Genomic DNA, 57,671 nt, shown 5'->3' on the forward strand with positions numbered 1-57,671 from the left:
CGGTAGTTCAGTTGGTTAGAATACCTGCCTGTCACGCAGGGGGTCGCGGGTTCGAGTCCCGTCCGTTCCGCCACTTATTAAGAGCCCTGAGCTAACGCTCAGGGCTTTTTCTTTGTCTGCAATTTAATTATTGCTGAATCCGCAAAAATCCTCTGCATTTTTCACTCTTTTTCTATAAAGAGCTGAAGCTCATAATCCTCTCAGTTAACGAACATAGTGATTAAAAAGAGGAATTCTATGACTATCCCTGCATTCGGTTTAGGTACTTTCCGCCTGAAAGACGACGTGGTTATCGCTTCTGTTAAAACGGCGCTTGAGCTAGGCTACCGTGCTGTCGACACTGCGCAAATCTATGATAATGAAGCGGCTGTTGGTCAGGCGATTGCCGAAAGCGGCGTACCGCGTAACGAGCTGTATATCACCACCAAGATTTGGATTGAAAATCTCAGCAAAGAAAAACTGATCCCAAGTCTGAAAGAAAGCCTGAAGAAGCTGCGTACAGATTATGTCGATCTGACGCTGATCCACTGGCCATCTCCAGGTGATGCGGTATCTGTTGAGGAATTCATGCAGGCGCTGCTCGAAGCAAAACAGCAGGGGCTGACTCGCGAAATTGGTATCTCAAACTTCACCATTCCGCTGATGGAAAAAGCCATTGCCGCAGTAGGTGCAGAGAACATTGCGACCAATCAGATTGAGCTGTCTCCGTATCTGCAGAGCCGTAAGGTGGTTGACTGGGCGAAAGCACACGGTATCCACATCACCTCTTACATGACGCTGGCTTACGGTAAAGCGCTGAAAGATGAAGTGATTGCGCACATTGCCGCTAAACATAACGCGACCCCGGCGCAGGTTATTCTGGCATGGGCAATGGGGGAAGGTTACTCCGTAATTCCTTCTTCTACCAAACGTGAAAACCTGGCAAGCAACCTGCTGGCGTTGGAACTGCATCTGGATGCCGAAGATAAAAAAGCGATCGCGGCACTGGACTGCAACGATCGTCTGGTCAGCCCGGAAGGCCTGGCCCCTGATTGGGATTAATTGCCTGACCCTCTGTACCCTTTAACCCTCTTTCACAGCTCCTTCGGGAGCTGTTCTTATATATTCACTTAAAAAGTCGATAAATGCCCGAATGCGCGTACTGACGGCACGATCGCTGTAATAAACTGCGCTAAAAGGCATCTCTACCGGCAGACGTTTATCTGCCAATAACTCCACCAGTTCTCCCCGCGCGATCTCTTTATCTATCATATAATCTGAAAGACATGCGATGCCGTTGCCATTCAGGCAAAGCTGTTTTAGCGTTTCTCCACTGTTGGAAGAAATTCCGCACTCGACCTCATGCAGCTGTCCGTCGATACAGGCAATCGGCCAGGTATTGAGTGAAACCGGTTCGGAAAACCCCAGACACAGGTGCTGGTTTAACTCCTCGACACTCTCTGGCTTGCCAAAACGGGCAATGTAGTCCGGTGAGGCAATAATCTTACGATAGCTGGTAAATAACGGACGCGCACGTAGACTCGAGTCAGTCAGTGTACCCGCTCGTATAGCAACATCCACTTTTCGTTCAATAAGATTGATGAACGTTTCTGAGGAGACGAGAGACAGCGTCATCTCGGGATACCGCTCCCGGAACGGCTTGATTAGCGGCATCAGGAAATGCAACATCACCGGTGTTGCTGCGTCGATGCGCAGCAGGCCGCGCGGAGTATTACGCGACTCCATGATTTCCGTTTCTGCTGCAGCCATCTCTTGCAGTATCTGCTGCACCCGCCTGAAGTAGCGCTCTCCTTCTTCGGTCAGGCTTAGCTGTCGGGTCGTGCGATTAAGCAAACTGACGCCCAGTTTCATCTCCAGCTTTTTTACTGCCCGGCTGACCGCGGAATTGGCTTGTCCAAGCTGTTCTGCCGCCCGGCTAAAGCTGCCACTTTCCACTACCGCCACAAAAATCGCAAGTTCTTCAGAGGTTGCTTTCATTTTTGCACCTGACGCAAAATTATATTGAGATTTTGAATATTTTTGTCATTAAAACATCCTGGCATACTGCGTGTCATCTGATTACTGATGTTACGGAGTTATTTATGCCTCTCGCTTTATTTGCACTAACAATAAGTGCCTTCGCTATAGGCACTACTGAGTTTGTGATTGTTGGCCTGGTGCCAACCATCGCTCAACAGCTGGCGATCTCGTTACCTTCCGCTGGGATGCTGGTTTCAATCTATGCGCTGGGGGTGGCAATTGGCGCACCGGTACTGACCGCTTTGACCGGACGCCTTCCACGTAAACAGTTACTGGTTGCGCTGATGGTTCTGTTTACAGCGGGGAATTTGCTCGCATGGCAGGCACCCGGGTATATGACACTCATTGTTGCTCGTCTGCTGACTGGGCTGGCACATGGCGTATTCTTCTCGATTGGTTCTACCATCGCGACAAGTCTGGTGCCAAAAGAGAAAGCGGCTTCCGCCATTGCCATTATGTTTGGTGGCTTAACGGTGGCGCTGGTCACCGGCGTGCCGCTGGGAACATTTATCGGTCAGCACTTTGGCTGGCGTGAGACTTTCCTCGCGGTATCAATGTTAGGCGTGATTGCACTGATCAGTAGCCAGTTGTTGATCCCCGCCAACATTCCCGGTCGCGCAGCCGCCAGCATTCGCGACCAGATGAAGGTGCTGACTCATCCCCGTCTGCTGCTGATTTACGCCGTTACGGCACTGGGCTACGGCGGTGTATTCACGGCATTCACCTTCCTGGCACCGATGATGCAGGATCTGGCGGGATTCTCCCCGGCAGCAGTAAGCTGGATCTTATTGGGTTACGGTGTTTCAGTGGCTATCGGTAATATCTGGGGCGGTAAGCTGGCGGATAAACATGGTGCGGTTCCTGCGTTGAAATTCATTTTCGCCGCGCTGTTTGTTCTGCTGATGGTCTTCCAACTGACGGCCTCTACGCAGTACGCCGCGCTGGCTACCATTCTGGTGATGGGGATCTTTGCCTTTGGTAACGTACCGGGATTGCAGGTCTACGTGGTACAGAAAGCTGAGCAATTTACGCCTAATGCTGTAGATGTGGCGTCAGGGTTAAACATTGCGGCGTTTAACATTGGGATTGCACTGGGGTCAGTGATTGGCGGGCAAACGGTCGAGCATTATGGTTTAGCTCAGACGCCGTGGATTGGCGCCCTCATTGTTCTGGTAGCTTTCCTGCTGATGGGGGTCAGCGGTCGTCTTGATAAACCCGTGCGTGTTGCTCTGGGGTAAATCATTGATGTAAGCGCCCACTTACAAAACAAACTGCAATTGTTCGTTGAAAGTGAGTGCTAAAATCCCTATAACAGAAGAACCAGTCCGGCTGCGGACTGGTTGACGTTACAGAGGTTTGAAAGTCTAAAGTGCGAAAAAACACCTATGCCATGCGTTATGTTGCCGGACAACCCGCCGAGCGGATTTTACCGCCGGGGTCGTTTGCGCATATTGGCCAGGCATTACCCGCAGGCGTTCCGTTAAGCAGTGAAGACCGCATTCGCGTGCTGGTATGGAATATTTTTAAACAGCAGCGCGCAGAATGGCAGTCGGTGCTGAAGAATTTTGGCAAAGATGCGCATCTGGTATTATTACAGGAAGCGCAAACCACGCCAGAACTGGTGCAGTTTGCGACCGCTAACTATCTTGCTGCCGATCAGGTTCCTGCCTTTGTGCTGCCTCAGCATCCCTCTGGCGTCATGACGCTCTCTGCTGCTCATCCTGTTTACTGTTGTCCATTGCGCGAGCGTGAGCCTATTTTACGGCTGGCGAAATCGGCTCTGGTAACGGTGTATCCGCTGCCTGACTCTCGATTATTAATGGTGGTGAATATCCACGCGGTTAACTTTAGCCTCGGTGTCGATGTTTATAGTAAGCAGTTACTTCCCATTGGCGATCAGATTGCTCATCACAGCGGTCCGGTTATTATGGCTGGCGATTTCAATGCCTGGAGCCGTCGACGGATGAATGCGCTATACCGCTTTGCGCGTGAAATGTCGCTGCGCCAGGTACGTTTTACTGACGATCAGCGCCGACGCGCGTTTGGTCGCCCTCTCGATTTTGTGTTCTATCGTGGTCTGAACGTGAGTGAAGCCTCTGTGCTGGTCACCCGTGCATCCGATCACAACCCGCTACTCGTTGAATTCAGTCCCGGCAAACCTGAACAATAACGGTGTGTCAGGTCTGCCGTAGGGCAGGCCTGTGATGGTTGCCCTTCCTATTTCACAACAACCGAAGGACAACACAATGACAACACGCTCTCACCATGACAACGTCGAAAAACAGTTTGGCTCTCAGGCTAATGCCTATTTAACCAGTGCGGTGCACGCCTCTGGCCGTGACTTGCAGCGTCTGAGGGAAAGGTTATCGGCATTTCCGCAGGCCCGTGTGTTGGATATGGGATGTGGAGCGGGGCATGCCAGCTTTGTAGCCGCGCAACACGTAAAGCAGGTTGTGGCTTATGATTTATCGTCGCAGATGCTTGAGGTAGTCGCTGAGGCGGCAAAAGACAGAGGCCTGGAGAATGTCGCCACACGCCAGGGTTATGCCGAAAGTCTGCCATTTGAAGATAGCGAATTTGACGTGGTAATTAGCCGCTATTCTGCGCACCACTGGCATGATGTCGGACGCGCGCTGCGGGAAGTGAACCGCGTTCTGAAGCCCGGTGGTGTATTGATTGTGATGGATGTGATGTCGCCAGGCCACCCAGTACGTGATATCTGGTTGCAAACCGTGGAGGCGTTACGCGATACCTCGCACGTTCGTAACTATTCCAGTGGAGAGTGGCTGTCGTTAATCAACGATGCCAATTTGATTGCCGATACTTTGTTAACCGATCGCCTGCCACTGGAGTTCAGTTCGTGGGTCGCGAGGATGCGCACGCCCGCGGCGTTGAGCGACGCGATTCGTGCATACCAACAAAGTGCTTCTGCAGACGTGAAAGCCTACTTTGCGTTACAGGAAGATGGCTCGTTTACCAGCGACACGATAATGGTTGAGGCACATAAAGCGGGATAAATAAAAAAGGCACTGGGGGGAATCCAGTGCCTTCATTTCTACAATCCTATCAGGAATCCGGCATGCCGTTGTTTTTCACAAACAACGTGAGCTGATCGCCTGGCTGTAGATTGTCCGTATCGCTGTTCCAGCGCATGACATCTTTGATGTTAACCCCGTGACGTTTGGCAATGCTCGACAACGAGTCGCCTTTACGCACACGATAGGTGATGCTATCGCTGTTGTTCGCCAGACGCTGCGCGCTGGTACCCGCACCCACCGTCAGGTTTTGACCCACTTTCAGGGATGACCCGCGCAGATTATTCCACTGCTTAAGGTCATTGGTGCTCACGCCAAGACGTGAAGCGACGCCAGAAAGCGTATCGCCAGAGCGAACTTTGTAGCTACGACTGTTCAGCGGCGTGTTATCCGCGACCAGCGTTGACTGCACGGCTGCAATTTCGCCTGAAGCCAGAGATTCACGCAGCTTCTCTGCATGCTTCTTTGGCACCATCACATATTGCGGGCCGCTGGCACCCAACGTGGAGCCTTTCACACCTGCATTGAAAGTCTTCAGCTTGCTGACGGAAATACCCGCCATATCGGCAACCTGAGCCATCTCAACCGGGCTACTCAGGCGAACACGTGCCAACGCGCGGCTTTCGTCTGTTGTTGGCAGACGCACGCCATAGCGTTTGCTGTTTTTGAGTATATCGCTCAATGCCAGCATTTTGGGCACATACTGCTTTGTTTCCTGAGGCAATGGTAACGACCAGAAGTCAGTGGATTTTCCACGTGCTTTGTTCGTTTTGATTGCCTTCATGACACGACCTTCACCGCTATTATAAGCAGCAACGGTCAGCAGCCAGTCGCCATCAAACATCTTGTTCAGACGCTGCATCATGTCCAGTGCGGCGGTGGTGGAAGCCACAACGTCGCGACGTGCATCATAATTGCGGGTCTGTTTTAAACCATAATTGCGCCCCGTGCTCGGAATGATCTGCCAAATACCTGCGGCATTGGCGCCAGACGTTGCGTGAGGATCAAAAGCGCTCTCCACTATGGGTAGTAGTACCAGTTCCATTGGCATGTTACGTTTCTTAACCTGCCCGGCTATCCAGTACATATACGGCTCTGCCCGTAAAGTTACATCGTGGAGATAGCTCTTATTACGTAAATACTTCTGTTTTTGTTCGCGAATCCGGTTGTTTTCCGGAATTCCCATCTTTAGCTCGTCACCAATGAAAGCCCACAAATCTTGATCAGCAGCGATAGATGTTCCGTCGTCCATCCATCGCGCCTGACTTGTAAACTTTCCTGCTTCCCCTTGACCAGCTGCAGAAAGGCTCTGTGCGTGTTGTTGGACGTTACCAGTATTCTGGCACCCAACAAGCAGGACAGAGGCGAGTAATATCGCTTTTGCCTTCATGTGTGTGTCAATAGTTGCTTAAAAGACGACCGATCATAACGGCGAAGTTTTCAAAAGGCAACCCGGAATTGTCAGAACGTATCTTTCTTTGACCTTAACCAGGCAAAACGCTCTTCAGGTTGTTGCAATATTGTTTCTTTGTTTATTTCATTAATTAAATCAATATCTTCTGTTCTCAAAAAAAGATTATTTCGCCGCTCATTTTTCAGAATTACGGGTAGTGTCATTTGTTTTTTTACGCGTAACTCATTAACTTTACGATAATATTCATTTATGAACGAATCGTGCGGGAGAATGCTTAAGGCAAACTTCATGTTTGCTAATGTGTACTCATGTGCACAACAAATTAATGTATCGTCAGGAAGTTCGTTTATTTTTTTAAGTGATTGATACATTTGAGTTGCTGTGCCTTCGAAAAGTCGACCACAACCGCCAGAAAAGAGCGTGTCACCACAAAATAAGTAAGGATGGCTAAAGTAACAGATATGTCCTAAAGTGTGACCCGGAGTAGCAATTACCCTAAATTCATGCCCCAAAACGAGTGCAATATCGCCATCTTCGACTATGTGTGTCGTTCCCTTATCTTGCGTTTCAGCCGGTCCGTATACCACTATTTGTGGGTAATGTTGCAGGAGTTCTTTCACACCGCCCACGTGATCCTGATGATGGTGGGTTAGCAGGATGGCTTCCGGCACCCAGTTATGCTCTGCAATGGCTTTCAAAACAGGAGCCGCCTCACCCGGGTCCACAATCAGACAATGCTGGTCATTATTTGACAGGACCCAGATGTAATTGTCCTGAAATGCAGGAATACTGTTAAGATTCATATATTACCTCTCAATGCGTAACGGAAGGTTGTGATGAAACCGGCAAGGATCCCTCAAACTGTCGTAGCGCCCGTTAGCTGGGATGATTTGCCCTGGGGCGAACACTATCGTGAGGCGCTGGAGCATCAGCTTAACCCGTGGTTTGCAAAAATGTACGGTTTTCATCTGCTTAAGGTTGGTAATTTAAGCGCAGAAATCGATTCTGAAGCGTGCGCGGTTTCTCATCAGGTAAATGTTTCTTTGCAGGGAGCTCCCATGCAGGTGACGGCCGATCCTTTGCATCTTCCCTTTGCCGATAAGTCCGTGGATGTCTGTTTATTGGCCCATACGTTACCGTGGTGCTCTGATCCGCATCGCCTACTGCGTGAAGCCGATCGCGTGTTGATTGATGACGGCTGGTTGATTCTGAGCGGCTTTAACCCGGTAAGCTTGATGGGATTGCGTAAACTGATACCCGTATTGCGCAAGACATCGCCCTATAACAGTCGGATGTTTACCCTCATGCGTCAACTGGACTGGCTATCATTACTGAATTTTGAAGTGCTGCACTATAGTCGTTTTCATGTTCTGCCCTGGAACAAGAAGGGCGGGAAAATGTTAAGCGCCCATATCCCCGCGCTGGGCTGTTTACAGCTGGTGGTTGCGCGCAAGCGAACCATTCCGCTTACGCTCAACCCGATGAAACAAAATAAAAGCAAAACGCCTATCCGTCATGCCGTTGGCGCGACCCGGCAATACCGTAAACCGGACGCTTAAGCCTCAGCCTGATACCCAATATCATCCTGAGTCGGGCTCATGGCCGCGGTGCGCGCAAGCTCATCGCAGCGTTCGTTTTCCGGATGGCCCGCATGGCCTTTAACCCATTCCCATTTGATTTGATGCGGCCCCAGCGCGGCATCGAGACGTTTCCACAGATCGACGTTCTTTACCGGTTTTTTATCTGCTGTTTTCCAGCCGCGCTTCTTCCAGTTGTGAATCCACTGCGTAATGCCCTGGCGCACATATTGGCTGTCCGTGCTGAGTATCACTTCACACTGTTCTTTCAGGGCTTCCAGCGCAACGATTGCCGCCATCAGCTCCATGCGATTATTAGTGGTGAGGTTGTAGCCCTCGCTAAAGGTTTTTTCGCGCCCACGATAGCGTAAAATCGCCCCATAACCACCAGGCCCTGGATTTCCCAGGCAAGAACCATCGGTGAAAATTTCTACCTGTTTAAGCATCTCTGGTAGACTTCCTGTTTTAGCAAATCGAAATCAAACGATAAGTCTGACATAAATGACCGTTATGAGCACTGGAATTACACGACAGATCGTCCTCGATACCGAAACTACCGGTATGAACCAGATTGGCGCCCACTATGAAGGCCACAAGATCATTGAGATCGGTGCGGTTGAAGTGGTGAACCGCCGCCTGACCGGCAATAACTTCCATGTTTACCTGAAGCCGGACCGGCTGGTGGACCCGGAAGCGTTCGGCGTACATGGAATCGCAGACGAATTCCTGCTCGATAAACCTACGTTTGCCGATGTAGCCGACGAGTTTCTCGACTACATTCGCGGCGCGGAGCTGGTCATTCATAACGCATCGTTCGATATCGGCTTTATGGATTACGAATTCGCGAAGCTCAAGCGTGATATTCCGAAGACGAATGAATTTTGCAAAATAACCGATAGCCTGGCGCTGGCGAGGAAAATGTTTCCTGGCAAGCGAAACAGCCTTGATGCGTTATGCTCGCGCTATGAGATAGACAACAGTAAACGAACTCTGCACGGCGCATTGCTCGATGCCCAGATTCTGGCCGACGTTTATCTGATGATGACCGGCGGGCAGACCACGATGGCGTTCTCAATGGAAGGCGACAGCCAGCAGCAGAATGACACGGGGATCCAGCGTATTGTGCGACAGTCCAGTAAACTACGCGTTGTTTTCGCCACTGATGAAGAGTTAGCGGCCCATGAGTCACGCCTTGACCTGGTGCAGAAGAAAGGCGGAAGTTGCCTCTGGCGGGCATAGTTTGTACGTTTACCGTATGAAAATGGCCATTCGGGTGATTTTTGCAGCAAACGATTAAAAACGTGAGAAAAAGCGTTGACGAGGCGCGAGGCAATCCGTAATATTCGCTTCGTTCCCAAGCGGAACACAACGCGGAGTGGTAGTTCAGTTGGTTAGAATACCTGCCTGTCACGCAGGGGGTCGCGGGTTCGAGTCCCGTCCATTCCGCCACTATTCAGAAAGCCTGAATCAGAAATGATTCAGGCTTTCGTCGTTTTAGCCCGCCAAAAAATAATAATCTCATTATCACGCTTTATCGACCGCGCCCGAGCTTTCGGGTGGGCAACACATCAGGTCATCCTTAACCCGACGCATATCCAGAAGGCGATTAACTCGCGAAGTGATTCATCACGCAGGCGAAGCGGGGTGAAAAGTTATCGCCAATAAGAACCGTTTCCTCATTCAGGTGCTTTAGCATATACAGCTTGTCGGCACGTTCGTAAGCGTCGAAGAAGAGATAGTCGACAGCGTCCGTTGCATCATCATCGGGGGATTTTTCCCGACCATCGGGAGTGAGCATAAAAACGCCTGCGGTATGGCCGAGTGGACGGGCATAGCGAAAGAACAGTTTTCTATTAACAGCGAACTCGCCGTCGTCACTTTTGAGTTTCCCTTGGACTGACAATGAAAGGTGTCCGGAGTTGTAGCTGGTTATCAGCATTATTCCGTGGAGTTCCTTTTTTGTATTCTGGATGTCGAGTATCGACGTGAATTCCGAGGAGCAGGAAAAACTGATTTCTTGTTTTTTCGCATTCCCGGCGATAATAAAAAAAGCGATAGCCGCTAGCCCAAAAATGGCAATCACGACTGACCATAGTAAAGGAGAGTGATCGCTTTCCTGCTTCATATCATTCCTCATGATGGCGATACTGGCTGATGCAATGGTAATAGCCGAGGTTTAGCCCGCATTCAGCGGCAAACGACCACTCAACCAGATTATGGTTGCTCGCCCAGGTATTGAGATACAGATCTTTTGGGTACGAACAGTTGGGGTTAATACCCACGGACTTGAAAATATCCAGCGCTTTTTTTTCGGTTATGGTGTCGGTGAGGGCGTTTCCTAATATATGCACACGGCATTGCTCGTAGTCGATAGTCCGCAGGATCGCCGCGTCCGTCATCGCGATTTCATTGGGTATCCATGTTAACCACGCTGTCGCCAGCACGGCGATGCCGGTAATTAACGTTGTTATCGTGACAGGCCACAGGTTTCGTTTCTTTTCCCTGGGCGTCAATGCAACATTGACTATTCTGGTGGGCGCTTGCGATTCCTCCAGTTGCTGAATATTGATACTGGCGTCGCTCATCCGAAATCCTATTCGCGGAATAGTGACGATCAGTTCTGCAGGATGGCCCGTAGACGTTATTGCTTTGCGCAGAAATGAAATGTGCTGATTGAGATTAGCATCCGTCGCTCTGGCGCCATTATGCTGGAAAACATTCTGCAGAATTTCATCGCGCGAGGATATCTCTTTACCATTTTGCAACAGATAGAGCAGTAATTGTGTTGCCACATTATTCAATGTGGCCATTTCACCAGATGCCAGGTCTTTTAGGGTATTTTTATGTGGTCTGAAAACTAAGCCATCACCAATAATTACGGATTTAATTTTGTTTATTGGTATATGAGAAATCACTGATGTCTCCTTTAAAGCAGGATATCTCGCATTCGAGTGGGGGAAGCAATAGCATAACATAATTCATTTATAAAAAATGATTGTACCATAGATTACTTTATTAATATTTATATAACAATCTCTTAATATATCTAATAGAATCCTCCAATCTCCTTCCTCTCTTTCACTATCTTATTGTCATTACTCGATTTTGATGCCCAATTTCATTTTTACAAAACATTCATAAATACATTTTGCCTGTTCTTCTGGCTAAATAAAAAAATAGTTGATAGATAAAAACTCTATAAAAACTATAAATGATAGACATTAACACTGGTATTGGCGTGTTTTTTGGCTATTTTTTAGGTAAACGATCGCTCTACAGACAGTGTTACAACACGATTCCCTGAGTTTGATTAATACCGGATTTTTGCATTGTGTCATTTTTTCGTCGACTTAATATAAGCCCCGAAACAGCGTAAACAACTGTGGACGGTATTTCTGATGGAATACTAATGAAGTTCAAAATACGGGGTGGCTTGAGATGGATTGTTTGCAAGGAAATGCACTTCCGCCACCTGCAGATCAGGGTTTCCCTTGCATAAATTGTCTGTGGAAATAGATCGTCGGAATAACCAAAAAACAGATATAAGGTTAAGTAGTAATATGAAAATGAAAAACGTGGCTGTGGCTTGTGCGCTGATGGCGGGAATGACTTTTACTGCATCTTCTGCTTTCGCTGCAAAAAATGTTGAACCGACTAACGGTAAAATTCACTTCACTGGTTCTCTGGTTAATTCCGCATGCGGTCTGGCCCCAGAATCCAGCCCGGTGCAGGTTAATTTTGGTGAGATCCCAACTTCTCAGTTAAAAGACAACCAACGTGCTGGTGTTAAGCATGCCAAAATCGTTCTGCAGGGCTGCGATACAACTGTTGCGAAAACCGCCACAGTAACCTACACCCCGGCAACGATTGATACCGACAACAATGCGCTGGCTGCATTTACCTCGGGTACAGCAAAGGGCGCGGGCATCGGTATGATTGACAGTGGTAACCAGGACGTGAAATGGGGCGAAGCCGCATCTCAGGTCAACATTACCGATGGCGAAACCGACATTGATTTCGTTGCTTATCTGCAGGCCAACAACGCATCCGCAGCAGTAACCCCGGGTGACTTCGAATCTACCGTTAATTTCCAGATCGATTATCAGTAACGATCTGCTGCGGGCGCAATTATGCGCCTGCTTAACCCTTCCTGCGAATAACTGAAAGGAAATGCGGTGATGCCTGGATGGCGTATTTTACTGCTTTTTATCTTCATATCGCCTGCATGGGTTTTGGCTGACACCCATCGTCTTGTCAGTACGCCCGGCAAAATGCGCATGCGGGGAAATATTATTGAGGCTGCCTGTTATGTCGATCCACACGACCGGTCGCTGCTGGTTGAATTTGATGACCTCTCAGCCAGAGATATTTCCGGAAAACCTGAAAAAGTATCTGCGCATGATTTCAGCATTCATTTGCTGGGATGTTCATTAGGGGATTCTCAACACCCCGGGAATCTGTTCCAACGCGCCAATATTACCTTTTCCGGCGCACCGGATAGTGACAATCCTGATTATCTGAGCGTGCAATCGGAAACTGAAAATTTAGCGATAGAAATATATGACGGCAGAGGCAAGCAAATTCATTTGGGTGAGCCATCACCGGATTATGCGCTTAACCCAGGGAAAAACACGCTCAATTTTACGGCTTATTTGATCTCCCGCGACGGAAGAATGACGTCTGGTGAATTTACTGCAGTCACGCATTTTGTTGTGAATTATCTCTGAGCTGCACAGCAATTCGGGTATCTGAAGGTTTGCGAACGAAAATGATCACGCTGAAAACAGATAAAAAACGTCTGGCGCTTTTAATTGCTCTGGTCTGTGCCTCTTCATGGGCTGAAGCGGATGAGTCTATTGAATTTAATACTGACGTCCTGGATGCCAGTGACAGACAAAATGTCGATTTACAGCGTTTTTCCGAAGGCAACTTTGTGACTCCCGGAGAATATCTACTGGATGTTCGTATTAACAGCCAGGAGCTCCCTCAGCAGTCGATCCGTTATATCGTTGATCCTGCCAACGCGCATAAATCCATGGCGTGCCTGACGCCGCAACAGCTCGAATTACTGGCGCTCAAAGAAGAGGCGCTGACCTATATTCATCCGATTAGCGCGACCTGCTATGACATTTCCCGCCTGCCGGGTGTGGTGCTGAATAATAGCGCAGGCGTACTGGACATTACCGTGCCACAGGCATGGATGAAATATACCGATCCAGACTGGACGCCGCCGGAGCGCTGGGATAACGGCGTCGCGGGACTGATTTTCGACTACAGCGTTTCGGGCCAGGCCACACATTACGAACAAGGTGGCGATCATTACCGCTCACTGTCTGGTTATGGACAGACGGGCTTTAACCTTGGCGCGTGGCGCTTTCGTGGCCAGTATCAGGCCAATTATGCTTCGGATGAAAATCGTGGGCGTATCGACTGGGATCAGATCTATGCCTATCGCCCGTTACCGATGCAGGCTGCAAAACTGACGGTCGGTGAAATATATCTGAATTCCCAGGTGTTTGATTCAGTGCGATTTACGGGGGCTAACCTCGCCAGCGACGAGCGCATGCTACCACCGAATTTGCAGGGCTACGCGCCCGAAGTGCACGGCATCGCCCGCAGTAATGCGAAGGTCACCGTCAGTCAGCAGGGGCGTGTTATCTATCAAACCACTGTTCCAGCGGGGCCATTTAATATTCAGGATCTACATGGCTCGGTACGCGGCACGCTGGATGTTCGCGTCGAAGAGCAGGATGGCAGCGTACAAACCTTTCAGGTCAATACGGCCGATATCCCTTACCTGACGCGCCCGGGCTATGTTCGTTACAACGCCGCTGTCGGTAAGCCATCGCGTTATAACCACGACGTCCAGGGACCTGCATTTTATAGCGGTGATTTTTCATGGGGGGTCAGCAATGCGTGGTCACTGTACGGTGGCGCGTTGCTCACTGGCGATCGCTATAACGCCTGGTCGATGGGGATTGGGCGGGATTTGAGCTGGTTGGGCGCGCTGTCGGCTGACGCGACGCAATCCGTGAGCCGGGTGAAGCATCAGGCTGAACAAAAAGGGATGTCCTTTAAGCTCAGCTATGCCAAAACCTTTGATGAATACAACAGCGCCATCACCTTTGCCGGTTACCGTTTTTCACAGCGTAACTTCCGCACCTTCTCGCAGTTCCTCGACGAGCAGTATGAAAATAACAACAGCGCCGGTAACGAAAAAGAGATGTACACCATCACCGGTAACAAGACCTTTTTTGCCGACGACCCGCAATTAGCGACCACGCTGTACCTGACCTATACCCACCAGAATTACTGGGATCGTGGCTCTCAGGATCGTTACGGGGTGTCGATGGGGCACAGCTTTTCGTTCGCAGGCATTCAGGGGATCAGCGCTAACCTTGCTGCTTACCGCTCTGAGTATCAGGGCAAACGGGACGACAGCCTTTCGCTGTCCATTTCGGTGCCATGGAGCGATGGCCGCTCAATGGATTATGAAGTGCAAAACAGCGGCAGCCAGACCAGTCAGATGGTTTCGTATTCCGATAACCGCGACCGTAACAATCCATGGCGACTGCGCGCAGGGGTTTCCGGTGAAGGGCACACCGCGTTTGATGGCTACTACAAGCATCGCAGCATGATGGCGGAACTGGAATCTAACGTCAGCTGGCAGCAATCACGCTATTTCTCCGTTGGTGGCACGATGCGCGGCGGCTTTACCGCAACGCGTCATGGCGCGGCGCTACACAACAGCCAGGCGTCGATGAATACCGCCAGGGTGATGGTTGATACCGACGGTGTGGCGAATGTACCGCTGAACGGCGAACAGGCGCACTCAAACCGCTTCGGTATTGCCGTCGTACCGGACGTCGTCAGCTATCACAGCTTTGATACCCGTATCGATGTGGACGCAATGGACGAGGACATTTCCGCGACCAAAGCCATTGTCACCAACACCCTGACGGAAGGCGCGATTGGTTATCAGCGCTTCGCCGTGGCGCAGGGGCAAAAAATGATGGCGCTGCTGCGCCTGAAAGATGGTTCGGTACCGCCGTTTGGTGCCGAAGTGTTTAACGCCAACGGTGTTAGCGTCGCCATGGTGATGGAAAACGGCATGGCCTGGATTGCGGGTGTGAATCCAGCCGAGCGTCTTTCTGTTGCCTGGGGCGGTCGCGCGCAGTGTCACTTACAGGTGCCTCAACAAATCAACCCGGAAGGTAACGTGCTGTTGCCTTGTGAATAATATCAATAACCTGAATGAATTTTGTCATGAAAAATCAAGCATTTTACTCCGTGCAGCGTTGGCTCAAACCCGTGGTCTGCGGTCTGCTTTTTATTGCAGAGATCAACGCCTCATGGGCGGGCATTGCACTTGACCGTACCCGTCTGATCATCACCGGTGATGCGCGATCTGTCAGCGCGAACTTAACCAACACCAGTCCAAGCATTCCGTTTCTGGCTCAGTCGTGGGTGGAAGACGCCAATGGAACAAAAATTACCTCGCCGTTGATGGTTTTACCGCCGCTGCAGCGGATTAACGGCGGGCAAAAGGGCATTGCGCGTGTGACAAAAACCAGCGGTATTAACGCTCTGCCGCAGGATCGCGAAAGTCTGTTCTACCTGAATGTGCGTGAAATTCCGCCCAAGCCGGATAAGCCGAACGTGCTGCAACTGGCGATGCAGTCACGCATCAAACTGTTCTACCGTCCGACCGCCATCGTGCCGGAAACACCGGGCGCCGTGTGGCAAAACCAACTGGTCTTTCATAAGCAGGGGCAGCGCTGGAGTGTGGATAACCCTACGCCGTACTTCGTTACCTTAATCGGCTTAAGCCGCAAGCCTGAAGCGCAGGGCGGCGACCGGCTGACTGACTTCCCTGGGATTATGGTTTCACCAAAGTCCTCTCTCGATTTCAGCGTGGCCGACGGCAGCGTTAGCCAGTTCAGCATGATGTATGTGAACGATTTTGGCGGTCATCCCGAATTGAAATTCAGCTGCACAGGCAATGTGTGTAAAGCATTGCCGATGGAGCAACAGCCCCGGTAACAGGATTCGTAAATGAAAAAGATGCTTTGCGCTCTGCTGATGGCGGGCATGGCCTGCTCGGTTCAGGCCACAAGCGGTCGCCAGGATATGAGCAATGTGTCCGGCGAGTATGGCAACGTCCGCTTTCATGGGCGAGTGTTCGTTTCGCCGTGCGTGCTGGATATGGCCTCCCACGATCAGACTATCGATCTTGGTGATATTTCCGCCAGCCGTTTTCGCCAGGGCGGCGATCGCAGCGATCCGGTATTGGTCACGCTGTATCTGAACGGCTGTTTAAAGGGCTCCGGTCATACCTTAAGGGATTTCCCCGGGCAGACCAGTGAGATGCCGGAGCTGGCGCATAGCACGGTGGAACGTGGCGTTTCGATGACCCTAATGGCTGAAGGCGCGCCGGAAAACAGCGATTTGGGGCGCATTCGCGGCGATGTGCGTGGTGCAGGCATTCGGCTACTGACCGAACGCAACCAGTTGATCCACCTGAACCAACCGCAACGCATGTGGATCCTCAAACCGGGCGATAACGCCATTCATTTTCTTGCCGCGCTGGAATCTTTTGGGAGAGAGGTGACCGCCGGAGAATTTAACGGTCTGGTCAGACTCAAGCTGGAGTATCTATGAGCGTATTACGTAAAACGCTGTTGTGGGTGGTGCTGGCAGGCTGTCCGATAGCCGGGCAGGCATTTACACAGGGAGAAGGTGAGCCGGAAGGTGGGTCGCCGCATCAGTACGATATTGAACTGAGCTCGCTGGATGTGAGCAAAAACCACGTGGGTGGCAGAACGGAGCCGTTCCCATGGAATCTGGGTGGCTGGTATGTGGTGAATTTCTATTGCGAACAGGCTGACATCTCCCGAGCACCAATTTACTACACCACCACAACCACGATGCCGCCTTCAAATCAGGGGGCGAACCGTTTTCGGCTAAACGAGTATCTGGATGTGGAAGTTCAGGTGTGGGTTGCCGGGGGCTATAAAAAATATGTGCAGGCGCCTTTTACCAACGTTTCAAATCGCAACAGCAACAACAGCTGTAAAAAGCGTAAGGGCTACACGCGAGCGACTAACGTTGAAAGTGGTTCAAAAGGGAAAGTGACGTTTATTGTCACTAAACCCATTATCAATGGCATCAATATCACTTCCCAGTCGCTGGTGGAGGTGGCCGGGCGCATGGGAAGCGCGGGACCTACGCCAACCACGGCGATTTCTCGCGTGGTGATTAAATCCGGGCTGATTACCGTCCCGGACAAATGCACCTTCAACCGGGGAGACAAAATCAGCATTGAGTTTGGCGATCTGCCTGGATCCGCTGCCCGGCTCAACGGCACTAACTACAGCAAGTCAGTCCCTATACATGTGGTCTGTGAAGGCGGGAGTTTCGATCAGGGCGCGCTGAACATTAATCTTGGTATACAAACGACCACGGCGTCAGGTACGGCGGGGTTTAACGGTAATCTCCTTGGCACGCTGAGCGGCGGACAAAAGCGCGACGATCTCGGCATTATGCTTAAAGACGAAAGTGGTGGCACCGTCGTGCCTAATCAATTCTACAACGTGAAGGGGTTTTACCAGAATCAGGGCGACTGGAATCTCACCGCTGCGCCGGTGGCAAAGCCGGGCGTGGGAAGCGTGAAGGAAGGTGAATTTGAAGCCTCTGCTACCGTTGTCGCGCAGTTTCAGTAGGGGGATGTCATGAGATTCTCGGCGTTATTCGCGACCAGTATGTTACTGCTAGGTGGCATGGCGCAGGCCGACACCAAACTGGTCGGCGGCGACATGTATTTTCACGGCACCATCAGAGCGCTGGCCTGCAGCCTTGCACCGGGAGGCGACAAAATCGAGGTCGATTTCAAGCAAATCGCGACACAGGATCTCTATCTCTCGGGGCGCAGTAAGCCGGAAAAATTCAGCATCCAGTTACGCGACTGCAACCCTGAGGTTTTCCGTGGGATCTCGGTTACCTTCAGCGGTCGTGAGGATGCGGAGCTGACCGATCATCTGGCGCTGGATAGCAGTGAACAAGGCGGCGCGTCAGGGATCGGGATTGGGATGAGCGAAGAGGACGGTACGGCAATCCGCCTTGATGAGAGCACGTCAGTCAAAGAAATAACAGAAGGTTCGATGACGCTGAATTTCTTGGCGTGGGTCGCAGCGGAGCCATCGGCGATAAAAAATCAGTCTCTCGAATACGGTCCGTTCAGCGCCAGCGGGACCTGGACGTTGAACTACCAGTAGCATGATGAACGTACTGAATCGCATTGCGCCGCTGCCTGCGCAGAAATTATTGCTCGGTATTAGTCTGTTTTTTTGGTGTGGGGCCATGCATCTCTACTGGCCGAACAACGGCGGCAGCGGTCTGTCGTTGCCGCTTAATATTACGAGCTGGATCTACGCTGTTGTGCTGGCTGCAAGCGTATTGATGCTGGTGCCTCGTCAACGCTGGCGCATCACTGTGCCCGCTGCGGGTTTTACAGTCGGGGCGTTCATCCTGACGTTGCTTTGCCTGCTAACGCCTGATGTCTGGCAGGCCGAGGCACTGCTGGTGGCGGGGGCGTTACTGGGCGGTATGAGCGTCTATCTGGTCACATTACAAATTCCGCTCACGGCAAACACCCTGACGGCACTGCTGGTTCTGCTATGGGGAGCGTGCGTGATTGAATGTCTGGCGTTTGTCTATCAGTACTGGCATTTGCCGGGCGTTGATTACTGGGAGTTTGCCTGGCGGCGCGGTACGCGACCCTACGGGATATTTCAGCAGGTCAACCTGATGGCCAGCTTCACGGCATGCGGTGTGCTGCTGTCAGCGCCGCTCTTTTTACGTCTGCACCGCGGGTATCGAATTGCCATTGGAATAGGCCTGGTAATGATGGGATTTGTACTGCATGAATCTCAGTCGCAAACCGGCTACTTGTCTCTGGTAGTCGGTGAAGTGCTGCTGCTGGCGGTTTTCCCGGCGCAACGGCGCACGCTACTGCTGCTTCTACTGCCGATGGCGTTAGGCGTGGTGATAGGGGCCACGGCCCGCCATTTTTTGTCTGTGGTCACGGTCGATCATCTGACGACTTCTCAAGTGCGCTGGACGGTGTTGAAAACGTCGCTGGCATTATTTGTCGAACGCCCGTGGATGGGGTGGGGCGTGGGCAGTTTTGCTGCCGTGTTTCTCGAACGCGCGGGGCCATTGGGGCTGGGCAGCATTTCGCATCCGCACAACGAACTGGTGCTGTGGCTGGTGGAGGGCGGTCTGGTTGGGCTTGCGGGGGCGCTCTGTTTTATAGCGGGTGGTTTCTGGCTCTGGCTGCACGGTAATTGCTGGCGTCGCGCCTGCCTGGTGGCGGCACTGCCGGTGGTTATTCATATGTTGACGGAATACCCCGTCAGGCAGTCAACGCCACACTGGCTGCTGTTGATCCTGTTGCTTCGATGTGCAGACAGCGCGCGAACGGGAATACGCCTGGTGCTTACGTCAACGTCGCTGATTCGCGCGGCAGGGTTTATCTCGTTACTGACCGTCGCGCCATTGCTGCTTCTCACGCTGCACACGCAACAGCAATTGACGCTGGCGGAGAGGCAGTCAACGCAGTGGCGTCTTGCCGAACCGCTCCCTGTCGGAGGCTGGCTTCTTACCAGTCGCTATCGGTTTGATGTCCAGATGGGGTATCTGCAACGGTATCAGCGTACCCGGGACGCACGTTGGCTGGAAGCGGTTCGCCGCTGGGCGCCTGATTATGTGCGCGTTCACCCAGACCCTAATGTCTCCTTCACGCAAATCTTACTGGCGTTGCACCAGCGCGACCTGGTCGAGGCGCATCGTTTGGCGACGCGCTTTTGCCTGATATACCCAAACGATCGCCGTATCCCGTGGCTGCAGGATGCACGACGTCCTTTTAATAAAATAATGGAATGATATGAACAGATTCAGTGAACAGGCCCATTATGTGCCAGAACTTCCCCGCAACGCCGAACTGCTGCGGATCACCGGGATCCGTTTGCAGCGCATTCATTTTTTTGATGACGCATCGCTGGATGTTTGTGAGGTGTTAAGCCAGGTACGCACACCGCTCCCACTGGATCTGTTTTTCAAGCACCTTTCCATCACGGCAAAACAGCAGCTTTTTCTATGGCAAATGCAGCGGGTGCTGGCCCTCTCGGGAAGCTATTCGCTGAATTTATCCGTCAGGATGCTGACCAGTCTGGCATGGATCACGCGTCTCACAAAGCAGGGGCATCAGGGGAGGATTGTTATTGAGATTCAGGATCCGGGCTCCATGATGCGCCTGGATAAGGCAGAGCAGCAGGCCGTATGCATTGCCGTAAAAACGCTGGTGCGTCACGGATTTCGCGTGTGGCTGGATGATGTTTCGCCTGAGCTATTTTTTGTCTGGCGGCTGTCGGGCATCCGTTTCGATGCCATCAAAATTGAAAGTGGAATGTTTCATCAGTTCAGAACATCGGAGTGGCAGTTGAGGGTTCTGGTCAATCAATTTCGTGGGCTGGGTGAACGGGTTGTCATTGAGGGGGTAGAAACACCACAGGATTATGCCATTTGCCGTATGAGCGGCGCAGATGCTGTACAGGGCTTTCTGTTTGAGCAGGAAATTTTACCGAAAAGCCTGAATCATTGCTGACTCAGGCTCTGAAAATTACTCGCTCAGCGTCTGTGCGATATCTTTTTGCACCTGCTGGCGCTGTTCTGGGGTCAGCACTTTGTTCAGGTCAAAATAGTATTTTACGCGATAATAACGCGCCTGCTGTTCGATGTTGCTGAACGCAGAAAGCTGTTTCTGAACGGCAGCTTCATCCCATTTCCCGGACTTGATGACGTCAATCAACGCGCCGTCTTTAACATCTTTCACCGAAATCTGGCTGACGTTGGTTTCAAGCTGCTGGTGCAGTTTTTTAATCTGCGCCACCTGGTCGTTGGTCAGCTTAAGATGCTGAACGACAGGGTCCTGAGCTGGAGCAGGAACATTGGATACGTTTGCTGCAAGCGTACTAAAAGAAGCGCCCGCTAAGGTAGCCGCCAGCAAAGTCATGCGTAAGAAGTTCTTCATGTCGAGATCCTGATAAGGGAATTATTAACATTGTCAGTCACTCGCTGGTTGCGAGTGATTATCCTTTGCAGAATACGATGCCCGCCGCATGTCGCCACGCGAATTTGTTTTGCGGTTGGTTACGGAGTGAAACAATCCCGCCACGGAAAACGTTGTGCAGCGGGAGTGAAGGCGATAGTTATAGCGTGAACGGGTCGGCGTCTTGCCAGGCGGGAAACTTCTCGCGATACTCGCGCAGCGCTGAGAGTGACAGTTCGGCGTCAATGCGTGTGGCCTGATGCGGCTCGGCGGTGGCAATAATCTCACCCTGCGGATTAATCACCCGGCTGTCACCGCGATAATGATGACCGTTACCGTCTGTGCCCACGCGGTTACATCCTGCTACATAAGCCTGGTTCTCAATCGCCCGTGCGGCAAGCAGAAGCTGCCAGTGCAGCGAACGCGGCGCAGGCCAATTGGCAACATACAACGCCAGGTCGTAATCGTTGCGATTGCGCGACCATACCGGAAAACGCAGGTCATAACAGACCAACGGCAGAATGCTCCAGCCGCGCCATTCAACAATAACGCGCGCGTCACCCGCATGGTAATGCTGATGCTCGTCCGCCATGCGGAACAGATGGCGCTTGTCGTAGAAATGCACATTACCTTCGGGCTCAACCAGAAAAAAGCGGTTTACCGGGCCGCGTTCAGACTGGGTAGCAGCGCTGCCCGCGATCAGGGCGTTGGTCTGTTGCGCTTTGGCACGCATCCAGCTTACGACTTCTTCTTGCGGCAACGATTTATTTGCCGCTTCCATGGCAAATCCGCTGGTAAACATCTCGGGCAACACGATGACATCACGTCCGGCGACGGTTTCCAGTTGTCGGTCAAAATGGCGCAGGTTGGCCGGGCCATCCATCCAGATCAAGGGTTGTTGCAGCAGAGTAATTTTCAAACCAGGCACGATCGAGGCTCCTCGTTGAACAACATTTTGACACTGTAGCATGAGCATTAATGAAAATGTGGCAATAAAAAGCCCCGCATTAAGCGGGGCTAAACGTTGTGCGTATATCGTTATGCGGCTTCGACTTTACGCACTTTCTCTGGCAGCTTTACCGGCTGAGTCGCCAGCTCCTCGGGTTCAAAGTCATCCACGTTGATACTGCGCAGTCGGCTCGCTTCGGCTTTCACCAGAATCGCGGCTTCATCTTTATCAATCAGCCCTTTCGCCAGCGCATTGTGCGCCAGTTCGTCGAGGCGGGTAAATGGCAGGTTTTTACCCAACTCTTTACAGATCCGCTGGTGGATAGGGTCGGCTGCAATCACGTCCAGCAGCGCCTCTTCCAGCAAACCAACCGGGTTATGCTCGCTTGGCGTCAGATATTGACCACGACCAATACGAGAACGAGTCGCGCTCGGAACCTGCAAAATCTTCGCGACTTTATGGTCCAGCTTGTCAGACGGAGCATCATAGTGGCGACCGGTCGGGAAGATAACTACGTTCAGCAAGCCCGCGACCAGACGGTTCGGGAAGTTTTTCAGCAGATCGTCCATCGCCTGTTCCGCTTTGTACAACGCATCCTGAACGCCCCAGTGAACCAACGGCAGGTCCGCTTCATTACGGCCTTCATCGTCATAACGTTTCAGTACCGCGGAGGCCAGATACAGCTGACTTAACACATCGCCCAGACGCGCGGAGATACGTTCACGACGCTTCAGACTGCCACCCAGTACGGCCATGGACACATCTGAAAGCAATGCCAGGTTGGCGCTCAAGCGGTTCAGGTGCTGGTAGTAACGTTTGGTCGCATCGCCGGTTGGCGTGCTGCTGGTTAAGCCACGTGTCAGACCAAGCCAGAAGCTGCGTACTTTGTTACTGCCAACGTGACCGATGTGTTTGAACAGCAGCTTGTCGAACGCATTCACATCGTTACTCTGTGCCGCAGCCATCTCTTCCAGAACATACGGATGGCAGCGAATCGCACCCTGACCGAAGATCATCATGCTACGGGTCAGAATGTTGGCACCTTCTACGGTAATGGCGATTGGCGCACCTTGATAAGCGCGGGCGAGGAAGTTGCTTTCGCCAAGCATAATGCCTTTACCGCCAGTGATATCCATCGCATCGATGATTGACTGCTGCCCGCGGTGGGTACAGTGATATTTCACGATAGCCGACAGCACCGCCGGTTTTTCACCCAGCATAATGCCGTAGGTAATCAGTGATGCCGCAGCGTCCATCACGTAGGCGTTACCGGCAATACGTGCCAACGGCTCTTCAATACCTTCCATCTTGCCGATGGAGATTTTGAACTGGCGACGAATGTGCGCATACGCGCCGGTAGCCATCGCGACCGATTTCACGCCGCCCGTCGAGTTAGACGGCAGGGTAATACCACGTCCCACAGACAGGCATTCCACCAGCATGCGCCAGCCTTGACCGGCCATTTTCGGACCACCGATGATGTAATCAATCGGTACAAACACATCTTTACCGAGGGTCGGACCGTTCTGGAACGGCACGTTCAGCGGGAAGTGACGACGCCCAATTTGTACGCCCGGCGTTGAGGTTGGGATCAGTGCACAGGTAATGCCGAGATCTTCTTCACCACCCAGCAGTTTTTCCGGGTCGGAGAGTTTAAATGCCAGACCCAGTACCGTCGCGATAGGCGCCAGCGTGATATAACGTTTGTTCCAGGTTAGGCGCATACCCAACACCTGCTGGCCCTGCCAGTCGCCCATACAGACCACACCGGTATCAGGGATCGCCCCTGCGTCGGAGCCTGCTTCCGGGCTGGTCAGAGCAAAGCATGGGATCTCCTGACCGCGAGCCAGACGCGGCAGGTAATGATTTTTCTGCTCTTCGGTGCCGTAATGTTGCAGCAGCTCGCCTGGGCCTAATGAGTTAGGCACGCCAACGGTGATCGCCAGGATCCCGGAAACGCCGGAGAGTTTCTGCAGAACGCGAGCCTGAGCATAGGCTGAGAATTCCAGCCCGCCGTACTCTTTCTTAATGATCATCGCGAAGAAGCGGTGTTCTTTCAGATATGCCCACAGTTCCGGCGGCAGATCCGCGAGTTCGTGAGTGATCTGGAAGTCGTTCGCCATGCGGCACGCTTCTTCCACTGGACCATCAATAAACGCTTGTTCTTCAGCGGTCAGATGCGGCTGAGGATAGTTATGCAGTTTTTTCCAGTCAGGCTTGCCCTGGAACAGGTCACCTTCCCACCAGGTCGTACCGGCATCAATCGCTTCTTTCTCAGTACGCGACATCGGCGGCATGACTTTACGGAAACCGCGGAACACCGGCGCAGAGATCATGGATTTGCGCATCGGCGTAAAGTTAAACGGTACGAGGATAATGGCCAGAGGAACCAACAGCCAGACTGACCACAGGCCAGCCACGCCAAGCGCAGCCGTCCAGGCGAGCAAAATTAAGCTGCTGAGGAATAAGCTCACGCGGTGATAAAACAGAACGCTGAGCAGAACAACCGTAGCGATAATACTCAAAATCATCATAACGAAAAGCTCCCTTGCTTGTAGGAGGTCTGACCACTTGTGATGATATGTTTGTAGTGGATGTAAATTCTTTTAGCAATGTGTTTACAAAATAATTACAACAAAGCTCACATTGTTGCTGTTTTAACCGGCACAAAAAATCAAAAGCGACAGCCATTCCTGTGGCTTGTACTTCTCGCTGGTAGCGCTATCCGGTACACTGCGTCTTGTCATTTACATTCATGCTGAAGGATATCCTCATGTACCAGGATCTTATTCGTAACGAACTGAGCGAAGCGGCGGAAACGCTGGCTAATTTTCTTAAAGATGACGCCAATATTCACGCCATTCAGCGCGCGGCAGTTCTGTTGGCAGACAGCTTTAAAGCGGGCGGTAAGGTGCTTTCTTGCGGTAACGGCGGTTCCCATTGCGACGCGATGCACTTTGCTGAAGAGCTGACCGGACGCTATCGTGAAAACCGTCCTGGTTACCCTGCTATTGCAATCTCTGACGTTAGCCATATCTCCTGCGTCAGCAACGATTTTGGTTACGATTATGTGTTCTCTCGCTACGTAGAAGCCGTGGGTCGTGAAGGTGATGTCCTGTTAGGCATTTCGACTTCGGGTAATTCCGGTAACGTAATTAAAGCGATTGCCGCAGCGCGTGAGAAAGGGATGAAAGTGATCACCCTGACCGGTAAAGATGGCGGCAAAATGGCGGGCAGCGCAGATATTGAAATTCGCGTGCCGCACTTTGGCTACGCCGACCGTATTCAGGAAATTCATATCAAAGTGATCCATATCCTGATCCAGCTGATCGAAAAAGAGATGGTTAAACCATAAGAAGATGATTGCCGGATGGTGGCTGAAGCCTTATCCGGCCTACATGAGCACCACGTAGGCCTGATAAGCGCAGCGCCATCAGGCAGTTCACGGTTTTAAGGTAGGTGATGTATGTGCGAACTGCTCGGGATGAGCGCCAATGTGCCAACCGATATCTGCTTTAGCTTCACTGGGCTGGTTCAGCGCGGCGGAGGGACTGGGCCGCACAAAGACGGCTGGGGTATTACGTTTTATGAAGGTAAGGGCTGCCGTACGTTTAAAGATCCGCAACCTAGCTTTAATTCGCCTATCGCCAAACTGGTACAAGACTACCCCATCAAATCCTGTTCCGTGATTGCCCACATTCGTCAGGCGAACCGTGGCGAAGTGGCGTTGGAAAATACCCATCCCTTTACCCGCGAACTGTGGGGGCGTAACTGGACCTATGCTCATAATGGACAGCTCAGTGGCTATAAATCGCTGGAAACCGGAAATTTCCGCCCGGTCGGGGAAACCGACAGCGAAAAAGCTTTCTGCTGGCTGCTCCACAAGCTGACGGAGCGTTATCCGCGCACGCCTGGCAATATGACGGCAGTGTTTAAATATATCGCGATGCTGGCAGGAGAACTGCGGGAGAAGGGCGTCTTCAACATGCTGTTGTCTGACGGACGCTATGTGATGGCCTTCTGTTCGACCAACCTGTTTTGGATCACGCGTCGTGCGCCGTTTGGCGTGGCAACATTGCTGGATCAGGACGTGGAAATCGATTTTAGCTCAGAGACCACACCCAATGATGTGGTCACCGTGATTGCCACTCAACCGTTAACCGGCAATGAAACCTGGCAAAAGATTATGCCAGGCGAGTGGGCATTATTTTGTCTCGGGGAGCGTGTAGTTTGATGCCAGTTGCGGCTGAACCACTTCGTGACTCAACGGCTTGCTGACGACGTAACGACCATCGACGACAGAGACGGTCGGTGGTTTACGTGTTTGTTCAAAGTAATCGTATCCCGGCTTTAACTGGGCCCAGAAATCTTTGTAATACGAGAACTTATGGCGCTGCATGTTGGCATCGGTCATGCGGAACGGGTAAATGCTAACCTGTACGCTGGACTGCCCGAACACCAGAGCACCGGTCACAAACTGGAAAATCTCATCAATGCCGTTGTCGGTCATTGCGTAGCAGCCGACGGAAACACAGGCACCGTGGATCATCAGGTACTTACCTTCATAACCGTGTGCGCGGTCATAGGCATTAGGGAAACCAATGTTAATCGCTTTATAGAAGCGACTATCTGGTTTCAGCTGTCCACGCTGAACGCTGTAAAACCCTTCCGGACTTTTGAAATCACCCTGACGCTGCTTCGGACCTAAGCCACCGGAATAATTACAGATCTTATAACTGTCGAGCAATTGATACTGTTCGCCCATCTTGACGTACAGATCCAAGGTTCGCTCTTCTTTGAAGATCTGGATATAAACGGGGGAGCCCATTAATTGCTGCTTATATTCTTTGCTGACAGGCGTAGTCGGGCTGCTGCTGCTCAGCAAACCGGCAAATGAAACGCACGGCAATAAAAGCATCGCAAGAAAAAATGCGATTTTACGCATACTGCTTATTCCTTGATAAAACGATCACACACGCCAGGACGGCAAAAAGAATCCCCAAATCGGATAAATCTGGATCTGGAGCGCTCACATTAGCACCAAGAGAGTTTTTCGCAAGTCTCTCGTGCGGCGTTTACACTTTAGTTTTTCTTTATACGGAAAAGTGCGCTTAAAGGCAGTCAGACACTGCCGTATTTTGCTGGTTACTGCGCTTCATTGGGTCTTAATCGTGCTGGATGGATAATGGGTCAGGAACGGCTCAGCATTAGGTACAACCAGACTTCTCACAACATAAAAATACTGTATACTTAAACAGTGACGTGGGAGACAAACGATGCGTAAAATCATACATGTCGATATGGACTGCTTTTTCGCGGCGGTGGAAATGCGCGACAACCCCGCCCTGCGTGATATTCCCATTGCTATTGGCGGCAGTCGAGAACGTCGGGGGGTCATCAGCACGGCCAATTACCCGGCGCGCAAATTTGGCGTGCGTAGCGCAATGCCAACTGGAATGGCATTAAAGCTGTGTCCGCATCTCACTTTATTACCTGGTCGTTACGAGGCCTATAAAGAAGCCTCCCGCCAGATTCAGGCTATTTTCTCCCGCTATACCTCGCTGATAGAACCACTTTCGCTGGATGAAGCCTATCTGGATGTGACCGACAGCACCCACTGCCACGGCTCAGCTACGCTGATCGCTCAGGAAATCCGCCAGACAATTTTTAACGAATTACAGTTAACCGCCTCTGCCGGAATTGCGCCGGTAAAATTTCTGGCAAAAATAGCTTCCGATCTCAACAAACCCAATGGGCAATATGTGATTACCCCTGCCGATGTTCCTGAATTTCTCAGAACATTACCGTTAGGCAAAATTCCCGGCGTTGGCAAAGTCTCCGCCGCTAAGCTGGAATCAATGGGATTACGTACCTGCGAAGATGTTCAAAAATACGACCTGGCAATGCTGCTCAAACGCTTCGGCAAGTTTGGTCGCGTGCTGTGGGAGCGCAGTCAGGGGATTGACGAACGGGACGTTAACAACGACAGGCTGCGTAAATCCGTCGGCGTGGAGCGTACGCTGGCGGAAGATATTCACGAGTGGTCGGAGTGTGAGGCGATAATAGAACGGCTCTATCCCGAACTGGAACGGCGTCTGGCAAAGGTTAAACCGGATCTGCTGATCGCTCGCCAGGGGATAAAACTCAAGTTTAATGATTTTCAGCAGACTACGCAGGAGCACGTCTGGCCGCGCTTAAATAAAGATGACTTAATTACGACAGCGCGCAAGACCTGGGACGAGCGTAGGGGAGGGCGAGGCGTCAGGCTGGTGGGATTACACGTCACGCTGCTGGATCCACAAATGGAAAGACAGCTACTGTTGGGGCTGTGACTCAGAACAATTGCCGGATGTCGGCGTAAACGCCTTATCCGGCCTACAAACCAGCGTGCAGGCCAGATGGCTACGTAACAACTTTATCCGGCCTACAAATCAGCATGTAGGCCAGATAAACGTAGCGTCATCCGACATTTAGCGCAGAATCTTACTTCGCCGGAATAGACTTCAGCAGTTCAGTCAGCAGCGTCCAGTAATGGCCGACGCTTTCGATATGAACCTGCTCATCCGGGGAGTGTGGACCGGTGATAGTTGGCCCGATGGAAACCATGTCCATATCTGGATACGGTTTCTTGAACAGACCACATTCCAGACCAGCGTGGATGATCTGGATATTCGGCGTTTTATTGAACAGACGCTGATAGGTTTCACGAACCAGGTGCATAACCGGAGAGTTAGCATCCGGCTGCCAGCCTGGGTATCCGCCTTTTGCCTGGGTTTTCGCGCCAGCCAGTTTACCCAGTGAATCCAGCATGCTCACCACGTAGTCTTTACCGCTGTCGATCAGGGAACGGATCAGGCAGTGAATTTCAACGTTGTCGTCAGTCATGGTGACAACACCGACGTTCAGAGAGGTCTCTACCACGCCTTTGGCGACGTCAGAGTTGCGGATTACACCGTTCGGGGTGGCGTTCAGCAGACGCACAAAGCTGTCGCGAGACTGAGCGGTCAGCGCGGCTTTGTCTTGAGCTACGGCATCCAGCAGCAGAGCCAGGTTCTTCTCTTTGGCTTCCAGTTCGTTTTTCAGGATTTCCTGATAGGTGTTGACCAGCGCTTTTAACGCATCAACTTTATCTGCAGCCACGGCGAGGGTGGCAAAGGCTTCACGCGGAATCGCGTTACGCAGCGTACCGCCGTTGAAATCAACCAGACGCAGATCCAGCTCTTCAGCGTGGCCCGCCAGGAAGCGTACCAGCAGTTTGTTCGCGTTACCGAGACCCACGTGGATTTCGCCGCCGGAGTGACCGCCTTTCAGGCCTTTTAACGTCAGCTTAAAGCTCTGGAATCCAGCCGGGATTGCTTCACGGGACAGCGGCAGGTTAGAGGTAAAGTCGATACCGCCTGCGCAACCCATGTAGATCTCACCTTCTTCTTCTGAGTCGGTGTTGATCAGGATATCTGCCTGCAGCCAGTTAGCCTGCAGACCAAACGCGCCATCCATACCCGCTTCTTCGGTCATGGTCAGCAGCACTTCCAGCGGACCGTGTACCACGCTGCCATCAGCCAGAACGGCCAGCGCAGACGCCATACCGATGCCGTTATCCGCACCCAGCGTGGTGCCACGGGCTTTCACCCATTCGCCGTCAATATAAGGCTGGATAGGATCTTTAGTGAAGTCGTGCACGGTGTCGTTGTTTTTCTGCGGGACCATATCCAGGTGCGCCTGCAGAACGACCGGCTTGCGGTTTTCCATGCCTGCGGTAGCGGGTTTGCGAATCAGGATATTACCGACTTGATCGCGCTCGACGTGGAAACCTTTCTCTTGGGCCCAGCTCAGAATGTGTTCAGCGAGCTGCTCTTCATGATAGGACGGATGAGGAATAGAACAGATTTTGGCAAAAATATCCCATAGCGGTTGCGGGGATAATTGAGACAGTTCAGACACGTTGAGTCTCCTTGGCGATGTCCTACAAAACTTGCTTGCAGGCCACGGGGTTAGCAGAATTAAAAACACCACAAGTCAGGCTTGCGCGATGCGATTGAGAATACCACTTTCTCCGCTGACGGCTAGCATAAAGCATGCAAAAAGAGGCGCGGATTCCGCGAAACACTGGTTTTTAGTGCGTCAGATCTCTATAATCTCGCGCAACCTATTTCCCCCTCGAACACTTTTTAAGCCGTAGATAAACAGGCTGGGACACTTCACATGAGCGAAAAATACGTCGTCACCTGGGACATGTTGCAGATCCATGCACGTAAACTGGCAAGCCGCCTGATGCCTTCTGAACAATGGAAAGGCATTATTGCCGTTAGCCGTGGTGGTCTGGTGCCGGGCGCATTGCTGGCGCGTGAATTGGGTATTCGTCATGTCGATACCGTATGCATCTCCAGCTACGATCACGACAACCAGCGCGAACTGAAAGTGCTGAAGCGTGCCGAAGGCGACGGTGAAGGTTTCATCGTAATCGATGACCTGGTTGACACCGGTGGGACCGCCGTTGCGATCCGCGAAATGTATCCTAAAGCGCATTTCGTCACTATCTTCGCTAAGCCGGCTGGTCGCCCGCTGGTGAATGATTATGTTGTTGATATCCCTCAGGATACCTGGATTGAGCAGCCGTGGGATATGGGCGTGGTGTTCGTCCCGCCGATCTCAGGTCGCTAATCTAAAAAGTTTTCAACGCCTGGCATTTGCCGGGCGTTGTTCTTTTTGTGCTGTGTCAGGTTACACTATGCCTTAGTGAGTACTCATGGAGGCTGCAATCATGTCACAGGCTAACCTCAGCGAAGTCCTGTTTAAACCCCGCTTCAAACACCCTGAAACGTCAACACTGGTTCGTCGTTTTAATCACGGCGCGCAGCCGTCCGTACAATCTGCCCTGGATGGCAAAACCATTCCGCACTGGTATCGCATGGTGAATCGCCTGATGTGGATCTGGCGCGGCGTCGACCCGCGTGAAATCCTTGAGGTGCAGGCACGTATCGTGATGAGCGAAGCCGAGCGTACAGATAAAGAACTCTACGATACAGTTATCGGCTATCGCGGTGGGAACTGGATCTATGAGTGGGCGAAGCAGGCGATGGACTGGCAACAGAAAGCGTCTATGGAAGAGGATCCGCAGGTGAGCGGACGCCACTGGCTGCATGCGTCTACGCTGTACAACATTGCCGCTTACCCACACCTGAAAGGCGATGAGCTGGCAGAGCAGGCACAGGCTTTAGCCAATCGCGCCTATGAAGAGGCCGCACAGCGATTGCCGGGCACGCTGCGTGAGATGGAGTTTGCTGTTACCGGCGGTGCGCCGATCACCGGATTCTTACATATGCCAAAAGGCGACGGTCCGTTCCCGACGGTGCTGATGTGCGGTGGCCTCGATTCCATGCAAACGGATTATTACAGTCTGTATGAGCGCTACTTTGCCCCGCGCGGTATTGCCATGCTGACGCTGGATATGCCGTCGGTCGGGTTCTCGTCAAAATGGAAACTGACTCAGGATTCCAGCCTGCTGCATCAGCATGTATTAAAAGCGCTGCCTAATGTTCCCTGGGTGGATCACACCCGCGTGGCGGCCTTCGGTTTCCGCTTTGGCGCTAACGTAGCGGTACGTCTGGCGTATCTGGAATCATCGCGTCTGAAGGCGGTGGCCTGTCTGGGGCCAGTGGTTCATGCGCTGCTTAGCGACCCGCAGCGTCAGGCGAGCGTCCCGGAAATGTACCTTGATGTACTGGCTAGCCGCCTGGGGATGCATGACGCCTCCGATGAAGCGCTGCGCGTTGAGCTAAATCGCTATTCATTAAAAGTGCAGGGCCTGCTGGGGCGACGCTGCCCGACGCCAATGCTTTCGGGCTTCTGGAAGAACGATCCGTTTAGCCCGGAAGAGGAGTCGCGTTTAATCACATCTTCATCTTCAGACGGTAAGCTACTGGAGATCCCCTTCAACCCGGTGTATCGCAATTTTGACAAAGGGCTGCAGGAAATAACCGGTTGGATCAATCAGAGATTGTGTTAAAAGTTTGCTAAATTTTATCGATTTGGTAAAACAGGTGCTTCACCTAAGGAGATCGTAATGACGTTACCGAGTGGGCATCCGAAAAGTAGATTGATCAAGAAATTCACCGCGCTTGGCCCGTATATCCGGGAAGGGCAGTGCGAAGATAATCGATTTTTTTTCGATTGTCTGGCTGTTTGCGTCAACGTGAAACCCGCCCCTGAGAAACGCGAGTTCTGGGGCTGGTGGATGGAACTGGAGGCGCAGGAAAAACGCTTCACGTACAGCTATCAGTTTGGTTTGTTTGATAAAGACGGTAACTGGACGGCGGTGCCGGTGAAAGAGACTGAAGTGGTAGAGCGACTGGAATACACCTTACGTGAATTCCATGAAAAATTACGTGGCTTGTTAACGACGCTGAATCTGGCGCTGGAACCTGCTGACGGCTTTAAGGATGAACCGGTTAAGTTAACGGCATAATGAACAGTGAAATGCCGGATGGCGGCGCAACCCAATCCGGCATTTTTTTATGCTATATCAAAACTGGTAGACCATACCGACAGCAACGATGTCATCATCGTTGATGCCCAGTTTATTATCGCTATCCAGCTGGTTGATTTTATAGTCAACAAACGCGGACATATTTTTGTTGAAATAATATGTTGCGCCCACGTCGATATAATTCACCAGGTCTTCATTGCCGACACCTTCAATATCTTTCCCTTTAGAAAGTACATAACCCAGTGACGGACGCAGACCAAAGTCAAACTGGTACTGAACAACCGCTTCGAAGTTCTGTGTTTTATTGGCGAAGCCGCCGGAAATTGGCGTCATATTGCGTGTTTCAGAATAGAACGTCGCAATATAAATATCGTTAGCATCATATTTTAAGCCGGTCGCCCAGGCTTCAGCTTTATCACCCGTACCACGAGTTTGCAGATTCTGCTGGTTGGTACGATCGGAGTTGGTATAAGCGCCGCTCACCGCGAAATCGCTGCCGCCAAAGTCATAGGTAACGGAAGTACCAAAACCGTCGCCGTTCTGTTTTTTCACATCACGATCCTGGTTTTTACCCTGGTATTGCAGGGTCAGATCCAGGCCATCCACGACGCCGAAAAAGTCGGTGTTACGGTAAGTTGCCAGACCGCTGGCGCGTTTGGTCATAAAGTTATCGGTCTGTGCGGAGGAGTCACCACCGAATTCCGGGAACATATCGGTCCAGGCTTCCACGTCATACAGCGCGCCCAGGTTACGACCATAATCAAACGAGCCAAAATCTTTTAATTTCACACCGGCGAAGGCCAGACGTGTTTTTTGTTGGTTAGAGTCGCTTTCAGCTTTATTGCCGGCAAACTCTGCTTCCCAACGACCATAACCGGTTAGTTGATCGTTAATTTGCGTTTCGCCTTTAAAACCTAAACGGATATAGCTTTGGTCACCATCTTTGCTGTCATAATCCGTCATGTAATGCATGGCTTTTACTTTGCCGTACAAGTCTAGCTTATTACCATTCTTGTTATACACTTCCGCCGCCTGTACGGATGCCGACGCAACAATTCCCATCACCACTAATGCCAGAGTGCTCTTTTTCATTTTCATTCCTGATTAAAAGTACGCGCTAATATTCACTGGGTGTGATCCCCGTTAAAAGACAGGAGGGTTTTTAACGTCTGGCAATGAACGTTTTATGACAAAGTAAGAATATTTTTAAAAAAGGATGTTTTTTTGTTTCTGTAATAAATGCGTCAAAATCTGCCGCTACGCTTGCTGATCCTGCGCAATAAAATTTCATGCTTTGTGCGCTGGTTGTTGGCAACCGGGGCCAGTCCTGCTAAAACGTTCGTTTGATATCATTTTCCCCAATTTTGAATGGCAGAGAATCATGAGTGACAGCCAGACGCTGGTGGTAAAACTTGGCACCAGTGTGTTAACGGGCGGATCCCGCCGCCTGAACCGCGCCCACATCGTAGAACTGGTTCGCCAGTGCGCGCAGCTCCATGCCGCAGGGCATCGTATTGTTATCGTTACCTCTGGTGCGATTGCCGCCGGACGTGAGCATCTTGGTTACCCGGAGCTCCCGGCAACGATAGCTTCGAAACAGCTGTTGGCGGCGGTCGGGCAGAGCCGACTGATTCAACTGTGGGAACAGCTGTTCTCGATCTACGGTATTCATATCGGGCAGATGCTGCTGACGCGTGCAGATATGGAAGACAGAGAGCGCTTCCTCAATGCCCGCGATACGCTCCGGGCGCTGCTGGATAACAACATTGTTCCTGTCATTAATGAGAATGACGCCGTAGCGACCGCTGAGATTAAAGTCGGCGATAACGACAACCTCTCCGCGCTGGCGGCAATTCTGGCTGGAGCCGATAAGCTGCTGCTGTTGACCGATCAGCAGGGGCTGTTCACCGCCGATCCACGCACCAACCCACAGGCTGAGCTGATTAAAGACGTACACGGCATTGATGATGCGTTGCGCGCCATTGCCGGGGATAGCGTCTCAGGTCTGGGAACCGGCGGCATGGGCACAAAACTGCAGGCCGCCGATGTCGCGTGCCGCGCCGGGATTGACACCATTATTGCCGCAGGCAGCAAGCCGGGCGTGATTGGCGACGTGATGGAAGGCGTTTCCGTTGGGACGCGTTTTCATGCTCAGGCCTCTCCGCTGGAGAACCGTAAACGCTGGATCTTTGGCGCGCCGCCTGCCGGGGAGATTACCGTCGATGAGGGCGCGACCGCAGCAATTCTGGAACGCGGCAGCTCATTACTGCCAAAAGGCATTAAAAGCGTGACAGGTAACTTTTCTCGTGGTGAAGTGATCCGCATCTGCAATCTCGAAGGGCGCGATATTGCCCACGGCGTCACCCGCTATAACAGCGACGCGCTGCGCCGTATTGCCGGACATCACTCACAACAGATCGACACCATCCTGGGCTACGAATACGGTCCGGTTGCTGTCCATCGCGACGACATGATCACCCGTTAAGGAACAGGCATATGCTGGAACAAATGGGCATTGCTGCCAAAGCCGCGTCATACAAGCTGGCGCTGCTCTCCAGTCGCGAAAAAAATCGCGTACTGGAAACCATTGCTGATGAGCTGGAAGCGCAAACGGAAAGCATCCTCAGCGCGAACATACAAGATGTTGAGCAGGCGCGAGCCAACGGCCTGAGCGAAGCGATGCTCGACCGCCTGGCGCTGACGCCGGCACGTCTGAAAGCGATTGCTGACGATGTGCGCCAGGTCTGTAATCTTGCCGACCCGGTAGGGCAGGTGATTGACGGCGGCCTGCTGGATAGCGGTCTGCGTCTGGAGCGTCGTCGCGTCCCGCTGGGCGTGATTGGCGTGATTTATGAAGCGCGTCCAAACGTCACCGTTGACGTTGCCTCCCTGTGCCTGAAAACCGGCAATGCGGTGATTCTGCGCGGTGGGAAAGAGACCTACCGGACCAACGCGGCGACCGTGGCTGTTATCCAAAAGGCGCTGGAAGCCTGCGGTTTACCCGCGGCTGCCGTACAGTCAATTGATAACCCGGACCGCGCGTTGGTCGCTGAAATGCTGCGAATGGATAAGTACATCGATATGCTGATCCCTCGCGGTGGCGCGGGTCTGCATAAGTTGTGCCGTGAGCAGTCAACTATCCCGGTCATCACTGGCGGTATTGGCGTATGCCATATTTATGTTGATGATACCGCGGAGATCGCCCCGGCCCTGAAGATTATCGTTAATGCCAAAACCCAGCGTCCAAGCACCTGTAACACTGTAGAAACTCTGCTGGTGCATCAGGATATTGCTGAGCGTTTCCTGCCTGCGTTAAGCCAAAAGATGGCGGATAGCGGTGTTACGCTGCACGGTGATGAAATCGTGATGCAGGTTCTGCATGGCCCTGCCAAACTGGTGCCACTAAAACCGGAAGAGCTGGATAACGAGTTTCTGTCTCTGGATCTGAATGTTGTGGTGGTCGAAAATATGGATGGTGCTATCGCCCATATTCGCGAACATGGTACCCAGCACTCGGACGCCATACTGACGCGCACGCTCAGCAACGCCAACCGTTTCGTGAATGAAGTGGACTCTTCTGCCGTGTATGTAAACGCCTCTACTCGTTTTACCGATGGCGGCCAGTTCGGACTGGGTGCGGAAGTGGCGGTGAGCACGCAAAAACTGCACGCACGTGGCCCAATGGGACTGGAAGCACTGACCACATATAAGTGGATTGGCTTCGGTGACGACACGGTTCGTGCATAATTGAAACTGGGTGATGCAATAATAGCCATCTGATTTAAAAGGCCATTAAGGCATCACCCAGTTAATTCTAACCTTCATCCCGCTGCCGTATTTTTTATCCTGTGTTTTTAACATCATCCGCACCAGTCTGGTTCTGACCTATGCATTCTCTGGCGCCAGAAAGGCGGCGTATCACAGAATTTTCCCTGCCTGCATGAATTTTCCTGGTCTTCGTTTCACGTATTGTTCCTATGGCCCGATCTATTAGAATCAATCTCATTTTTATGAGGAGTTGTTGCGTGAAATCGGATATTCACAAACTTAGCATTCCTGTTGTGCCGCTTGGCAACCCGTTTCCTCCCCGTCATTGTTCGCTGTGCCCAAAGGGAGCGACGATTGATCGTAATAATCAATACAAATTAATAGACAAAAGAAGGCGGTTTAAAGCTGGGGAGATACTCGCCCGACAGGATGAAACCGCGGATATGCTTTTTGTTATCCATGAGGGGTACTGCAAGTCCAGCGTGGAATGTGGCGATAACGTTTTTATCAGCCGCTTTTATGTTCCGGGAGATATCATGGCGCTGGATGCTGTCGAAGGGGGGAAGTACCTGACAACGATTAAGGCGGCAACGGCTGCGGAGGTTTGCCACATTGATATTGCGCGGTTGTTCAAGGTAGCAGATAAGGAGCCTTCGGTTGCTGCCGCAGTCATCAAGTTTCTCTGCAGGGACAATGGATTCATTGTTGAAAAACTGCGGCGCTATGCGAATAAACATGCTGAGGCCAGGATCGCGGCTTTCCTGGTGGAATTTTACGAGATGCATTTGCGCATCGGCAGGCCAGAAACGACGCTTCGCTTGCCATTTTCTCGGGACGAAATTGCCAGTTATCTCGATCTTAAAATTGAAACCGTTAGCCGCTCATTAAAATCACTTGAACAGCAGAATCTGATTACCTTACATAGGGTACGTACCGTAACAATTAATAGTTATCTTGGTTTAAAACGTTTTATCTAATTTTCTATTTAACGATAATCATTATCTCTCCTGATAAGCCAGGAATATTCATTTTATATGGAAAATTCCTGGTTTTAATTTTGTCAAATAATTATCAATTAGAATGTAGTTTCTGTAGGTGAATGATTTTTTTATAAGAATATTCCCGCGGAAATGGATATATCATGAGAATTTTCTTGCGGCGTTAAAAATTTAGCATAATTGCAACAAATAATAAGCATTATAGAGAAACTATGGAGGTGTTAATTATCTTTATGTTTTGTAAGGGTTTTGCTCTCGTGATATTTGTATGATCTTTTTGATATTTATCAAAAACATAAAAAAGATGAATTGTTTGATTTGCCTTATTTATTTGGGTGATAGTTCTGATTCACGGTGTTATTTAAGTAAATTAAACTTAGGAAACTTCTTAGATTATCGTTTTAGTGGGAAAATTCTTAGTCTTTTTGTAATTTTTGCGTTTCAGGGTTTGTTGAGATGTTACTTAATTCAAATGATAATTTTTGGGCGCGGCAATTCTGGCTCGCAATTAATGGAACCGCTGGAGTGACTTAATAATAAGACTCGGTGGTGAGTATGTTCTTAGGAGAAGATAAAAATGAAAAAATTATTATTAGTGACCTCTCTGGCGTCTGTATTTGTTGCGGCAAATGCAATGGCAGATGTCACTGCTTCTGCAACGGCCTCGTGGGACGCGACGGCAACAAAAGATACCACCAGCATGTTGGTCGTCACTCCGTTGAACTCTTTGACTTTCCAGTATGCGGAAGGTCTTAATGGCTTCAACTCCCAGGATGGCGCGTTTGATGTGACTATTCAGGGCCAGGAAACGGCAACTGATTTTGAACTGACCGCTCAGATTATTAGCAATACTCTGACCAACGCCAGTGGCGATGCGTCTACCCTGAACGTAGGGGTGGCATGGAATGGCACCGCGTTGACTAATTCATCAGATACTGTCCTGGTAAATTCCAGCTCGACTTCTGGTCTTGAAAGCCTGATGGCTGATGGCGCTTACAACGGTGCTGATCGCGTCAGCGATCAATCTAACTTCAAATTCACCATTGCGTCTGCGACTTCTGATGGTAGCACGCCGGTAACGGATTACTCTGCACTGCCAGACGGCTATTGGACTGGTGATGTAAAAGTACAGTTCAATGCAACCTGGACGACTCCGTCCGCCTAATAAATAAAGGTTCGGGAGGAGAAATTCTCCCGAATTTATCAGGAATGGTGTCATGAATAAATATTTACCGGCAGCAATGTTGGTAGGGTTGGTAATCTCTTTTTCCAGCTGGGCAATTAACGTCGGTGATATCACGTCGATAATGACTTCTACTGAGAGTTCATTATCGAAAGAAATCACTAATACGACAGATTCGGCTCGTTATGTCAGCGTATCGGTAAAACAACTGTCATCACCTTTAGCGGGCGGAGTCGAAATAAAACCCGTTAATTCCGGGGAATTACTCTCTACGCCTGCCAATCTAATTCTGCCTGGTCAGGCAAAGGATGTTTTTCGCTTCTTTTATAAAGGGCCAGTTGATGATGTCGAGCGTTATTATCGTCTGCAATGGATAGATGAGCCGGTCACCGAGAGCGCGGAAACCCGGGCCAATAAATTGGCTGTTGCGACAGCGTCAGCAGAAATTGGCACGATTTTGGTCGTTGCGCCGCGAAAAGAGCGTTTTGAATATAGCCGTAATGGTGATGTTATTAGCAATACTGGCAATGTTTCATTTCGAGTAATCGCCTATGGAGCTTGCAAAGATAATGCTCGCGATCAGGGACGGGGCTGTCGTGAACGTTATTACATTATGCCAGGTACAAAAATAAAACTGCAGTTCACCGACATTAGTAATAGCCGCTCACGCATCGGTATCTGGCACGGTAAGCAGTTTATTACAGTGAAGTGATGGTCAATAGCAGCCATCTGTACGGGATAAATAAAAATACCGGATTGTAAGGATGCATATGACAACAACATATATTGTTGGCGGTAGCATTTGTCTTTTTCTTGCGCTGATACCAGGAACTTCACATGCAGCCCCAGTAAAAGTGGGTAATTACGTTATTCCCAGTGCTTTCGCCCGTTCACTGGAGCAGGGAATGACGGTGCCGGTATATATACGTTACAACGAGACTGATGAGAAAAGTCAGCAAAAAATTGCCGATGCGGTGATTTCGCTTGTTGATGGCAATATTACAGTTAAAGCACTGACTCTTGCTGAATTGCCCAATAATGCTGTGTTATCCGAGAAAACCCGTGCGTTAGTGGAAAAAATCCGTGATGTAAAGTTTCACGATAATACGAATATTGAACTGTCAGATGATGCTCGACTGCAACTTAATGTCTCATCATTTCACCTGGAGATGATTGTCAGCAAAGATGCGTTAACTGAAGCGATTGTCGCGCGCAGTAGCTTGCTTGGACCTTCCAGCGTTGAAACTCTGTCTAACGTCCTGAACTACAACTTTGGTACCTACTACAACGATTACCGAAATGGCAGCAGTACCCGCAGCTATCTGACGATGGACAATACAACATCGCTGCGGGAGCACCACATTAATGTTAACGGTTCGTTTTACGGCATCGGTGACAGCAATGGTACCAGTAAACTTTATCGTGCGATGTATGAGCGCGATTATGAAGGGTATCGACTGGCGCTGGGGATGCTTGATACATGGAATGTCCAGTCTATTGCCAGCCTGAATGCGCTGAATGGTGGGAAAATTTACGGTGTGAGCTACGGTAACAAAGGAAGTACGGTTGTTGAGAATACCGCGCTTTCACTCACGCCGATTACCGTATTTTTGCCAGCCGCTGGTGAGGTTCATGTCTTCCGCGATGGACGTTTACTCAGCGTGCAGAACTTTAATATGGGCAGCTATGAAATTGATACCAGTCGCTTTCCGTATGGTGTTTACGACGTCACGGTAGATATCGTGGTCAATGGGCGGACAATTAATAGTCGTGTCAGCCGGGTTAATAAGATCTTTGCTCGCCAACAAGCTGCTGGAGTTGATCAGCTCTCATGGCAGTTTTTTGGTGGTTCGCTGGATTATGATCGGGTGAGCTATAAGCGTAACCACTATCAGGATTTGGGTAATGAGCAGACCTGGATTGCCGGGGGGGCCGCATCGGTGACGCTGGCGATATTGTCGGGGCTGGGCCTGAAATCAACGATCTACGGTTTTGACAACAATGCGGTTAATGAAACGGATGTCACGCTGAATGTGAATGAATACGTCAGTATTGGCAATCAGATGTTGGTAGCGAACGATTCATCATGGCGAAACATCAGTAACATCAATCTCAATGTCCCTGAAGGATATGGTTCCCTTTGGGCATCTCGTGAAGACAGTAAAATTGGCGATCGCTTGCCCATGCAGGAACGTGATAACTATTCCATTGGCGGAACTCTTAACCTTGGAAAGTTTATTCCTCATGGCGGCTCGCTCACCGTGAGCCAGACGGAGAATCGTTACTCAGGCAATAAATACCGTAATCTGGATTACAACACGACCCTTTATTCAGGCAGGTATGCCACGGTTGGGTTGCGTGCAGGTATTCAGCGTTATTACTACAACAACCGAAATGACGATGGGCGACAGGAACGTTATGTCAGCCTGGACTTATCGTTGCCGTTGGCGACCTGGTTGAGCATGGGCGTCTCCCGAGATCGCTATGGTAGTACCCAGGGTAATCTCAGTGCACGAAAACAGTATGCTGAAGGGCCGATTAAATCGGTCGGATTATCGGCATCAACGCGTCTGAGCGGCGAACAGTATTATGACAATAATTATTCGGTAAACGGCAATTTGAGTTATGACACGAAATATAACGCCGGCACCGTATCGGTAACGCGTTCTGCTGACAACTCCACCAATATGAACTTCTCTTCCCAAGGTTCTCTGGCGTGGGCTGGTAAAGACTTCGGTCTGAGTAAAGAGAGGCAGCGTTCTGGCGTTATCGTAAAAACAAATTTGACCGGCGAGGGGAAACTGGCTGCGAAGATTAATAACCGCAATTATCTTCTCAGCGGTAAATCAAATTTCATTGCACTGCCTCCCTATGCTCAGTACAAGCTGGAAATCCTCAATGATAAAAATTATGAGGACAGCTTCGATATTGTTTCAGGACGCAAACAGGAGTTGACGCTATATCCGGGTAACGTGGGTGTTATCAACCCTGAAGTGAAAAGCATGGTCACCGTATTCGGTCGCATTCGTTATCCCGATGGACAATTGGCTGCAAATACCGATATCCATAACCACATCGGTAAAACGCGTACGGATGAAAAGGGTGAGTTTGCTATCGATATCGATAAAAAGTATCCGGTTATTACGTTAATTTCTGCCAACGGCAGGGTATGTGAAGCCGATCTGGATCTGGAAAAAGCACGCGGCGCTGCGTGGGTTGGCGATGTGAAATGTGTAACGCAAACCACGATGGCACAGAGGTAATAAAATGAAAGTATTGATTAAATTAGCTACTGTAATCTGTGCCGTAGGGAGTTTTTCACCTGTGCCTGCGTTGGCGTTGAATGCAATCTCTTCGGGATCAGTCAGTAATAACTATTTGTTTATCGAAAATGCCATTGATAGTGAATACTTTATTACCCCATCGGCACTTGATCCGCGTTTCAGCGGGTCAAATACGTGGATAAAATACGGTACCTCTCAGGTCAGTCTCGGGTATTTAGGTTTTGTCGGCTGGACTGCGCCTGGATATTATTATCAGGACATGTGGATTGATAACTCCCCGATTAACGGGCCTTTCCGGGGAATCCGTTGTTATAGTGGCACTCAATGCCCATCAACCGGGTTTATTGCCGGATTGGGCACTGACAAAAACGGTTTTTATCATGCGCAGGTCGGCTCTGTCGCAGGCGTTATTGGTGGCGCCTACGGATTCGCTTCCCTGACCGATACTGCTTATGAGTACTTCCGCAATGTGCCAACCGGTAGCAGCGAAACCTATGTGTTCAACCGCTGTTATACTTCTGTAAATTATGATTATTCTTCCGGGCAACGGTGCAAAGACCAATCGACAGGATCATGGAATTACGTCAATTACACGTTAACTAAACGCGGTCATCTGTCACTTGTCTCGACTAACGCATTTCAGGAGCTTTGGGTTGCCAGCGATGGTACGCCGAGCATCACCAAAGACTCTGGTTATTGTGAACTTGGCGTGGTGGGCGGTACTGACGGTGTGATTTGCAAAATGGTGAGCTATAACTTGCAACAAACGGCCAATCTGACCGCCTCCTTGACGTTTCGCGCTTTTGTCGACACGGCGATGCTTGGTTTTACGCCCGGAGCGGCCACCGTGAAATACTCCGGGAATGGTGCAAACTGGTATAACTATGGTACTTCAACTGCTTATTACAACGTTTTTACGACATCTGGAGAATACATTTATATTTTTCTGTCAAAAGCATTTTTGAAGAAGCTTGTTGATTCAGGGATCAGCATTACCAACAGTCAGCCGTTTACCTTCGGTTTTTATAATGGCTTAACACCAGAGTCAGGACACTACCAGTTTACCCCTTCGCTACAGCTCAATATTGTGCCAAAGGAATATGGGATCAGTATTATCTCATCGGATAACAGCACCTCGGCAAGCGGCAGCGGCACAATTGGCGAGACTGCTCCGATTGAGATGGATTACACCGTGACGGTTTCGGGGCCTCGTCAGGCTGATAGCATTACCGCACAAGTTATTGGGGAAAGTACGACGATAAACAATGTGCCTTATTGCCTGTTCACCTCTACGCAAGGTGGGTTAGCTGTCCCAATTCCCGCCTTTCTTCAGTACAACAGTCAGTCGGGTGGCGTGGTACAGAAACGAAATAGCTGTAGTGAAGCGGCGATCAGCATGAGAGATGCGCAATGGCAACAGACGCCCTGGGACGCAAATAATACAGATGATGGAAGCTACTTTGCGACTGATTTAAAATTGCTTTTCCCAATGAATGATTCGCGTTCGATGTTGACCGTTTCCGGTGCGGATTGGGAAGGTGTTGTCAGTGCCAGCGGAGAGATAAAAGTGACGGCGAATTGGGTGGGCGTGACGCCATGAGCCACTGTCGTTTGGCGCTAAGATGGATATTGGTCTTGCTTTCCGGGCTAACGGTATTCTCCGCTCAGGCCGTCTACCTGGAGTCGACTATTTATGAGATGCCATCGGATAAATCATTTATCAGTAAACGAATCTATAACGATAGCCAGAAACAGAACGTGTACAGTATTAGCGCAGTTAAAATAGATAAACCGGGACCGGGAGGTGAAAACAGAAGTGCTATTGCCGAAGGCGAACTTTTGTTTACTCCGCTCAGTTTTTCACTGGCACCGCAGGCAAGTGAGTTTTTTAAGATTTTCTATCGTGGCCCGCAGGATGATAAAGAACGCTATTACCGAATACTGTTTCGTGAAATGCCGATAACGCTGTTTACCGAACGTAATCTAGGGAAAGGCGGACAGGCTCTCCCGGTGATCGCTATGGATACCATATTGGTCGTTCGTCCGAGGAAAATGAACCTGGCCTACACCATTGATGAGATAAACGGGACGTTGAAAAACACAGGGAATACTTTTTTCAAAATTATCGTACACCAGGGGTGTCACTCAACTGATGATGAAGCCACCATGCGTTATGTGTTACCGGGGGAAACCTGGCATAGTAGTGAGTTGAAAACAAAAAACCGGAAATTTATCGTAGCGTTACAGAAATATTTACCCGTGGGTCAGGGTTGCTCAAAAATTAATCATTAGAGGTGTTGGGTCTGAGCCAATATGCCCAGATTATATATTGGACCTATACTGTCACTAGCTTTATAAAACGTAGCATTAAGTTTAGAGTCGATGAAACAATATGTCGTGCATATTGCCGGAAATGTTTATGAATAGAAGATCTACGACATCCTCTCTTAGTTTGTCGGTCAGCATAAACTACGGTAATATGTTATTCTGTTGGTCACTGTAGTTATATGTTTTGTAAATTTTGTATTTATAGCTTTTTGTTTTGTAATGAAGTGAAAGTGAGTAAAGGGATTTGTACTGATTAAGAAATGGAGTTTTTTCTTTTTCAATTTTTAAATGGAACTTACGGTGTGATGAGAATACTCATATGGATAACTGTGATTATAAATTCTGAATTTACGTGATATGGCTTATGGATAAAGTTTTATCACGAATCGCCTTATGATTATTGGAGGTCGAAGGTGTTGTATATTCTCTCGTGAATAGAGCGAGGGACCTGCTATGCCATAAATTCAAGTTGGTGATAACTATGAATACGAAAAAAATTTTTCTGCTCAGTTATGATACTTTCCTTTTTTCAGGAATAAAAGCATGGTTACCAAATCTGGTATTGATCGATGCACGGACATTTATTTCTGGCACGCAGTCAGTTATGTCACAATATCCGTCCTGCTTGCTGGTGATCGATAACCGGTTGCCATTATTATTGGTCAAAAAATGGCTTCAGAGAAACAGTACACAGTTCATCAACATACACTGTATTGTTCTGCGGATGTGCGAAACCCTGCCAGTTAATCGGGGATATGAAGAATATTCCTTTATCAATGGGGGGGAATTGTCGGAGCAGTTGATCGCTCAATTAAAAGAGAGTTTATTGGCACCTAACAAAGTTGTGGAAGTCAATAAAGATTCACCGATATTTACTTTTAACTTGACTGAATTTGAAGAAGAAATGCTGTATTCATCATTCACAAAAGAAAAACTGCATGATTTCTGTATTGCTAATTCGCTAACAATTAAGTCAGTGTATCGATATCGGGATAAAATTACTGCTCGCCTCGGCTTTTCCAATTTTAATGAAACTGTTATCTTTTTAACCCGAAATAATTTATTAAATGAAGGTTCTATAATCAATAATAATGTGAATGGGGATGCAGTTTACACTGACGCATATGATGTTTCGGATACTAGTAGACTGAGTATGGCAATAAGGAATGAGGAGATCATTCCTTATTTTCAGCCCATCGTGAATATCAGGGGCGACGTTTGTGGAGTTGAGGTATTGGCTCGTTGGCCACAGGGACATAACTATGCTATTTCTCAGCGAGAGTTTATTCCATTGGCTGAAAAAAGTGGTTTAATCAATGAGTTAACTAGCTATTTAATGACCGCTGTTGCGCGCAATCTGGTCTCTGGAGGCGCGAGTATTAATAAAACTCTGTTCGTTTCTTTTAATGTCAGTCCGTCAGGTTTAAATAATCCTGTATTCTATTGGGAATGTCTTAATTTTATGGAGATAACGCAAGGTCTTCCGATAAAATTGATGATAGAGATAACAGAGAACCAGACGTTCACGATTACTCCTGCAATCAAAGAACTTATTCGCTCGTTGCGAAATAAAGGTGTATTGTTTGCTTTGGATGATTTTGGTACTGGATACGCTAATCTCTGCTATCTCAATGAGTTAGACCTGGATGTAATCAAAATTGATAAAAGCTTCATTAAGGAAATTAAAGAGGTTGATCAATATATCCCTATGCTCGAGTCAATTACTCACCTTTCAGGACTTCTGGGGTTACGTACGGTGGCAGAGGGTGTTGAAAATGACTATCAGCAACAATGGCTGGGAAAAAATAATGTTGACTATCTGCAGGGGTATCAGTTTCTACCGCCAGTGACATTTAATGATTTTATCCGGTATTACCAGCAGTCAGTAGATTTGTTTGAATCAGCGTCGGATTCACCTTTATCTACGTAATTCCTTTTTGACACGGTTATTACATATGAAGGGTAAAACCTTTAAACGAGTATGTGCTCTGAGCTGACATGGCCTGCAGCATGATTTTTTCCTGAACACCAGGGGCAGACGCCTCTGGTATGGGCGTCTTTGCATCGCTGCCTGTCTGTCTGATTAAGTAAAAAGTCCTATAGTGAGGTGTGCACCGTTTGTTTATGTATCATAAACGGGGTATTTATAGTGATATCAGCGTTAATCAAACAGGTACTGAGGTTTGCCCGTAGCCATGCGTCCTTTCCTGACAAAATTAAGAGTCTGGCTTCCACCACCTCTCATCCTGTTATTATTCCTCATCGCGGATGCGTTGACGGCGATACCGCGTTTCACATTTGGCGCGGTGACTATCGTGATAAGTGCATTGTTGGCTAGCGTCAGTCTGGCGATGATACTGCATACCGCGTGGCAGATGCGGAAGAAACGTACGACGCTAAACCCACTGCATGCAGAGAAATCGACCACGCTTGTTACTGGCGGATGTTACGCCTTGAGCCGCAATCCAATCTATCTTGGAATGAGTGGACTTCAGTTAGCTTTTGCTCTTTACGTCGGTAGCTTGATTGGAATATTGGCTGCACCGCTGTTTATGCTGGTGGTTGCCAGATTACATATTGATTTTGAAGAGGAACAACTACGAAAACATTTCGGGCCGGAATGGATACGCTATGAGCAGCGTGTTCGCCGCTGGTTATAGAATTCCCTTGCCGCGTACCAGGAAGCCTGTGACGACACGATTTGTGCGTAATTGAATGCGGATGATGCAAAAATAGGCGTTTGATTCGCAAGGCCATTGACGCACAGTCCGGTTAGTTTTAACCTTCTACCCCGTGTTCACATTCATGGGCACGTCCTTATCAGGGCCGATATAGCTCAGTTGGTAGAGCAGCGCATTCGTAATGCGAAGGTCGTAGGTTCGACTCCTATTATCGGCACCAACACAACAAATCCCATTAAAAACAATTACTTGCAGAGAATGCTGCTCTCAAGCTACGATCTTTTTTTAAGGGATTCAATGACCAACAGTTGCCGCTATGGTTAACAGTGGCTATTCAGGGATGTTAGCACGTAGCGGCCTGTAGTTGTAAAGCTCGAACAGGTACAAAGCGTGAACAGTCCCTATGAACCGCTATCAACTCGAAGCTAATGACGCTGCCAACGTCTCTAATCAATCCCAACACTTTTAACCGTTCCACACTTAGCGCGGTGTCCCGTTACAGCCTGTCGTGATGACACGCCACGGATAAATGAGCGAATGTTGGGAAGCCTAACCAGTCCGGGAAAGGGGCTGGCTCTGCCGTGGTGTTCACCGAGCCATAAATGATCGGTACTCGATAAGAGAGCGGTTAACTGACAAACTGATGATACGCCTTCGGCGCTTAATGTTGGTATGCCCAACACGGCGCTAAATGGTTGCTATTGATCAAATTTAGAAACTTTCAAATTACCAATGATTCAACGACAAATGTATAATCCTTTGGAAATTAATGAGTTCACTGGTGATTGAAATGTCTGATGATGGATCTAAAAGTAGCAACGTCGCTGATATTGCTAACGCTGTGGCAGCAGTAGCTAAAGAAGTGCCAGTTTATCAAGATGCCCTTCAGCCAGCAGCTCAGGAGGTTGGAAAAGCGCTTGGGACTGTTGCTAAACTCGTAAATGTTGCCTTAGCCCCGGTCAGTGCTTTGGTTTGGGGATACGATCAAATTCGTGAGTTTACTGCGACTAAGGTAGCTGAAAAACTCAAGGGTGTTCCCCCTGAAAAAATTGTCACACCTTCCCCAAATGTTGCGGGACCTGCGATTGAGGCATTGCGATATACAGGACATGAGGAATCATTGAGTGAAATGTATGCTTCGTTGCTAGCCACTGCAATGAATAAGGATACAATAGAAAAAGCTCACCCTGCATTTGTCGATATCATCAAACAATTGACTCCCGATGAAGCAAAAATTGTTCGTGGGTTTGCTGCTAGGGGGACACCAAATCCAATTCTTTCTATTTTAGCCAGCCAGCCAGGCACTCCAATGGCTAATGGGCATACAACTATATTTAGGCATTTTTCCCAAATTGGAGAAAGGGCTGGTTGTGAACATTTGCAGCTTGTACCGGCTTATTTAGATAATTTAATCAGAATGGGATTATTTGAGATACCGAGTGGCTGGTCATTTACAGATAAAGAATTGTACTCACCTCTTATCGAACACCCCCAAATTATTGCTTTACGTGATGCGTGCAAGAGAGCGGGGCGAGAGACAGAATGTAGAGAATTGGCGTTACATGTTACCGATTTTGGGCATCAATTTGCATTAGCGTGTTGTCCTCCAATAGTTGTCAGTATGCAGGCTGCCACATCTTGAAAAATAATAATTAATGTCCAGACGACACACTCTCGTTTAAAACTATGGGGCCTTATTGATAGGCCTCTTTACTTTTCGTTATCAAACGTCCTCACACTGGGGCAATGCTTGCTGCTCGTTCTGTAAACAAAATCGTAGATGGAATTGGAATAGCGGCACAGCATCCCGGTGGTGGTCTCAGTCTGTTCAGTCAATTGCATGGTGATTTTTCCTGCATGAGCCGCCAGCGGCAGCAGAGTCAGCACACTAAGTAAGGTTCTCTTCATCATTATCTCTTGTTGGCTGAAGTCGCATTTTTCCACGCAGCCGGGATTTGCTCCCATCGCTGACGATACTTTGCTTTAACAAGTGGAGAGGGATGATCTGATTGTGCAACATCAAAACCACGAGCCTTTAAACCTTTTTTTGCTTTCTGGGCCTGTTTGCCTACTAATACTATGGTTTTTAGATTGGGTAACAATGGAAGTAGTCCATCCAACAGTTCGATGCCGTCGAGGACATGGAAGCCCTTAAATGCTCTCTTGTTATCCCATGCAGGAATAGTATTCCATAACAGCGTTCGCTTTCTATCCAGACCTATACTCTGCATAAAGCAGAAGATTGCTTTGGCTGTGTCATCGTTATTATCACGTGAGATAAAACCGGAACCACCATTTCTATAGTCAGTTTTAGGGCCTGGTTTCTCTAAGAGAAAAATGAATTCGGCGTTGATACCTCCATCCAGAGGATCGAAGTCAGGGACGAATACACCATTACCCAGCCTTTCACGTAGGCTTTCAGCATACGCGGTCAGCGGCAGCATATGAGGAGCCGTCAGTAAGCTTTTCCTGGCGAGTACATTTGGCGCATATCCTAGCGATTTAGGTTCTGTCGGAAAAATTAATTCATTAAGCACAAGCGCCCCCGCAGGTATCCGTCTCTAGTCGTTCCAGTTTATATCCTCCTGCTTAAAATATCGCTGTCGCTCTATTTGATCTGCTAGACCGACAATCTCACCCGTCAATAATTCCTTGTCTTCTTGCTGAAATATCAGACATCCCTGCCGCATTTGTTCAGATCGATAATTTGTTAAAAAATGGGCCTATTTAACATAATGTACGTTATATACACCAGGTGATCATGTAAATAGACCCGTTTTAGTTCCAGGCATTTTTTGAGATCCCGGCCAAATGATTGTGTTGCCGATATTCCTCCGGCGTCATATTGTTCAGTGATTCATGCGGGCGTTCACAGTTATATTCTGACACCCATCTTTCCGCGATTTCCCGCACTTCATTCAGCGTTCTGAACAGATAAAAATCGAGTATTTCTGTACGGTATGTTCGGTTAAAGCGCTCAATAAAAGCGTTCTGCGTCGGCTTACCCGGCTGAATAAATTCCAGTTTTACTGCATGTTGCTCTGCCCATTCAGCCAGTGCAAGTGAGATAAATTCCGGACCATTATCCATGAGTAGCATGACCGGATAGCCGCGATTTGCTGCGATCCTGTCGAGTACACGGACCACGCGCAAAGCTGGCAGATTCAGATCGATTTCAATCGACAATGCCTCACGGTTAAAGTCATCAACGACATTGAACGTGCGAAAACGACGGCCACAGACCAGAGCATCATGCATAAAATCGACAGACCAGCTCTGGTTCAGCGCTTCCGGTGTAGCCAGTGGCGAGGGATTACGCACCGGCAACCGTTGTTTGCCTTTACGGCAAAAATTCAGCTTCAGCAGACAATAAATACGATGGATCCTTTTGTGATTCCACGGGTATCCCTGCCGCCGCAGAACCTGGAAAAGTTTTGGAATACCGTACCGTGGGTATCGCTCTGCCACTGCCTGCAACGCGACAATAACGGGTTCGTCACGCGTGGTATCCGGACGGTAATGGTAAACCGTTCTGCTCAGGTTCAGACTCCGGCAGGCCTGACGGATACTGAGTCCAAATGTCGTTATCAGATGAGTGACCAGCTCACGCTTAAAGGCTGGTTTTAAAGCTTTTTTTCGATAACGTCTTTCAGCGCCCGGTTCTCAAGGCTCAGGTCGGCAAACATCTGTTTGAGACGTCGATTCTCGTCCTCAAGATCCTTGATCTTTTTAATATCAGAAGCCTCCATGCCGCCGTATCTGGACTTCCAGTTGTAGTAGGTGGCTTCAGAGATACCGGCCTCCCGGCAGACATCTTTAACGGTTCGTCCGGCTTCAACCGATTTAATTACAGCAATGATCTGATGCTCAGTAAAACGGGCTTTACGCATAGCGATCTCCTTTGTTGGCAGAGTGATTATGCCGGAGGGTCTCTAAATGTGAATGGCACGATTATGCGGGATACTTACACCCCCTTTGCAACCATCCTCGAGCCTCTTTCAGATCGCTGTTCCAGTTTACCCGGAAGCTGGCGTTCAGATTGAGTTGTCAAAAGTTGTCACCCACCGGCAATGCCAGCGGGGATTTTTGGCTACACGCGCTCTAAGTTACAGTTGCTTTCAAGTGACACTTTTGTAGAAGAGTTGTATGCCTTATCTAAAATCACACCTTTAGTATGAATCTATAGAAGATTTTTACGTGATCTAAAGCCTATAATTCATTGAATTTTATGAATATTATTTGTTTTGGGTAAACAGGGCCTTGCTTTATCGTATTACTTGATTCCGCTACATACATCCTTGTGAAACTGGGAAATAGATTGTATGTTATTTGTGTGAATAGGATCTTTTAAAGTAAATTCTGACTATATTTCAAGTAAATTCGGTTTATATGGAGATAAATATGGATGCTATGTTAAATAGCCTTAAGCTTGCAAATTCAGCTAACGAATTCATAAGCGATGAAACGTATGAACGCCTCAAAAGATTGATTTCAACAGGTAATGCCATTGTATTTGTAGGTGCAGGTTTTTCAAAAGAATCAATAAACATAATTGGAAGCACCCCACCTTTAGCGAAAGATCTCGCTTTGCGAATTTCAAATAAGTCAGCAAACTATTTAAAAGAAATCGGTGCCGACTCTCATTATATTGAAGAAATTAAGCAATGTGATGATTTAATGGTGGCTTCAGATTTCTTTCTTAATAATATCCCTCAAAAAGACGAACTTCTACAATTACTTAAAGAAAATTATACAATTAAAGATGTTACGCAAGAGCAGATGGATATCTTCAGCATGAAGTGGCGAAGGATATACACTACAAACTATGACAATGCTATTGAACTTTCTTTGATTAAATCAGGAAAATCGGTCACTCCTCTAACGCTCGAAGATGCACCAAATCAGTACAAGTCAGCTGAAGATATCTGCCTCCACATTAATGGAAGAATTGAGCGTTCAAAAGAAAGCGATCTTGATTCTGCTATAAAACTGACAACATCATCCTATCTATCTCCGGAGCAGTTCCTAACATCGAACTGGTATAGGCAGTTTAAAGCCGATATAGACAATGCAAGTGCTATAGTTTTTCTTGGGTATTCGATGTATGACATTGATATTCAGAAAATTTTCTTTAATGATTCCTCTATTAAAAGTAAAACCTTTTTTATTACTAGGGAAGGCACCACCAAATTCCAAAATTATAAGTTAGCCATGTTTGGGGAAGTGATAAATATTGGTGTGAACGCCTTTTCTCATATTGCTGCCAAGTGCATTGAAGAATCACATCAAGACAAAGAAGTTGGTTTAATAAATTCTTTAGAGCTCTATATTCCTGGGGAGGAACATGAGGAAATAAGAGATAGTGACATCGCCAATTTTATGATCTTTGGGAAAGTCAACGATCGATATATAGATGAAGTCACTCTCAATGATAACATGCAAGACAAGATAATTTTACGTGAAGAAGTTAGTAAGATTATTTATCATATTGAAACAGAACATGATATTTTAATTGCCAGCGATTTAGGTAATGGCAAAAGTATAATGACTCGAATGTTAATGTCGAAATTATCAAGGAAAGGATATCTGTGTTTTTATTATTTATATAATGAATTTAGCTTCAGTAAGGACATTGAACGATTATCCAGGTTGGGTCAAAAAGTTATTATTTTCATAGATGATTATAGTAACTGCATTGATGATACTCGTTATGCCATAGAAAATCGTATGGACAATATACAGCTTGTACTGACCACGCGTCATTTTGGCTATGAAAATACTAAGCAACATTTACTAACGATGGATATGAGCAGTTTTAAAACTCATAGCGTCGATTATTTATCAGATTCCGAAGTTGATAATTTCGTACATATAGTTGATCACTTGGGGGGATGGGGCGAAAAAGCAGGGCTATCTAGGCATGAAAAATTATCAGAACTTGATGAAAATGCGAGGAGCCAACTTTCGTTCTTGCTATTATCGATCCTCAAATCGGAAGCCATACAATCTAGAATTCGAGAAATATCTAATCTTGCACTGAATGAAAAAGAATATAAAGAAACAGTTTTTGCCATTCTATTATTAGATGTCATAGGTCTCCCATTGGTAAGATCTTTAATTTCAGATGTGGCGGTCAATGAAAAAATTTATAGTGCGGAGTTTACCGAAAATGAAGGCGTTAAAAACTTATTCATCATAAGTAATGGCATGGTTAAGACTAAATCTAGCACGTTGTCTAGATTCCTAATAGCGAATATTTTTGAACATAAATATGTTGTTAATCAACTACTTAAAGTTATTGAGCACTTGTATGTTATTAATAAAGATGCAAAAGATAATAGATTACAAACTTTGATTACTTCTTTACTGAGATTCTCTATTATTGAAAAGTTTCTCCCACAAAGGCGTGTGGAAATAAATTATTTTTATGAGAAAGTTAAACATATTATCCCTAATCTAATAAATGATCCGCATTTCTGGGTGCAATATGCAATGTCCATGATACCATTCAAAGACTATCCAAGTGCTGATAGATATTTAGCCACTGCCTATTCCTTGGCTGCAAGAAAAGATAACTATCATACAAAAAACATTGATACACAGCGTGCAAGATTACATCTTTTGGTCTCTCTTACAAAAACTGGGAATGAAGCATTCCTTGAGTTTGAGGCCGGTGATAACCTTATACGAATTATACCAAATGATATTTATAAATACCGTCAGGTGCTTAGATATAGGGACATATATGAAAAAGTTTACCCAACATTTAATGCTAAACAAAAGGTATTTTATGAGCATGCTGTAAAACGTATTATAAAAGAATCAGAAAGCCCTGAGTTGGTTGAGGATTTAACTTATAAAATTGGTGTGAATTGGCTTGATAAGTTGCGTGGCAATTTAAAAATGATCGTGGAAAACATACAGGAAAACAGACCTAAAGGTAAAAAATAATTCTTGATTAGAGCCTGTTTCTTACAGGCTCTAATGTTTTAGTCGGTTTAGAAGAAACTAATCTTAAGAAAATGCGTTGACTATATGGAACAAATCATTGGGGGTACTTTTGGGGGTATCACTCTCGTCAATGAAATAAAAATCATTAAAAAACAACAGAGTTTGTTTTATGTTTCGTTCCTATTATCACCATTTCAAGCTCTTCCCAAGTCTACCGAAATCAACGCAAACCCCGTTTACTGCGGTTTTCAGCTCGCATATTATTTTCCGGGTAACCTGCACCACGTTCTCCGCATCGCCATTCTTGGTTGGTAGTTCAGAGCCCGTTAATCAGGCCTCGTCGAAATGGCTGATAATATCGAGCGGCCCTGTGCCAGGGCCGATTCGTTTACTGAGCAGATTCAGCAGGATGTAAATGCAATACGCTTTAAGCCCTCTACCGCTTTTTCGAGGTAGGCGCGTGGGCATCCCATGTTCAGGCGGATAAAACCATTTCCAGCAGGACCAAAGCCATTTCCCATTGAAGGCGCAATACCGGCAACATCAAGCATTACCCATTTGAGCTGCTCATCATCCAGTCCAAGCGCTTTGCAATCTATCCACAGCAGATACGTTGCCTGGGAAGGAACAACCCGAGCCCATGGGAGATATTCATCAATTTGTTGAATAAACCAGCGTCGATTTTCAGCCAGATAGCCAAGTAAATCGTCTAACCATGGTGCGCCATGTTGCCATGCAGCCGTACTCGCCTCGACGGATAGCGCATTAAATACATCCAGTCCATGCGCATCCAGACGGCGTAAAAAGTGTTCACGCAATGCCGGTGCCGGTATCAGAAAATTAGCAATACGCAATGTCGACAAACCAAACGTTTTACTGGCTGAAGTAGCTGAAATTACACGCGAATGCCAGCGTTCTCCCAGATGCAGAACTGAAGTAAATTGTTCTCCAGGAAGCAATAAATCTGCCCATATCTCATCAGACAGCAACGTCACATCATAGGTCTCGCATAGCGTAAGTAGCTGTTCCAGCTCTGGTGCAGTCCAACAACGACCGGTTGGATTATGCGGATTACATAAAATCATCAACGGCGGACGTTCAGTCCGGAATAACATTTCCAGGTGAGCAAAATCCATTTGATAACCGGTAGCCGGGTCCTCATTCAACGGATTTTCCAGCAGCTGTCTGCCGTTCAGAGAGATAATTTTAGCGAATGAACCATAATAAGGCCCCTGAACGACCACGCCTTCACCGGGTTGACTCAGCATTTGTACGAGTAGCGATAATCCCGGAACAACACCTTCAATACTGCAGATCCACTCTTGCTTGATTTCCAGCTGATGCCGGGTTGAGAACCATGAAATTAATGAATCAAAGTAGCTTTGTGGTCGTTCGCTGTAACCAAAAATACCGTGCCCTACGCGGTGAGTTAAAGCCTCCTGAACAGCGGGCGGGCAAGTAAAGTCAAAATCAGACACCCACATGGGCAACAGTTGATGTGTATCCTCGCCGAAATATCGCGCCATAAAGTCCCATTTCAGCGAGGCGGTATCGTGGCGATCGATAATCTTATTAAAATCCATTACATGCTCTCCCTATTCTGTTGCCGTGATATTTTTTTCTGTTTCTGTCACTGAAGGCGCCTTCGCAATACCGATTCCCGTGAAACCGTAAATCAAGGCGAAGAAGATTGAGGCATAGCACTGAATCGCCCATGGCAATAAATCCAGCGTGCTCACTCCTAATGTCGTGGCCATATAAACTCCGGCAGCTGTCCACGGCAACAACGGCTCAATAACGGTGCCAGCGTCTTCAATGGTGCGGGACAGATTTTTGGTATCCAGTCCCATACGACGGTATGCGTCTTTAAACAGTTCAGCTGGAACCAGAAGAGCCAGCTTGCCGTCGCTTGTGGCTCCGGTCACCAGAAGGGTGGTACCAATGGTTGCCGCAATTAACTGACCGACACTGTGAATGACCGTCAGTAAGCGGTTAATGATAATGTTGAGCGCGCCGGTTAACGTTAAGGCACCGGCAAAAGAGAATGCGCAAAATACCAGAAGGATAGTGCTCATCATTGAGAACATTCCGCCGCGGTTCAGCAGGCGCGGAACATCAGCAATAATGCCCTCACTCCCTTGCGGGAACATAGTAATGTTGAATCCATCTATAAAGGCATCCAGTCCCTGCTTGATGCTGAGTCCTTGCATGACAACGCCCAGAATCAGGGCTAATACGCATGCACTCAGCATTAAAGGAATGACCGGCTTTTTACGAATCGCGCCCCACAACACAATAACCGGCGGCAAAATCAGAATGATATTGAAGTGGTATAGCGACTCCAGAGCGTTGACAATATCGGTAACCCGTTGCGGCGTGGCGACCTCGCCGAGCATATTGCTGTGGCCGGCAATAAGATAAACCACGGCGGCAAGCAGAAAGCTGGGAATAGTGGTCCACAATAAGTGCTGGATATGCTCGAAAAGGGTGGTATCTGCAACAATGGCCGCAAAGTTGGTGGAGTCTGACAGCGGCGATATCTTGTCACCGAAGTAAGCGCCAGAAACAACGGCACCTGCCGCTGCTGCCATCGAGACATCCAGTCCGGCGGCAACGCCCATCAATGCTACGCCAACCGTTCCGGCGGAACCCCAGGAGGTTCCGGTACACACCGATACGACGCTGGTCAAAAAGAAGGCGGCGATGAGAATGTATTCGGGGCTGATGAGTTTCAGTCCCCAGTACACCATGTAAGGAATGGTGCCGCTGAACATCCATGTACCAATCAGTCCGCCAACACAGATAAGAATCATGATAACTGGCATTGCTTTGGCGAGTTTATCAACCACCGAATTAATGATGTCTTCCCAGCAATACCCTTGCCACCAGGCCATGCCCGCGGCGACTGCAGCAGAACATAGCAACAAGGGCTCAATACGTAGCCCCATGATGCCGTAGCCAATAATTAGCAGCAGTAGCATGGCTAAAATAGGGATCACTGCCAGTCCAAATGAGAGTGTTTTTTTCTGATTTTGAGAGGCATTCATTCATGAATCTCCAGTCTGTAAGGTCGCTCAAGAGTAGAGAACACCCTTTTGCCTGACTGTGATCGCTCATTGGCCCTCATGTAAGCGATTACATGAAGACGTTAAACTTGAAGTCGATCACAATTCAGGGGCTTGACGATTTACGCATTGATTTCAGAGAGAGGGGGAAGAACAGAATCGCGGATCACTAAATCCGCAGTGAAACTATTCACGCTGGGACGCTGAGTTGCGCCCTTAAAAAGCTGTATCGCCAGCTGCGAAGCGCAGCGAGCCATGCGCTCAACGGGATAATGCATTGTTGTCAGTGCGGGGTAGAGATAGCGAGCCATCACCACATCATCAAATCCAACGATCGAAAGCTGCTGCGGAAGTGTAATTCCCTGCTGATGGAGGATGCGCATAATCCCGGCGGCCATTACATCATTAAAAGTCACCGCTGCGGTGAAAGGAATGCCGCAATTAAGCAGCTGGTGTGCAGCGCGTTCGCCACCCTCTTCATTGAAGGGCACGCTAATCACCCAGTTTTTATCTGGCGTAATGCCATATTCAGCCAGCGCCTGGCGATAACCTTCCAGCCGCTCACGGCGATCGATAATCGGTAAATCACTTGTCACGCAGGCAATACAACGGTGCCCCTGTTCCAGGAGATGTAGCGTGGCTGTTTTAGCTGCTTGACTATTTTCCAGCCACACGCAGCGGTTGGCCATCCCGGCAATATAGCGGTTCACGACCACCATGGCAGGAAAATGAGCGGCATATCTCAACAGTTCCTTTTCAGAAAGCCTACTGGCATGGACCACAATAGCTTCACAGCCCTGGTTTATCAGGAAATCGAGTCCTGAT

51 protein-coding genes and 2 tRNA genes (1 of these 53 running past the window's edge) are annotated in these 57,671 nt (G+C 48.9%); 35 read left to right on the forward strand and 18 right to left on the reverse strand.

Annotated elements, in window-relative coordinates; all coding sequences use genetic code 11:
* Positions 1-237: 237 nt before the first annotated feature.
* Complete coding sequence (dkgB, locus tag OGY71_RS08250; protein WP_003830794.1) at positions 238-1,041, forward strand: 2,5-didehydrogluconate reductase DkgB; 804 nt, start codon at positions 238-240, stop codon at positions 1,039-1,041.
* Positions 1,042-1,062: 21 nt separating this feature from the next.
* Here dkgB and yafC read toward each other — a convergent pair whose 3' ends face one another.
* Positions 1,063-1,977 carry a DNA-binding transcriptional regulator YafC gene (gene yafC, locus OGY71_RS08255; protein WP_003830795.1) on the reverse strand — a complete coding sequence of 305 codons (915 nt, stop codon included), beginning with the start codon at positions 1,975-1,977 and terminating at the stop codon, positions 1,063-1,065.
* Between the two features lie 104 nt (positions 1,978-2,081).
* On the opposite strand from yafC, the gene OGY71_RS08260 reads away from it, so the two are divergent.
* From OGY71_RS08260 to OGY71_RS08270, 3 genes are all read left to right on the forward strand, one after another.
* A complete protein-coding gene (locus OGY71_RS08260) occupies positions 2,082-3,257 on the forward strand; it encodes an MFS transporter (RefSeq protein ID WP_126319178.1) in 1,176 nt (391 codons plus the stop codon).
* Between the two features lie 131 nt (positions 3,258-3,388).
* The gene (locus OGY71_RS08265) at positions 3,389-4,189 is read left to right on the forward strand and encodes an endonuclease/exonuclease/phosphatase family protein (protein ID WP_008783770.1); all 801 of its coding nucleotides are present in this window, start codon (positions 3,389-3,391) and stop codon (positions 4,187-4,189) included.
* 76 nt (positions 4,190-4,265) lie between these two features.
* Positions 4,266-5,036, forward strand: a complete 771-nt coding sequence (locus OGY71_RS08270) for a class I SAM-dependent methyltransferase (RefSeq protein ID WP_126319176.1) — start codon at positions 4,266-4,268, stop codon at positions 5,034-5,036.
* Positions 5,037-5,085: 49 nt separating this feature from the next.
* On the opposite strand, the gene mltD is transcribed toward OGY71_RS08270, so the two are convergent.
* Positions 5,086-6,444: a murein transglycosylase D gene (gene mltD / locus OGY71_RS08275; RefSeq protein WP_032934340.1), complete on the reverse strand. Its 1,359-nt coding sequence runs from the start codon at positions 6,442-6,444 to the stop codon at positions 5,086-5,088.
* Between the two features lie 71 nt (positions 6,445-6,515).
* The gene (gene gloB, locus OGY71_RS08280) at positions 6,516-7,271 is read right to left on the reverse strand and encodes a hydroxyacylglutathione hydrolase (RefSeq protein WP_003830800.1); all 756 of its coding nucleotides are present in this window, start codon (positions 7,269-7,271) and stop codon (positions 6,516-6,518) included.
* Positions 7,272-7,304: 33 nt separating this feature from the next.
* On the opposite strand from gloB, the gene OGY71_RS08285 reads away from it, so the two are divergent.
* Entirely contained in the window at positions 7,305-8,027 is a 723-nt protein-coding gene (locus tag OGY71_RS08285; protein WP_003830801.1) for a class I SAM-dependent methyltransferase, read from the forward strand.
* On the opposite strand, the gene rnhA is transcribed toward OGY71_RS08285, so the two are convergent.
* Positions 8,024-8,491 (reverse strand): ribonuclease HI, encoded by a 468-nt coding sequence (gene rnhA / locus OGY71_RS08290; RefSeq protein WP_063941989.1) that lies wholly within the window; start codon positions 8,489-8,491, stop codon positions 8,024-8,026. The genes OGY71_RS08285 and rnhA overlap by 4 nt on opposite strands.
* Positions 8,492-8,555: 64 nt before the next feature.
* On the opposite strand from rnhA, the gene dnaQ reads away from it, so the two are divergent.
* Both dnaQ and OGY71_RS08300 read left to right on the forward strand, forming a co-directional pair.
* Positions 8,556-9,284 (forward strand): DNA polymerase III subunit epsilon, encoded by a 729-nt coding sequence (gene dnaQ, locus OGY71_RS08295; RefSeq protein WP_095533177.1) that lies wholly within the window; start codon positions 8,556-8,558, stop codon positions 9,282-9,284.
* A gap of 133 nt (positions 9,285-9,417) precedes the next feature.
* Positions 9,418-9,494, forward strand: a tRNA-Asp gene (locus OGY71_RS08300).
* A 157-nt stretch (positions 9,495-9,651) separates the two neighbouring features.
* Here the strand turns inward: OGY71_RS08300 and OGY71_RS08305 are convergent.
* Together OGY71_RS08305 and OGY71_RS08310 are read right to left on the reverse strand one after the other, a co-directional pair.
* Positions 9,652-10,170: a FidL-like protein gene (locus tag OGY71_RS08305; protein ID WP_003830806.1), complete on the reverse strand. Its 519-nt coding sequence runs from the start codon at positions 10,168-10,170 to the stop codon at positions 9,652-9,654.
* 1 nt (position 10,171) lies between these two features.
* Entirely contained in the window at positions 10,172-10,855 is a 684-nt protein-coding gene (locus OGY71_RS08310; protein ID WP_223240930.1) for a winged helix-turn-helix domain-containing protein, read from the reverse strand.
* A gap of 750 nt (positions 10,856-11,605) precedes the next feature.
* Between OGY71_RS08310 and OGY71_RS08315 the strand changes: the two genes are divergently transcribed.
* From OGY71_RS08315 to OGY71_RS08355, 9 genes are all read left to right on the forward strand, one after another.
* Positions 11,606-12,154 (forward strand): fimbrial protein, encoded by a 549-nt coding sequence (locus tag OGY71_RS08315; RefSeq protein WP_003830808.1) that lies wholly within the window; start codon positions 11,606-11,608, stop codon positions 12,152-12,154.
* A 69-nt stretch (positions 12,155-12,223) separates the two neighbouring features.
* The gene (locus OGY71_RS08320; protein ID WP_003830809.1) at positions 12,224-12,772 is read left to right on the forward strand and encodes a fimbrial protein; all 549 of its coding nucleotides are present in this window, start codon (positions 12,224-12,226) and stop codon (positions 12,770-12,772) included.
* A gap of 41 nt (positions 12,773-12,813) precedes the next feature.
* Positions 12,814-15,285, forward strand: a complete 2,472-nt coding sequence (locus OGY71_RS08325) for a fimbria/pilus outer membrane usher protein (RefSeq protein ID WP_126957790.1) — start codon at positions 12,814-12,816, stop codon at positions 15,283-15,285.
* A gap of 26 nt (positions 15,286-15,311) precedes the next feature.
* Positions 15,312-16,088: a fimbrial biogenesis chaperone gene (locus tag OGY71_RS08330; protein ID WP_100247262.1), complete on the forward strand. Its 777-nt coding sequence runs from the start codon at positions 15,312-15,314 to the stop codon at positions 16,086-16,088.
* 12 nt (positions 16,089-16,100) lie between these two features.
* Positions 16,101-16,706, forward strand: a complete 606-nt coding sequence (locus OGY71_RS08335; RefSeq protein WP_193135073.1) for a fimbrial protein — start codon at positions 16,101-16,103, stop codon at positions 16,704-16,706.
* Positions 16,703-17,767, forward strand: coding sequence for a fimbrial protein (locus OGY71_RS08340; protein WP_003830813.1), 1,065 nt, complete (start codon positions 16,703-16,705; stop codon positions 17,765-17,767). Before OGY71_RS08335 ends, OGY71_RS08340 begins: the two co-directional genes overlap by 4 nt.
* A 9-nt stretch (positions 17,768-17,776) precedes the next feature.
* Entirely contained in the window at positions 17,777-18,319 is a 543-nt protein-coding gene (locus OGY71_RS08345; protein WP_003830815.1) for a fimbrial protein, read from the forward strand.
* Between the two features lies 1 nt (position 18,320).
* Positions 18,321-19,988 (forward strand): O-antigen ligase family protein, encoded by a 1,668-nt coding sequence (locus OGY71_RS08350; protein WP_286613098.1) that lies wholly within the window; start codon positions 18,321-18,323, stop codon positions 19,986-19,988.
* A 1-nt stretch (position 19,989) separates the two neighbouring features.
* Entirely contained in the window at positions 19,990-20,709 is a 720-nt protein-coding gene (locus tag OGY71_RS08355; protein ID WP_267397898.1) for an EAL domain-containing protein, read from the forward strand.
* Between the two features lie 15 nt (positions 20,710-20,724).
* On the opposite strand, the gene OGY71_RS08360 is transcribed toward OGY71_RS08355, so the two are convergent.
* From OGY71_RS08360 to fadE, 3 genes are all read right to left on the reverse strand, one after another.
* Positions 20,725-21,135: a Spy/CpxP family protein refolding chaperone gene (locus OGY71_RS08360; protein WP_003830819.1), complete on the reverse strand. Its 411-nt coding sequence runs from the start codon at positions 21,133-21,135 to the stop codon at positions 20,725-20,727.
* A gap of 178 nt (positions 21,136-21,313) precedes the next feature.
* Positions 21,314-22,081 carry an amidohydrolase gene (locus tag OGY71_RS08365; protein ID WP_286613100.1) on the reverse strand — a complete coding sequence of 256 codons (768 nt, stop codon included), beginning with the start codon at positions 22,079-22,081 and terminating at the stop codon, positions 21,314-21,316.
* Positions 22,082-22,191: 110 nt separating this feature from the next.
* Positions 22,192-24,636, reverse strand: a complete 2,445-nt coding sequence (gene fadE / locus OGY71_RS08370; protein ID WP_003830821.1) for an acyl-CoA dehydrogenase FadE — start codon at positions 24,634-24,636, stop codon at positions 22,192-22,194.
* Between the two features lie 239 nt (positions 24,637-24,875).
* On the opposite strand from fadE, the gene lpcA reads away from it, so the two are divergent.
* Together lpcA and OGY71_RS08380 are read left to right on the forward strand one after the other, a co-directional pair.
* Positions 24,876-25,457 carry a D-sedoheptulose 7-phosphate isomerase gene (lpcA, locus tag OGY71_RS08375; RefSeq protein WP_003031390.1) on the forward strand — a complete coding sequence of 194 codons (582 nt, stop codon included), beginning with the start codon at positions 24,876-24,878 and terminating at the stop codon, positions 25,455-25,457.
* Between the two features lie 111 nt (positions 25,458-25,568).
* Complete coding sequence (locus tag OGY71_RS08380; RefSeq protein WP_003031388.1) at positions 25,569-26,336, forward strand: class II glutamine amidotransferase; 768 nt, start codon at positions 25,569-25,571, stop codon at positions 26,334-26,336.
* On the opposite strand, the gene dpaA is transcribed toward OGY71_RS08380, so the two are convergent.
* The gene (gene dpaA, locus OGY71_RS08385; protein ID WP_003830823.1) at positions 26,307-27,047 is read right to left on the reverse strand and encodes a peptidoglycan meso-diaminopimelic acid protein amidase; all 741 of its coding nucleotides are present in this window, start codon (positions 27,045-27,047) and stop codon (positions 26,307-26,309) included. The genes OGY71_RS08380 and dpaA overlap by 30 nt on opposite strands.
* Positions 27,048-27,378: 331 nt before the next feature.
* On the opposite strand from dpaA, the gene dinB reads away from it, so the two are divergent.
* Positions 27,379-28,434 carry a DNA polymerase IV gene (gene dinB / locus OGY71_RS08390; RefSeq protein WP_003830824.1) on the forward strand — a complete coding sequence of 352 codons (1,056 nt, stop codon included), beginning with the start codon at positions 27,379-27,381 and terminating at the stop codon, positions 28,432-28,434.
* Positions 28,435-28,585: 151 nt separating this feature from the next.
* Here dinB and pepD read toward each other — a convergent pair whose 3' ends face one another.
* Positions 28,586-30,043: a cytosol nonspecific dipeptidase gene (gene pepD / locus OGY71_RS08395; protein ID WP_286613102.1), complete on the reverse strand. Its 1,458-nt coding sequence runs from the start codon at positions 30,041-30,043 to the stop codon at positions 28,586-28,588.
* Positions 30,044-30,304: 261 nt separating this feature from the next.
* On the opposite strand from pepD, the gene gpt reads away from it, so the two are divergent.
* The 3 genes from gpt (at position 30,305) to crl (ending at position 32,567) form a co-directional block, all read left to right on the forward strand.
* On the forward strand, positions 30,305-30,763 hold the full coding sequence (gpt, locus tag OGY71_RS08400; RefSeq protein WP_003031380.1) for a xanthine phosphoribosyltransferase: 459 nt from the start codon (positions 30,305-30,307) through the stop codon (positions 30,761-30,763).
* A 100-nt stretch (positions 30,764-30,863) separates the two neighbouring features.
* On the forward strand, positions 30,864-32,108 hold the full coding sequence (gene frsA / locus OGY71_RS08405; protein WP_003830828.1) for an esterase FrsA: 1,245 nt from the start codon (positions 30,864-30,866) through the stop codon (positions 32,106-32,108).
* Between the two features lie 57 nt (positions 32,109-32,165).
* Positions 32,166-32,567 (forward strand): sigma factor-binding protein Crl, encoded by a 402-nt coding sequence (crl, locus tag OGY71_RS08410; protein ID WP_003830830.1) that lies wholly within the window; start codon positions 32,166-32,168, stop codon positions 32,565-32,567.
* Positions 32,568-32,624: 57 nt separating this feature from the next.
* Here crl and phoE read toward each other — a convergent pair whose 3' ends face one another.
* Complete coding sequence (gene phoE, locus OGY71_RS08415) at positions 32,625-33,680, reverse strand: phosphoporin PhoE (protein WP_003830831.1); 1,056 nt, start codon at positions 33,678-33,680, stop codon at positions 32,625-32,627.
* A gap of 289 nt (positions 33,681-33,969) precedes the next feature.
* On the opposite strand from phoE, the gene proB reads away from it, so the two are divergent.
* The 12 genes from proB to OGY71_RS08475 all read left to right on the forward strand — a co-directional run bounded on the left by proB (position 33,970) and on the right by OGY71_RS08475 (position 48,472).
* Entirely contained in the window at positions 33,970-35,073 is a 1,104-nt protein-coding gene (proB, locus tag OGY71_RS08420) for a glutamate 5-kinase (protein ID WP_003031373.1), read from the forward strand.
* Positions 35,074-35,084: 11 nt separating this feature from the next.
* Positions 35,085-36,335, forward strand: coding sequence for a glutamate-5-semialdehyde dehydrogenase (gene proA / locus OGY71_RS08425; RefSeq protein ID WP_003830833.1), 1,251 nt, complete (start codon positions 35,085-35,087; stop codon positions 36,333-36,335).
* Positions 36,336-36,613: 278 nt separating this feature from the next.
* On the forward strand, positions 36,614-37,333 hold the full coding sequence (locus tag OGY71_RS08430) for a Crp/Fnr family transcriptional regulator (RefSeq protein ID WP_003830834.1): 720 nt from the start codon (positions 36,614-36,616) through the stop codon (positions 37,331-37,333).
* A gap of 598 nt (positions 37,334-37,931) precedes the next feature.
* Complete coding sequence (gene ecpA, locus OGY71_RS08435; protein WP_003830835.1) at positions 37,932-38,519, forward strand: common pilus major fimbrillin subunit EcpA; 588 nt, start codon at positions 37,932-37,934, stop codon at positions 38,517-38,519.
* A 52-nt stretch (positions 38,520-38,571) separates the two neighbouring features.
* Positions 38,572-39,249, forward strand: a complete 678-nt coding sequence (locus OGY71_RS08440) for an EcpB family pilus assembly chaperone (protein WP_003830836.1) — start codon at positions 38,572-38,574, stop codon at positions 39,247-39,249.
* 58 nt (positions 39,250-39,307) lie between these two features.
* The gene (locus OGY71_RS08445; protein WP_286613105.1) at positions 39,308-41,800 is read left to right on the forward strand and encodes a CS1-pili formation C-terminal domain-containing protein; all 2,493 of its coding nucleotides are present in this window, start codon (positions 39,308-39,310) and stop codon (positions 41,798-41,800) included.
* 4 nt (positions 41,801-41,804) lie between these two features.
* The gene (locus tag OGY71_RS08450; RefSeq protein WP_063941998.1) at positions 41,805-43,421 is read left to right on the forward strand and encodes a fimbrial adhesin EcpD family protein; all 1,617 of its coding nucleotides are present in this window, start codon (positions 41,805-41,807) and stop codon (positions 43,419-43,421) included.
* On the forward strand, positions 43,418-44,113 hold the full coding sequence (locus tag OGY71_RS08455; RefSeq protein WP_126319144.1) for a fimbrial biogenesis chaperone: 696 nt from the start codon (positions 43,418-43,420) through the stop codon (positions 44,111-44,113). The genes OGY71_RS08450 and OGY71_RS08455 overlap by 4 nt, the downstream gene beginning before the upstream one ends.
* A 517-nt stretch (positions 44,114-44,630) precedes the next feature.
* Entirely contained in the window at positions 44,631-46,079 is a 1,449-nt protein-coding gene (locus tag OGY71_RS08460; RefSeq protein ID WP_003830840.1) for an EAL domain-containing protein, read from the forward strand.
* A 265-nt stretch (positions 46,080-46,344) separates the two neighbouring features.
* Positions 46,345-46,809 carry a methyltransferase family protein gene (locus OGY71_RS08465; protein ID WP_003830841.1) on the forward strand — a complete coding sequence of 155 codons (465 nt, stop codon included), beginning with the start codon at positions 46,345-46,347 and terminating at the stop codon, positions 46,807-46,809.
* A 165-nt stretch (positions 46,810-46,974) separates the two neighbouring features.
* A tRNA-Thr gene (locus tag OGY71_RS08470) sits at positions 46,975-47,050 on the forward strand.
* 549 nt (positions 47,051-47,599) lie between these two features.
* Positions 47,600-48,472, forward strand: coding sequence for a DUF4393 domain-containing protein (locus OGY71_RS08475; protein WP_286613107.1), 873 nt, complete (start codon positions 47,600-47,602; stop codon positions 48,470-48,472).
* Between the two features lie 68 nt (positions 48,473-48,540).
* On the opposite strand, the gene OGY71_RS08480 is transcribed toward OGY71_RS08475, so the two are convergent.
* The 3 genes from OGY71_RS08480 to OGY71_RS08490 all read right to left on the reverse strand — a co-directional run bounded on the left by OGY71_RS08480 (position 48,541) and on the right by OGY71_RS08490 (position 50,720).
* Complete coding sequence (locus OGY71_RS08480) at positions 48,541-48,741, reverse strand: hypothetical protein (protein WP_339328822.1); 201 nt, start codon at positions 48,739-48,741, stop codon at positions 48,541-48,543.
* Positions 48,741-49,367: a uracil-DNA glycosylase gene (locus OGY71_RS08485; RefSeq protein WP_155762268.1), complete on the reverse strand. Its 627-nt coding sequence runs from the start codon at positions 49,365-49,367 to the stop codon at positions 48,741-48,743. The genes OGY71_RS08480 and OGY71_RS08485 overlap by 1 nt, the downstream gene beginning before the upstream one ends.
* A 241-nt stretch (positions 49,368-49,608) precedes the next feature.
* Positions 49,609-50,720 (reverse strand): IS3 family transposase gene (locus tag OGY71_RS08490; RefSeq protein ID WP_286613109.1). Its coding sequence is split into 2 segments (ribosomal slippage): positions 49,609-50,459 and positions 50,459-50,720, totalling 1,113 coding nucleotides; the frame shifts between segments, so codons are not numbered across the junction.
* A 511-nt stretch (positions 50,721-51,231) separates the two neighbouring features.
* On the opposite strand from OGY71_RS08490, the gene OGY71_RS08495 reads away from it, so the two are divergent.
* Positions 51,232-53,781: an SIR2 family protein gene (locus OGY71_RS08495; protein WP_200016268.1), complete on the forward strand. Its 2,550-nt coding sequence runs from the start codon at positions 51,232-51,234 to the stop codon at positions 53,779-53,781.
* A gap of 401 nt (positions 53,782-54,182) precedes the next feature.
* Here the strand turns inward: OGY71_RS08495 and OGY71_RS08500 are convergent, their stop codons facing one another.
* From OGY71_RS08500 to OGY71_RS08510, 3 genes are all read right to left on the reverse strand, one after another.
* Positions 54,183-55,364 carry a MalY/PatB family protein gene (locus tag OGY71_RS08500; protein ID WP_286613114.1) on the reverse strand — a complete coding sequence of 394 codons (1,182 nt, stop codon included), beginning with the start codon at positions 55,362-55,364 and terminating at the stop codon, positions 54,183-54,185.
* Between the two features lie 12 nt (positions 55,365-55,376).
* A complete protein-coding gene (gene nhaC, locus OGY71_RS08505; protein WP_286613116.1) occupies positions 55,377-56,828 on the reverse strand; it encodes a Na+/H+ antiporter NhaC in 1,452 nt (483 codons plus the stop codon).
* A gap of 140 nt (positions 56,829-56,968) precedes the next feature.
* Positions 56,969-57,671, reverse strand: the 3' portion of a protein-coding gene (locus OGY71_RS08510) for a LacI family DNA-binding transcriptional regulator (protein WP_286613118.1). Its footprint extends 314 nt past the window's final position; only the last 703 of its 1,017 coding nucleotides appear in the window; the start codon falls outside the window, past its right edge — the gene reads right to left on this strand; its stop codon occupies positions 56,969-56,971.

Source organism: Citrobacter sp. Cpo109, assembly GCF_030332565.1.
GTDB lineage: Bacteria > Pseudomonadota > Gammaproteobacteria > Enterobacterales > Enterobacteriaceae > Citrobacter > Citrobacter portucalensis.

Coding starts and splice junctions, on each gene's coding strand:
- proA (WP_003830833.1), top strand. CDS start 35,085: ATGCTGGAACAAATGGGCATTGCTGCCAAAGCCGCGTCATACAAGCTG.
- yafC (WP_003830795.1), bottom strand. CDS start 1,977: ATGAAAGCAACCTCTGAAGAACTTGCGATTTTTGTGGCGGTAGTGGAA.
- OGY71_RS08450 (WP_063941998.1), top strand. CDS start 41,805: ATGAAAGTATTGATTAAATTAGCTACTGTAATCTGTGCCGTAGGGAGT.
- OGY71_RS08285 (WP_003830801.1), top strand. CDS start 7,305: ATGAAACCGGCAAGGATCCCTCAAACTGTCGTAGCGCCCGTTAGCTGG.
- OGY71_RS08260 (WP_126319178.1), top strand. CDS start 2,082: ATGCCTCTCGCTTTATTTGCACTAACAATAAGTGCCTTCGCTATAGGC.
- phoE (WP_003830831.1), bottom strand. CDS start 33,680: ATGAAAAAGAGCACTCTGGCATTAGTGGTGATGGGAATTGTTGCGTCG.
- OGY71_RS08345 (WP_003830815.1), top strand. CDS start 17,777: ATGAGATTCTCGGCGTTATTCGCGACCAGTATGTTACTGCTAGGTGGC.
- OGY71_RS08335 (WP_193135073.1), top strand. CDS start 16,101: ATGAAAAAGATGCTTTGCGCTCTGCTGATGGCGGGCATGGCCTGCTCG.
- frsA (WP_003830828.1), top strand. CDS start 30,864: ATGTCACAGGCTAACCTCAGCGAAGTCCTGTTTAAACCCCGCTTCAAA.
- mltD (WP_032934340.1), bottom strand. CDS start 6,444: ATGAAGGCAAAAGCGATATTACTCGCCTCTGTCCTGCTTGTTGGGTGC.
- OGY71_RS08465 (WP_003830841.1), top strand. CDS start 46,345: ATGCGTCCTTTCCTGACAAAATTAAGAGTCTGGCTTCCACCACCTCTC.
- OGY71_RS08340 (WP_003830813.1), top strand. CDS start 16,703: ATGAGCGTATTACGTAAAACGCTGTTGTGGGTGGTGCTGGCAGGCTGT.
- OGY71_RS08355 (WP_267397898.1), top strand. CDS start 19,990: ATGAACAGATTCAGTGAACAGGCCCATTATGTGCCAGAACTTCCCCGC.
- OGY71_RS08350 (WP_286613098.1), top strand. CDS start 18,321: ATGATGAACGTACTGAATCGCATTGCGCCGCTGCCTGCGCAGAAATTA.
- rnhA (WP_063941989.1), bottom strand. CDS start 8,491: ATGCTTAAACAGGTAGAAATTTTCACCGATGGTTCTTGCCTGGGAAAT.
- OGY71_RS08325 (WP_126957790.1), top strand. CDS start 12,814: ATGATCACGCTGAAAACAGATAAAAAACGTCTGGCGCTTTTAATTGCT.
- dinB (WP_003830824.1), top strand. CDS start 27,379: ATGCGTAAAATCATACATGTCGATATGGACTGCTTTTTCGCGGCGGTG.
- OGY71_RS08460 (WP_003830840.1), top strand. CDS start 44,631: ATGAATACGAAAAAAATTTTTCTGCTCAGTTATGATACTTTCCTTTTT.
- fadE (WP_003830821.1), bottom strand. CDS start 24,636: ATGATGATTTTGAGTATTATCGCTACGGTTGTTCTGCTCAGCGTTCTG.
- dkgB (WP_003830794.1), top strand. CDS start 238: ATGACTATCCCTGCATTCGGTTTAGGTACTTTCCGCCTGAAAGACGAC.
- dpaA (WP_003830823.1), bottom strand. CDS start 27,047: ATGCGTAAAATCGCATTTTTTCTTGCGATGCTTTTATTGCCGTGCGTT.
- OGY71_RS08440 (WP_003830836.1), top strand. CDS start 38,572: ATGAATAAATATTTACCGGCAGCAATGTTGGTAGGGTTGGTAATCTCT.
- OGY71_RS08315 (WP_003830808.1), top strand. CDS start 11,606: ATGAAAATGAAAAACGTGGCTGTGGCTTGTGCGCTGATGGCGGGAATG.
- OGY71_RS08320 (WP_003830809.1), top strand. CDS start 12,224: ATGCCTGGATGGCGTATTTTACTGCTTTTTATCTTCATATCGCCTGCA.
- proB (WP_003031373.1), top strand. CDS start 33,970: ATGAGTGACAGCCAGACGCTGGTGGTAAAACTTGGCACCAGTGTGTTA.
- gpt (WP_003031380.1), top strand. CDS start 30,305: ATGAGCGAAAAATACGTCGTCACCTGGGACATGTTGCAGATCCATGCA.
- OGY71_RS08500 (WP_286613114.1), bottom strand. CDS start 55,364: ATGGATTTTAATAAGATTATCGATCGCCACGATACCGCCTCGCTGAAA.
- OGY71_RS08380 (WP_003031388.1), top strand. CDS start 25,569: ATGTGCGAACTGCTCGGGATGAGCGCCAATGTGCCAACCGATATCTGC.
- OGY71_RS08305 (WP_003830806.1), bottom strand. CDS start 10,170: ATGAAGCAGGAAAGCGATCACTCTCCTTTACTATGGTCAGTCGTGATT.
- ecpA (WP_003830835.1), top strand. CDS start 37,932: ATGAAAAAATTATTATTAGTGACCTCTCTGGCGTCTGTATTTGTTGCG.
- crl (WP_003830830.1), top strand. CDS start 32,166: ATGACGTTACCGAGTGGGCATCCGAAAAGTAGATTGATCAAGAAATTC.
- OGY71_RS08445 (WP_286613105.1), top strand. CDS start 39,308: ATGACAACAACATATATTGTTGGCGGTAGCATTTGTCTTTTTCTTGCG.
- OGY71_RS08330 (WP_100247262.1), top strand. CDS start 15,312: ATGAAAAATCAAGCATTTTACTCCGTGCAGCGTTGGCTCAAACCCGTG.
- lpcA (WP_003031390.1), top strand. CDS start 24,876: ATGTACCAGGATCTTATTCGTAACGAACTGAGCGAAGCGGCGGAAACG.
- dnaQ (WP_095533177.1), top strand. CDS start 8,556: ATGAGCACTGGAATTACACGACAGATCGTCCTCGATACCGAAACTACC.
- OGY71_RS08475 (WP_286613107.1), top strand. CDS start 47,600: ATGAGTTCACTGGTGATTGAAATGTCTGATGATGGATCTAAAAGTAGC.
- OGY71_RS08480 (WP_339328822.1), bottom strand. CDS start 48,741: ATGATGAAGAGAACCTTACTTAGTGTGCTGACTCTGCTGCCGCTGGCG.
- OGY71_RS08270 (WP_126319176.1), top strand. CDS start 4,266: ATGACAACACGCTCTCACCATGACAACGTCGAAAAACAGTTTGGCTCT.
- nhaC (WP_286613116.1), bottom strand. CDS start 56,828: ATGAATGCCTCTCAAAATCAGAAAAAAACACTCTCATTTGGACTGGCA.
- OGY71_RS08455 (WP_126319144.1), top strand. CDS start 43,418: ATGAGCCACTGTCGTTTGGCGCTAAGATGGATATTGGTCTTGCTTTCC.
- gloB (WP_003830800.1), bottom strand. CDS start 7,271: ATGAATCTTAACAGTATTCCTGCATTTCAGGACAATTACATCTGGGTC.
- OGY71_RS08360 (WP_003830819.1), bottom strand. CDS start 21,135: ATGAAGAACTTCTTACGCATGACTTTGCTGGCGGCTACCTTAGCGGGC.
- OGY71_RS08310 (WP_223240930.1), bottom strand. CDS start 10,855: ATGGCCACATTGAATAATGTGGCAACACAATTACTGCTCTATCTGTTG.
- OGY71_RS08495 (WP_200016268.1), top strand. CDS start 51,232: ATGGATGCTATGTTAAATAGCCTTAAGCTTGCAAATTCAGCTAACGAA.